Source organism: Bacillus sp. WP8 (assembly GCF_000800825.1).
GTDB lineage: Bacteria > Bacillota > Bacilli > Bacillales > Bacillaceae > Bacillus > Bacillus safensis.
Window position 1 is genome coordinate 1,784,829 of record NZ_CP010075.1, and the last position, 57,671, is coordinate 1,842,499.

The 57,671-nt window shown below is 41.9% G+C and carries 50 protein-coding genes (2 of these 50 cut by a window edge); 9 read left to right on the top strand and 41 right to left on the bottom strand.

Annotation, left to right across the window (positions count from 1 at the left end; translation table 11 throughout):
• Window positions 1-1,857: the 5' portion of a beta-glucoside-specific PTS transporter subunit IIABC gene (locus QR42_RS08865; RefSeq protein WP_039179004.1), read on the bottom strand. The gene continues 45 nt to the left of window position 1, outside the view; only the first 1,857 of its 1,902 coding nucleotides appear in the window; the start codon lies at window positions 1,855-1,857; its stop codon lies off the left edge, out of view.
• Window positions 1,858-1,975: 118 nt separating this feature from the next.
• Window positions 1,976-2,818, bottom strand: coding sequence for a PRD domain-containing protein (locus QR42_RS08870; protein WP_039179007.1), 843 nt, complete (start codon window positions 2,816-2,818; stop codon window positions 1,976-1,978).
• Between the two features lie 343 nt (window positions 2,819-3,161).
• Between QR42_RS08870 and QR42_RS08875 the strand changes: the two genes are divergently transcribed.
• On the top strand, window positions 3,162-3,470 hold the full coding sequence (locus tag QR42_RS08875) for a magnetosome magnetite crystal formation protein family (protein ID WP_039179010.1): 309 nt from the start codon (window positions 3,162-3,164) through the stop codon (window positions 3,468-3,470).
• Window positions 3,471-3,525: 55 nt separating this feature from the next.
• Here QR42_RS08875 and QR42_RS08880 read toward each other — a convergent pair whose 3' ends face one another.
• From QR42_RS08880 to QR42_RS08960, 17 genes are all read right to left on the bottom strand, one after another.
• Complete coding sequence (locus QR42_RS08880; protein WP_039179013.1) at window positions 3,526-4,929, bottom strand: sensor histidine kinase; 1,404 nt, start codon at window positions 4,927-4,929, stop codon at window positions 3,526-3,528.
• A 2-nt stretch (window positions 4,930-4,931) separates the two neighbouring features.
• Window positions 4,932-5,639, bottom strand: a complete 708-nt coding sequence (locus tag QR42_RS08885; RefSeq protein ID WP_039179016.1) for a response regulator transcription factor — start codon at window positions 5,637-5,639, stop codon at window positions 4,932-4,934.
• A gap of 140 nt (window positions 5,640-5,779) precedes the next feature.
• Window positions 5,780-7,045, bottom strand: coding sequence for a glucuronoarabinoxylan endo-1,4-beta-xylanase XynC (locus QR42_RS08890; protein WP_039179020.1), 1,266 nt, complete (start codon window positions 7,043-7,045; stop codon window positions 5,780-5,782).
• 35 nt (window positions 7,046-7,080) lie between these two features.
• Complete coding sequence (locus tag QR42_RS08895) at window positions 7,081-8,622, bottom strand: glycoside hydrolase family 43 protein (protein ID WP_039179023.1); 1,542 nt, start codon at window positions 8,620-8,622, stop codon at window positions 7,081-7,083.
• 225 nt (window positions 8,623-8,847) lie between these two features.
• On the bottom strand, window positions 8,848-10,308 hold the full coding sequence (locus tag QR42_RS08900; RefSeq protein WP_039179026.1) for a CoA-acylating methylmalonate-semialdehyde dehydrogenase: 1,461 nt from the start codon (window positions 10,306-10,308) through the stop codon (window positions 8,848-8,850).
• A 314-nt stretch (window positions 10,309-10,622) separates the two neighbouring features.
• Complete coding sequence (locus QR42_RS08905; protein WP_039179027.1) at window positions 10,623-11,954, bottom strand: alpha-glucosidase/alpha-galactosidase; 1,332 nt, start codon at window positions 11,952-11,954, stop codon at window positions 10,623-10,625.
• A 31-nt stretch (window positions 11,955-11,985) separates the two neighbouring features.
• Window positions 11,986-12,816, bottom strand: coding sequence for a carbohydrate ABC transporter permease (locus QR42_RS08910; RefSeq protein WP_039179030.1), 831 nt, complete (start codon window positions 12,814-12,816; stop codon window positions 11,986-11,988).
• Window positions 12,816-13,748: a carbohydrate ABC transporter permease gene (locus QR42_RS08915; RefSeq protein ID WP_039183131.1), complete on the bottom strand. Its 933-nt coding sequence runs from the start codon at window positions 13,746-13,748 to the stop codon at window positions 12,816-12,818. Before QR42_RS08915 ends, QR42_RS08910 begins: the two co-directional genes overlap by 1 nt.
• A 30-nt stretch (window positions 13,749-13,778) precedes the next feature.
• Window positions 13,779-15,035, bottom strand: coding sequence for an ABC transporter substrate-binding protein (locus QR42_RS08920; protein WP_039179031.1), 1,257 nt, complete (start codon window positions 15,033-15,035; stop codon window positions 13,779-13,781).
• 218 nt (window positions 15,036-15,253) lie between these two features.
• Window positions 15,254-16,294, bottom strand: a complete 1,041-nt coding sequence (locus QR42_RS08925; protein ID WP_039179034.1) for a LacI family DNA-binding transcriptional regulator — start codon at window positions 16,292-16,294, stop codon at window positions 15,254-15,256.
• A gap of 185 nt (window positions 16,295-16,479) precedes the next feature.
• Window positions 16,480-17,172, bottom strand: coding sequence for a D-allulose 6-phosphate 3-epimerase (gene alsE, locus QR42_RS08930; RefSeq protein ID WP_039179037.1), 693 nt, complete (start codon window positions 17,170-17,172; stop codon window positions 16,480-16,482).
• 17 nt (window positions 17,173-17,189) lie between these two features.
• On the bottom strand, window positions 17,190-18,452 hold the full coding sequence (locus QR42_RS08935; protein ID WP_039179039.1) for a PTS ascorbate transporter subunit IIC: 1,263 nt from the start codon (window positions 18,450-18,452) through the stop codon (window positions 17,190-17,192).
• A 25-nt stretch (window positions 18,453-18,477) separates the two neighbouring features.
• A complete protein-coding gene (locus tag QR42_RS08940) occupies window positions 18,478-18,744 on the bottom strand; it encodes a PTS sugar transporter subunit IIB (protein WP_039179043.1) in 267 nt (88 codons plus the stop codon).
• A gap of 15 nt (window positions 18,745-18,759) precedes the next feature.
• Window positions 18,760-20,832: a BglG family transcription antiterminator gene (locus tag QR42_RS08945; RefSeq protein ID WP_268746364.1), complete on the bottom strand. Its 2,073-nt coding sequence runs from the start codon at window positions 20,830-20,832 to the stop codon at window positions 18,760-18,762.
• A 380-nt stretch (window positions 20,833-21,212) separates the two neighbouring features.
• Window positions 21,213-22,085 carry a LysR family transcriptional regulator gene (locus tag QR42_RS08950; RefSeq protein WP_039179048.1) on the bottom strand — a complete coding sequence of 291 codons (873 nt, stop codon included), beginning with the start codon at window positions 22,083-22,085 and terminating at the stop codon, window positions 21,213-21,215.
• A gap of 167 nt (window positions 22,086-22,252) precedes the next feature.
• Window positions 22,253-23,740 (bottom strand): FAD-dependent tricarballylate dehydrogenase TcuA, encoded by a 1,488-nt coding sequence (gene tcuA / locus QR42_RS08955; protein ID WP_039179051.1) that lies wholly within the window; start codon window positions 23,738-23,740, stop codon window positions 22,253-22,255.
• A gap of 344 nt (window positions 23,741-24,084) precedes the next feature.
• Window positions 24,085-25,047 (bottom strand): helix-turn-helix transcriptional regulator, encoded by a 963-nt coding sequence (locus QR42_RS08960; protein WP_039179054.1) that lies wholly within the window; start codon window positions 25,045-25,047, stop codon window positions 24,085-24,087.
• A gap of 108 nt (window positions 25,048-25,155) precedes the next feature.
• Here QR42_RS08960 and QR42_RS08965 point away from each other — a divergent pair, with 108 nt between their 5' ends.
• Complete coding sequence (locus QR42_RS08965; protein WP_039179057.1) at window positions 25,156-25,635, top strand: GyrI-like domain-containing protein; 480 nt, start codon at window positions 25,156-25,158, stop codon at window positions 25,633-25,635.
• Between the two features lie 21 nt (window positions 25,636-25,656).
• On the top strand, window positions 25,657-26,121 hold the full coding sequence (locus QR42_RS08970; protein ID WP_039179059.1) for a hypothetical protein: 465 nt from the start codon (window positions 25,657-25,659) through the stop codon (window positions 26,119-26,121).
• 503 nt (window positions 26,122-26,624) lie between these two features.
• Here the strand turns inward: QR42_RS08970 and QR42_RS08975 are convergent.
• The 3 genes from QR42_RS08975 to QR42_RS08985 all read right to left on the bottom strand — a co-directional run bounded on the left by QR42_RS08975 (window position 26,625) and on the right by QR42_RS08985 (window position 29,313).
• Window positions 26,625-26,942, bottom strand: coding sequence for a hypothetical protein (locus QR42_RS08975; RefSeq protein ID WP_039179063.1), 318 nt, complete (start codon window positions 26,940-26,942; stop codon window positions 26,625-26,627).
• 21 nt (window positions 26,943-26,963) lie between these two features.
• Window positions 26,964-28,517 (bottom strand): ribonuclease YeeF family protein, encoded by a 1,554-nt coding sequence (locus tag QR42_RS08980; RefSeq protein ID WP_084096390.1) that lies wholly within the window; start codon window positions 28,515-28,517, stop codon window positions 26,964-26,966.
• A gap of 376 nt (window positions 28,518-28,893) precedes the next feature.
• Window positions 28,894-29,313, bottom strand: a complete 420-nt coding sequence (locus QR42_RS08985) for a MarR family winged helix-turn-helix transcriptional regulator (protein ID WP_044335851.1) — start codon at window positions 29,311-29,313, stop codon at window positions 28,894-28,896.
• 171 nt (window positions 29,314-29,484) lie between these two features.
• Between QR42_RS08985 and QR42_RS08990 the strand changes: the two genes are divergently transcribed.
• Window positions 29,485-31,005 carry an MDR family MFS transporter gene (locus tag QR42_RS08990; RefSeq protein WP_039179069.1) on the top strand — a complete coding sequence of 507 codons (1,521 nt, stop codon included), beginning with the start codon at window positions 29,485-29,487 and terminating at the stop codon, window positions 31,003-31,005.
• A gap of 38 nt (window positions 31,006-31,043) precedes the next feature.
• On the opposite strand, the gene QR42_RS08995 is transcribed toward QR42_RS08990, so the two are convergent.
• From QR42_RS08995 to QR42_RS09015, 5 genes are all read right to left on the bottom strand, one after another.
• Window positions 31,044-31,913, bottom strand: coding sequence for a class II fructose-bisphosphate aldolase (locus QR42_RS08995; protein ID WP_039179072.1), 870 nt, complete (start codon window positions 31,911-31,913; stop codon window positions 31,044-31,046).
• 2 nt (window positions 31,914-31,915) lie between these two features.
• Window positions 31,916-32,374: a PTS sugar transporter subunit IIA gene (locus QR42_RS09000; protein WP_039179076.1), complete on the bottom strand. Its 459-nt coding sequence runs from the start codon at window positions 32,372-32,374 to the stop codon at window positions 31,916-31,918.
• Between the two features lie 15 nt (window positions 32,375-32,389).
• Window positions 32,390-33,805 (bottom strand): PTS fructose transporter subunit IIC, encoded by a 1,416-nt coding sequence (locus QR42_RS09005; RefSeq protein WP_039179080.1) that lies wholly within the window; start codon window positions 33,803-33,805, stop codon window positions 32,390-32,392.
• Window positions 33,806-33,817: 12 nt separating this feature from the next.
• Window positions 33,818-34,732: a 1-phosphofructokinase gene (pfkB, locus tag QR42_RS09010; RefSeq protein ID WP_039179083.1), complete on the bottom strand. Its 915-nt coding sequence runs from the start codon at window positions 34,730-34,732 to the stop codon at window positions 33,818-33,820.
• A gap of 130 nt (window positions 34,733-34,862) precedes the next feature.
• Window positions 34,863-35,639, bottom strand: coding sequence for a MurR/RpiR family transcriptional regulator (locus QR42_RS09015; protein ID WP_024425669.1), 777 nt, complete (start codon window positions 35,637-35,639; stop codon window positions 34,863-34,865).
• Window positions 35,640-35,798: 159 nt separating this feature from the next.
• On the opposite strand from QR42_RS09015, the gene QR42_RS09020 reads away from it, so the two are divergent.
• Entirely contained in the window at window positions 35,799-37,205 is a 1,407-nt protein-coding gene (locus QR42_RS09020) for a phospholipase D-like domain-containing protein (RefSeq protein ID WP_039179087.1), read from the top strand.
• A 7-nt stretch (window positions 37,206-37,212) separates the two neighbouring features.
• Here the strand turns inward: QR42_RS09020 and QR42_RS09025 are convergent, their stop codons facing one another.
• Genes QR42_RS09025 through QR42_RS09035 form a run of 3 tightly spaced genes read right to left on the bottom strand, consistent with a single transcriptional unit; the run spans window position 37,213 to window position 38,839 of the window.
• A complete protein-coding gene (locus tag QR42_RS09025) occupies window positions 37,213-37,698 on the bottom strand; it encodes a DMT family transporter (RefSeq protein ID WP_039179091.1) in 486 nt (161 codons plus the stop codon).
• Between the two features lie 21 nt (window positions 37,699-37,719).
• Window positions 37,720-38,400, bottom strand: coding sequence for a Crp/Fnr family transcriptional regulator (locus QR42_RS09030; protein ID WP_039179093.1), 681 nt, complete (start codon window positions 38,398-38,400; stop codon window positions 37,720-37,722).
• Between the two features lie 13 nt (window positions 38,401-38,413).
• Window positions 38,414-38,839: a DMT family transporter gene (locus tag QR42_RS09035; protein WP_039183136.1), complete on the bottom strand. Its 426-nt coding sequence runs from the start codon at window positions 38,837-38,839 to the stop codon at window positions 38,414-38,416.
• Window positions 38,840-39,051: 212 nt separating this feature from the next.
• Here QR42_RS09035 and QR42_RS09040 point away from each other — a divergent pair, with 212 nt between their 5' ends.
• Window positions 39,052-40,479, top strand: a complete 1,428-nt coding sequence (locus tag QR42_RS09040) for an aldehyde dehydrogenase family protein (protein WP_039179097.1) — start codon at window positions 39,052-39,054, stop codon at window positions 40,477-40,479.
• Between the two features lie 69 nt (window positions 40,480-40,548).
• Here the strand turns inward: QR42_RS09040 and QR42_RS09045 are convergent, their stop codons facing one another.
• A complete protein-coding gene (locus QR42_RS09045) occupies window positions 40,549-40,947 on the bottom strand; it encodes a DUF3221 domain-containing protein (protein WP_235354815.1) in 399 nt (132 codons plus the stop codon).
• A 261-nt stretch (window positions 40,948-41,208) separates the two neighbouring features.
• Here QR42_RS09045 and QR42_RS09050 point away from each other — a divergent pair, with 261 nt between their 5' ends.
• Entirely contained in the window at window positions 41,209-43,029 is a 1,821-nt protein-coding gene (locus QR42_RS09050) for an assimilatory sulfite reductase (NADPH) flavoprotein subunit (protein WP_039179103.1), read from the top strand.
• A gap of 33 nt (window positions 43,030-43,062) precedes the next feature.
• The gene (gene cysI, locus QR42_RS09055; RefSeq protein WP_039179105.1) at window positions 43,063-44,781 is read left to right on the top strand and encodes an assimilatory sulfite reductase (NADPH) hemoprotein subunit; all 1,719 of its coding nucleotides are present in this window, start codon (window positions 43,063-43,065) and stop codon (window positions 44,779-44,781) included.
• Window positions 44,782-44,810: 29 nt separating this feature from the next.
• Here the strand turns inward: cysI and QR42_RS09060 are convergent, their stop codons facing one another.
• From QR42_RS09060 to QR42_RS09105, 10 genes are all read right to left on the bottom strand, one after another.
• Complete coding sequence (locus tag QR42_RS09060; RefSeq protein ID WP_039179108.1) at window positions 44,811-46,745, bottom strand: AMP-binding protein; 1,935 nt, start codon at window positions 46,743-46,745, stop codon at window positions 44,811-44,813.
• Window positions 46,746-46,759: 14 nt separating this feature from the next.
• Window positions 46,760-48,283, bottom strand: a complete 1,524-nt coding sequence (locus QR42_RS09065) for an acyl-CoA carboxylase subunit beta (protein ID WP_039179111.1) — start codon at window positions 48,281-48,283, stop codon at window positions 46,760-46,762.
• Window positions 48,284-48,301: 18 nt separating this feature from the next.
• Complete coding sequence (locus QR42_RS09070; RefSeq protein ID WP_039179114.1) at window positions 48,302-49,084, bottom strand: enoyl-CoA hydratase; 783 nt, start codon at window positions 49,082-49,084, stop codon at window positions 48,302-48,304.
• 24 nt (window positions 49,085-49,108) lie between these two features.
• Window positions 49,109-50,005 (bottom strand): hydroxymethylglutaryl-CoA lyase, encoded by an 897-nt coding sequence (locus QR42_RS09075; protein ID WP_039179116.1) that lies wholly within the window; start codon window positions 50,003-50,005, stop codon window positions 49,109-49,111.
• 11 nt (window positions 50,006-50,016) lie between these two features.
• Window positions 50,017-50,232 (bottom strand): acetyl-CoA carboxylase biotin carboxyl carrier protein subunit, encoded by a 216-nt coding sequence (locus QR42_RS09080; RefSeq protein WP_039179120.1) that lies wholly within the window; start codon window positions 50,230-50,232, stop codon window positions 50,017-50,019.
• Window positions 50,229-51,578, bottom strand: a complete 1,350-nt coding sequence (locus QR42_RS09085) for an acetyl-CoA carboxylase biotin carboxylase subunit (RefSeq protein ID WP_039179123.1) — start codon at window positions 51,576-51,578, stop codon at window positions 50,229-50,231. Before QR42_RS09085 ends, QR42_RS09080 begins: the two co-directional genes overlap by 4 nt.
• A gap of 8 nt (window positions 51,579-51,586) precedes the next feature.
• Window positions 51,587-53,221, bottom strand: coding sequence for an AMP-binding protein (locus QR42_RS09090; protein ID WP_039179126.1), 1,635 nt, complete (start codon window positions 53,219-53,221; stop codon window positions 51,587-51,589).
• 45 nt (window positions 53,222-53,266) lie between these two features.
• Entirely contained in the window at window positions 53,267-54,409 is a 1,143-nt protein-coding gene (locus QR42_RS09095) for an acyl-CoA dehydrogenase family protein (protein WP_039179129.1), read from the bottom strand.
• Between the two features lie 144 nt (window positions 54,410-54,553).
• On the bottom strand, window positions 54,554-56,095 hold the full coding sequence (locus QR42_RS09100; protein WP_039179134.1) for a glycoside hydrolase family 10-like protein: 1,542 nt from the start codon (window positions 56,093-56,095) through the stop codon (window positions 54,554-54,556).
• A 24-nt stretch (window positions 56,096-56,119) separates the two neighbouring features.
• Window positions 56,120-56,926, bottom strand: a complete 807-nt coding sequence (locus QR42_RS09105) for a tyrosine-protein phosphatase (protein ID WP_039179137.1) — start codon at window positions 56,924-56,926, stop codon at window positions 56,120-56,122.
• A 149-nt stretch (window positions 56,927-57,075) separates the two neighbouring features.
• Here QR42_RS09105 and QR42_RS09110 point away from each other — a divergent pair, with 149 nt between their 5' ends.
• Window positions 57,076-57,671: the 5' portion of a DeoR/GlpR family DNA-binding transcription regulator gene (locus tag QR42_RS09110; RefSeq protein WP_039179138.1), read on the top strand. The gene runs 169 nt beyond the window's last position; only the first 596 of its 765 coding nucleotides appear in the window; it begins with the start codon at window positions 57,076-57,078; its stop codon lies off the right edge, out of view.

Sequence of the window (57,671 nt, forward strand, 5' to 3'; positions counted from 1 at the left end):
AGAGTCACCTGTATGGATCACATCCAGGTACTTCGAGGAATTAGTGACGATAATAGGTGTCACGACATTTAATTCTTTTGATTGAATTCCTTCTATATCAAATGATAATAAATGATCCCCGATGTTGATTTCATCTCCTTCTTCCACCAATACCTCAAAGAATTGACCATTTAGGCTGACGGTATCAATCCCTACATGTATTAATAATTCAATCCCATCATCTGAAACCAAACCTATTGCATGTTTAGTAGGTGTAACGGTCACTACTTTTCCGGAAAACGGTGCTTGTACCACCCCCTTATCAGGCATAATCGCTACTCCCTTGCCCATCATTTCGCTTGAGAAAACGGCATCATTGACTTCAGATAACGGAACGACCTGACCAGTTATAGGTGCTTGTACTTCATAAGGATTTACTTGTCTGGCAGCTTGTTGATTGACTGCATGCTCTGGATCTTTAGATGACTTTCCTTGTTTTAGCGGCTGACCTTCCACTTTTGTGGCAGGTTCTTTGAAACCAAGGAACATAGTGACAAGAAGTGAGACCAAAAAGCTCAGCGCTATTCCAATTAAAGCGAGCTGGAAATTGTTTGTGCCTTTCATAATGTAAGTTGGCAGAGATGTAATACCTGGAATTGAAAATGCTGTCGTTTTGACTGAAAATAAACCATAAAAACATCCGCCAACTGCGCCGCCAATTAATGAAGCATAGAAAGGCTTTTTCAATCTCAGTGTGACTCCATAAATGGCTGGTTCTGTGATACCAAAGAAACTCGGCAGCAATGTTGATAATGCCAAAGACCTTGTTTCTACTCGTTTCGTGCGAATGATGACACCTAAAACAGCGCCTGCTTGTGCCATATTGGCAATAAAGTTCATCGGAAGCAGCATGACATCGTATCCAACTTTTTCAAAGCTGGCAAACGTACTTGGAAAGAATGCGTAATGCATCCCAGTTAGCACAATTAAAGGCATGAGGCCTCCCATTAATAAACCTGCAATCGGCCCAGCAAAGTGGAATAAAGAAGTGAAAAAGATCTCTAAATACTGACCGAAAACGTTTCCAATAGGAGCTATGAAAGCTAGTGTAAGAGGCGCTGTGATCATTAAGCTCAGTACCGGTGTAAATACGATGCTTAAGGATTTTGGAATGACTTTCGTTATCCACTTATCGATAAAGCTAAGCAGCAGTACTCCTAAAATAATCGGTAAAACGGAAGAAGTATAATTATTTAATGGAATACTCAATCCTAAAAAACTAAGTGGATCTGCCCCTTTTGCTGCCCCTTCCACCATCGTGGGATATAATAAAATCCCAGCGAGTGCCATCGCGAGAGATTCTCGTGTTTTAAATTTCTTCGCTGCAGAATAAGCAATGAGGAAAGGTAAAAAGTAAAAGACAGCATTTGAAAAGATTTGTAGTACAGCATAGGTAGAGGTTTTTTCTGTCAGCCAGCCTAAACTAACGAACAAAGCCATGATCCCTTTAATCAATCCACTACCAACAATCGCCGGCAAAATCGGTGTGAAAATTCCGCTAATGACATCGAATACGACTTCGATTGGATTCATCTTTGACGTATTTTTAGCAGGAGAAGAATCATTGCTGCTGTCACCAATCAGATGGTCGATTTCCTCATAGACTTCTGCAACTTTTGCTCCAATAATGACTTGGAATTGTCCGCTTTGGAATTGCGCTCCGAGCACTCCATCTACTGTTTTCAGTTCATCTACTTTTACCTGTTTTTCATCGTTGATATTAAATCTCAGCCTCGTAATACAATGCCAGCTTTGAGATATATTGCCTGTTCCGCCGATTAATTTGATAATTTCTTGCGCCAATTCTTTGTTGTTCATGTCTTCACCCCTTCATTTTCACAAAAAAAACCTAAACAAAATCCACCATTAGAAAGACCATTCTTCTAAATGGAGATTTGTTTAGGTTAATGCTTTTTCATAACACGCCTAAAAGAAATCATGTATTCTGTTGATGTTTCTTTGTGATTCTTTCAATATGAATGACTAGAAAAACAAGTTCGTCTTCTGTGACATTCCAATTAAATTCACGCTTTAACATTTCTTTAATAATCAAACCGCATGCATAGCTCTTCATATAACGATCCTGAATTAATTCTTTTAATGAATCATCCATCTGCTGAGGCGGTTGATTTGTTTCTTGTCTGACAATAAAATATCTCAAATGAGTGATAAACCTCGAATAATCTATCGATGATTTATCTAATACCATCTCGAAAATGTTTTGAATAATCTTAACGATTTCCTTCGTGAGATGGGTCATTTTGATCGTATCTCCCATAGACTGACCATCTATTTGAGCGTTTACAAAATGAAGGGCAATAAGTGAAGCTTCTGTATCTTCAAAGGTAACCCCCATCATTTTTTGAATAATTTTAAGTGCTTTTTTCCCAATTTGATATTCTTGAAAATATAGATGTGGAATTTCCCATACGATAGGGTTTTCATATTCCATTTTTTCTTGATGCCTTTGAATAGAAAAGGTAAGATGATCAGATAGCGAAAACAGCATGCTGGAACCTAATTTTTTATTCAACATCTCTTCGCCCATATGAATGATTTTTTCAGTTAATAAAAGGATATCAGTTGGGATAGCGGCAAGTTGAGATTCTAATGGAGACGTCTGATCAGAATAAAATGTCTTACTGACAGCGCTCTCATCAAGAGTATCACCTTTTTTCTTCTTAAAGCCTATTCCTGTACCAAAAACAACTACTTCATTTTGCGTGTCTGTTAGAGCTAATACGATATTATTGTTTAAAACTTTAACGACGGTGAACATCTTCATCCCACCTTACCTAAAACTGCTAAAAAAAGCATAAAAAAACACCAAAATCTCAGCAAACAACGTACAAATGTACAACATGTTTACCTGACTTGGTGGTGCCTGATGATATCAGTAACACTCCTGCATCGGTTACGACTTTATTGTAAACACAGGATAAACCAAAGTCAACTATTTTTTTCGATAAGATAGATTTAAATACCTATATTATAGTATGTCGTTTATAAATTATTTTAAAAGGTAAATAAGTTTAAGGTTGCTGTAAGGTTCGGATTAATACAGGTTAAGGTTCAGGTAGTACAATGGGTTTGTAGTGAATAAATCATAGAGGTGAAACGTTTTGAGAGAAAATAAAATCTTGTCTTCATTATGTTACTTTAGTATCTTTTTTGCACCATTTTTGTTCCCAATTATCGTCTATTTCTTAGGTCAGGACGACGTGAAATATCATGCGAAAAAATCATTATGGACGCATATTATTCCTTATTTGATTTTTGGTATTGGCATCCTTGGTTCAGGTTTACTTGGTATGAAAGATATCAGCCATGCGGGGCCTTTCTTAATTGCGACATATGCAGTAACATTCCTCGTTGCTATCTACTTCTTCATTTGGAACATTGTGAAAGGCATCAAAGTGTTTTCAGAATAAATAATAGATGAAAAAACGGTTCTGTTGTTGATCAGAACCGTTTTTTTGTATGTTTTCATGCTGGTAGTTGGATGTCAATTGTTGTTCCTTTTCCTACACTGCTACGGATCGTGATATCCCCGCCGTGCTTGACGATAATATCCTTTGCAATAGCCATCCCAAGACCAGAGCCTGCATGCGAAACTCCTGTATTCGTCCCTCTGTAATAGCGGTCAAACACTTTTTCCAGCTCTGCCTCTTCTATTCCTCTGCCGTTGTCTTGAATCGTAATATGGGTTCTTTCTTTTTGTTCAAGCTGTACAATAATCGTCACATCAGGATCATTGTGAACGAGGGCATTTAAAATCAGATTGGTGACCGCTCTTCGAATGAGGATTTTATCAATATTCAGCATGAGCTTGTCTTCATTCGTTTGAAGCTCAATTGTCTGATCGGCATATCTTGAATCGTTTAAAATATCAATTAACGTTTCCCGCAACAGTGACACAATGTTGACCAGCTCTTTATTTAGCATGACGCCGTTATTTTTCAGCCTTGTTGTTAAATTCAGATCCTCCATGACATCTTTGATATACAATGATTTATTCTCAATGATGCCCGCGTAATGTCTAATGTCCTGGTTTGAAAGAGGATACTTTGGGTCTTTCATGATTTCTGCATAGCCTTGAATAGAAGCTAGCGGCGTTTTAATATCATGAGAAATATGGCTGATCCATTCTTCCCGCATTTGCTCTAGTTTGTCCTTTTCTTTTTTGCTTGAAGCGAGCTGCTCTGATAAGTGATTGACATTATAGAAGACATCTTTATAAATTCCTTTAGCAGGCAGATTTGTCGTGTAATCGCCGTTTGCCAGCCGCTGGATGCTATGAATGGCACGGGCAAGCGGTTTTGTGAGCTGCCGGCTGAATAAGTAACCAATGAGTAACGCTATGATGGCATCAATTGATAATAAAATCATCGTCCCGATATTGAATCTTGTTACTAAGTCCTTCGTGTCAAACGAGAATAGGTACTTTCCGATGGAAGGGTCTTTAAATCCGATAAAGTAGCTGTATTCTTTGCCCTTTACTTTTTTTCCGCCAGCATAAATGGTCGATAATAATTGCTTATCTTTATATTTATGTAAGTTCACGATTTCTATCGGTGTATATTTGTTCTTTAATCCTTTAGGTGCCTGCGCATGATACACGTCTTGGCCATATTCGTCTAAAATTTGAATCCATGCATTCTGTTGTTTTAAGGCTTTCTGCCCTTCTTTGTTTACGGTAATTCCTTGATCAGAAAAAGAGACGTATTGTTCAAATGATCTTGTGAAGGTTTCGGGCGTATTTTCCTCGTTATGCTGGCTGTTTGCCTGAAGTACGAGCCAAATCATAAATCCGAATAAGTTGATAAAGACCGTGATAATGGTCACGATAATGACAGAGACCATATACCTGCCTGTTAATCGCCATTTCATCTTTACGCATCCTTTACAACAAATTTATAACCAAGCCCTTTGACAGTGACGAGAAACTCTGGTGTTGACGGGGAATCCTCTATTTTTTCCCGTAGTCTTCGGATATGAACCATTACCGTATTGTCAGAACCGAAGAAGTCTTCTCCCCAAACGGTTTGATAAAGCGTTTCTTTACTGATAACGCGGTTCGGATGCTGCAAGAAGTAGGTCATCAGCAGAAGCTCTTTTGGCGTGAGCTCAATGATCGCACCGTTTTTTGTCAGTTCTGCTTGCTGCTCGTTTAACTCAAACGGCCCTTTTTTGATCACGGGATCGGCTTGAGTTGACTGCAAGTATGAGATCCTTCTCAGCTGCGCTTTCACCCGGTAGGCGACTTCCTTTGGACTGAATGGTTTTGTAATGTAGTCATCTCCGCCGATGGCAAGTCCTACAATTTTGTCGGATTCTTCTCCCTTTGCTGATAAAAAAATAATCGGAACATGGGAGGTCTCTCTGATTTGTCTGCAAATATCATAGCCTTCACCGTCTGGCAGCATAATATCAAGTATGACAAGATCGGGTTGTTCTTGATGAAATTTTGCAAGCCCATCACGGGCAGTTGAAGCAGTGATGACGCGATCAATGCCTTCTCTTGTTAATACAGTGTTAATTAATTCCAAGATTTCTTTTTCGTCATCGATCATTAATACTTTGCTTTGAAGCTTTGGCATACATTGATCACTCTCCTGAAGTCATTGCCATTATTATACCCAATGTAAGGACATAGTGAAAAAATCAACTTCCTATTTGCATAAAAAAAGCCAATTTTCTTTTGAAATGAGAAAATTGGCTTTTGGTGGTTCAATTCATTCTAGCGTTTGACCACAAATGTTGTCACACTTTGAGCCGGGAGATGAGCCCAAAATTGATTACCTGATATATTTAAGTCTGTACCAGGCTGAAGGTTGCTGTTGCTGCTTGTGATCCATCTTGACGCTTGTGAAGCAGTTCCGTTTTGCATCACAAAGTGCTGATTGACTCCTGTATTGTTTTTGTTAATCGCGACAATGACGACCTGATTGTTTCCTTTATAGGCTGATACGAAAACATTCGGTTCAGGACTTTTCGTTGCATCAATTCTGATGTATCCTGGGCGTACAAACTTGGAGAAATGTGCCATGTTGTAACCACGTTTGCTGATTAGACCATCTTCTTTCATAGGGCCGTAGGATCTGCGGATGTACCACCAAACATATGCCTGAAAGTCCCCTTCTACCATCGAATGGTGAATATGCTCTGAAACTCCTAATGCTTCAGGCCAGCGGTCCGCTGAATTGTTATCGCTATTCGGGTAGTAGACCTCTGTCATCCAAAGCTCCTTTCCCCCTCCCTTTTGTTTGAAAAGAGGATAAGGAAGCTGGCTGATTTGGGTTCCGTACAAATGGGCTCCGAGAATGTCCATGTTTCCAAGCGCCTGCGGATCGTTTAGGATAGGATCTGATATATTTTTAAGGTATTGAAAGGATTCTGGCGCGATCACGCGGGCATTAATGGAGCCAGCATTTTCTCTCATGAAACGCAGGATTTCCTGAGGAGTCCACCATGTCCATTCGTGTGCATAATCGGGCTCATTTTGTACAGATATAGCATAGAGATTGACGCCATTATTTTTCATATACGTCACAAAATCGTTCAGATGCTGAGCATATGCGGCGTATTGATTGTATCTCAGCCGCTTTGCAGATGTACCATTCCGGTTGAAGGTCTCTACCATATTGCTTGGAGGGTTCCAAGGTGAAGCGATCACCAAAGCTCCATGCTCTATTGCTCTTTTGGCAGTGGCGACCTCTCTGTGCCAATTATTTCTGTTCTCATCTACAAAAATTCTTAGAATGGAAAATCCTAATTGATTCTGCCCATTGCCAAAGGCGGTTTCCCTTTGAGGTGCGGTCAAATCACCAATCCAAGCCGGATGATTCATTCCACCAAAGCCGCGAATCACTTGTCTTTCCGCATTGATATTAATATTGGCATCTGCTGCTGAAACCTCAGTTACGCCAGGTCCGATGAACATGACAGACAGCATGGTGAAGCAGATCAATAAAGTGCAGATTGGTTTTTTGATCATTGACATCAAATTCTTCCACTCTCCTATCATCTTGTCTTTCTTATTTACCTTTGAGTAAACTGCCAGGAATCAAATTGAAATAGGTTTGCACCTGTTCCAGTAAAAACAAAAAATACGTTGTGCACGCCTGCTGCTCCATTTACTGCCGTTTCTACTTCTCGCCAGTTATTTGTTCCCCCTGTTGAAGGGACATTCAGTGTTCCGACGAGTCTGCCGTCAGGACTTCCGAGGCGTACTTCTATTTTCCCGCCTGCATTTGAGGCTACATTCGCTTTAAATGTTCTCGCACCGTTTGATCCGAAATCGACGTTACTGGCAGCCACCCAATCTCCGTTTTGAATGTTTGTGACATGCTGGTTATTGACCGGTCCTCCTGGAGCTGAAGATGCCTCTGTCAAAATGCGTCCATTCCATGCGAATGTTTCAGCTTCTACACGCTGATAAGGATTCAGGTTGGAAAGCTGTTTAACCCCTTCAAAATTGGCTGCGACTTCTCGAAGGGAGCCGTCAGCATTATGCACAAGCTTATTAATATGCGGAGATCTGTAGCCTTTTCCTGCTCCGTATAAAGCAGAGCTGACCGTTTGGGTATGATACACGACATACCACTCGTTTTTAAAATTGAACACAGCATGATGGTTATTACCGCCTCCCCCGAAAAATGCACCCGGATTTTTCAGGAAGTGCCCTCTATACGTAAAGGGACCCATCGGACTTGAGCTCGTCATATAACCGATCTCACCAGGTGGTTTATCTGCTGGGTGGGAGCCGCCAAAGTTGATGCAATAGGAATAGTAATAGGTTCCGTTATACTTATGCATCCCCGAATCTTCAAACATAAAAGGAGCATCAATGGTTGACGCGCTGCCTACCACACTTGTCATATCAGGTCCTAGTTTTAGGACTCTTGCTGTTTTAGGATTCGCCCATTGTCCCTGCGTTGGATTAGAACCGCCTGGAACACCTCCGCCGGCATATAGATAACCAGTGCCGTCATCATCTACAAAAACGGCAGGATCAAAAAGCCATACAACTCCAGCCATCCCTGGTGTATTTGGCGTGACGAGTGCTTTTCCGATAGGATCTGTCCATGGACCGATGGGGGAGTCTGCTGTCAGAACGCCAATCCCTCCGCCGCTGTTCGCGAAATAAAGGAAAAATTTATCCTTCCCATTGATTTTTTTCACCGCTGCTGATGGAGCCCAGGAAGCACCTGCCCATTTGGCAATTCCTTTGCCGCCATTTGCTCCATTTGCCCCAGCTACTGGAATCGCGCCATGATCTGTCCAGTTCACCATATCTGCTGAAGAGATGACAAAGACCCTATTCAAATTGGCAAAAGAATTATATTTAATCGTTCCGTTGCTGTGATATTCATAGTCATCACTCGACATATAAATGTACACTCTTCCGTTATAGGTGAGCGCAAATGGATCAGCGCCCAAGTGGTGGTCTATGAGTGGGTTGGCATTTCCTACACGTTTTGCAATTGTTGTGCTTGCCGCACTCGCATCATATACCGGTAAAAAGCTCAGTACCAAAGCAAGAATCAATAAACCAACGCCGCACTTCATCCTCGTCCTCATCGTTTCATTTCCTCCTGTTTTCATCTTCCTAATATTGGGGTTTAGGCCCAATTTCAAAATATGTTGAGAGGTACTGATGAAGAATGAATATAAAGAATGATTTCTAGTGTAAACCCTTGCAGTAATCATGATGAAAACCCTTACTTTTTGACTAGAAGACAACAAAAAATGCAGTCTCCCATGCTGGGGCTGCATTTTTTCTTCTTATGATTCATTGCATATAGCTTACATATAACGAGCGGTGACCATTTTCTTTCTTGTGTAAAACTCCACTCCGTCTGTTCCATTGGCATGCAAGTCCCCGTAGAAAGAATCCTTCCAGCCGGAAAACGGGAAGAATGCCATTGGTGCGGGTACACCGATGTTTACACCGAGCATGCCCGCTTCGATGTTTTCGCGAAACTCTCTTATGCTTGATGCACTGTCCGTATACAGACAGGCACCATTCGCAAATTTTGATTGATTGGACAGGTCGATGGCTTCTGCTAATGAAGAAACACGGACAATTGATAAGACTGGGGCGAAAATCTCGTCCTGCCAAATTTTCATTTGATTTGTGACATGATCAAAGATCGTCGGTCCGACGAAATACCCTTCTCCATTTGTTTCGTGGTCTTGCCGGCCATCACGAATGAGGCTTGCTCCTTCTTCAATCCCTGACTGGATGTATTGAAGCGTTCGTTCTTTATGTTCCTTTCGAATGACTGGCCCAAGAAAGACCTCTTCATTAATTCCGTTTCCAATGACGAGCTCGTTTGATTCATCCACTAATTTTTGAATCAACTCATCAGCCACTTCTTCTTCCACTGCGACAACGGCTGCAGCCATGCAGCGCTCTCCCGCTGATCCAAAGGCAGCCCCGATGATTTGTTTTGTTGCCGCATCTAAATCAGCATCTTTGAGGACAATGGAGTGATTCTTTGCGCCTGCAAGTGCTTGGACACGTTTGCCATGCTCCGTTCCTTTTTTATAGACATATTCAGCGACTGGCTGAGAGCCGACAAATGATATGGCTTTGACCTTTTGATGTTCAAGCAGGCCGTTGACGACATCGTGAGCTCCATTGACGATGTTGAGAACACCTTTTGGAAGACCCGCTTCTTCAAAAAGCTCAGCTAACCGTGCCGCAAGAATAGGAGTTCGTTCTGAAGGTTTTAAAACAAATGTATTTCCGCAGGCAATGGCAAGCGGGAACATCCAGCATGGAACCATCATTGGAAAGTTAAATGGCGTAATGCCGCCGATGACGCCAATGGGATAGCGGTACATGCCTGATTCAAGTCCAGTCGCAATATCTGGCAGCTGTTTTCCCATCATTAACGTCGGTGCGCCCGCAGCAAATTCCACACATTCAATCCCGCGCTGCACTTCTCCTTTTGCCTCTGTTACACTTTTTCCGTTTTCAATCGTTACGAGTTCAGCCAGCTCATCCCAGTTCTCAACGAGTAACTGCTGGTATTTAAATAAAATGCGTGCACGCCGGGGAACAGCAGTTTTAGACCAAGTAGTAAACGCTTCCTGTGCTGCTTGTACCGCACGTTCAACATCTGTTTTTGTTGAAAGCGGCACTTCCGCGATGATTTCGCCAGTAGCTGGGTTATACACTGATTCTGTTTGACTTGTTTCTGCCTCAATCCATTGTCCGCCAATATAATTTTTCAACATTTGTACATCTGTTTTGGTCATGTTCCCTCTCTCCTCTTTGTTAAAGAATGTCATGCTTAAAGGGTGTGTATGTATCGTCATTGTCTCATCTAACGGGCATTCATCTGTATACACTCTTTGTCAAATCAAACGGCAGTTTTGGTTTACGTTGTGATCATCTGGTTTGTTTGTGACATATGACACGAGAATGCCAAAAATTCATGATGTTTTTTTGGTTAACTGTTGGTTAACTTCAGAAAAATCATAATATGAAAATGGCCCTCAGTCAATCTTCTTTTTGCTTCATAAGAAAAACCTGATGCGCTGTGCATCAGGTAGAGGCTGGTTCATTGATATTATTTGGTTGATGCGGCATATTGATTTGGTTCTATATAATTTGGCAGCATCTCTCCATGTGCTTCAATGAGTTCATCACATAATTTAATGGTGTCATCAATTGATAATTCAGCGCTTGTGTGTGGATCCAGAAGAGCCGCTTGATAAATGTGTTCTTTTTTACCGCTGATTGCTGCTTCAATGGTCATCAGCTGTGAGCTGATATTCGTTCGATTGAGTCCAGCCAATTGTTCAGGTATTTCTCCGACATAGCATGGCATGATGCCGCTTCGATCTGCGACACATGGTACTTCTACACAGGCTTTTTCAGGCAGGTTGTCAATGAGCCCGCCAGTGTTCAGAACATTTCCGCCAAATTTAAAAGGAACGTTCGTTTCGATCGCTTCAATGATCCGGGAACCATATTCTTTAGAGCGGGTATGTGTAATCTGTGTGTTTCCTATAAGGTCATGCTTCATTGTATTCCAATTGTTGATTTGTTCCTCGCAGCGTCTCGGGTATTCGTCGAGCGGAATGTTAAACTGACCGATTAGTTCAGGGTACCGTGATTTAATGAAATATGGATGGTATTCGGCATTGTGCTCTGAGGATTCTGTGACATAGTAGCCGAATTTATCCATCAGTTCAAAACGAACCATATCATGATGCCGCGATTGCTGCTTTTCTTTTGCTCGTCTTTTGATTTCTGGATACAAGTCTTTTCCGTCCCGTTTCACCTCTAATAACCATGCCATATGGTTAATGCCGGCGATTTTTTCTTCAATGCCTTCATGTTCCATTTCAAGAGATTCAAATAGGTCCTTTGTACACACTTGCACACTATGACAAAGACCAACTGTTTGAACCTGAGTATAACGCAGCATTGCACCTGTCAATGTGGCCATAGGGTTTGTGTAATTTAACAATAAAGCACTTGGGCAAACCTCTTCCATATCCTTTGCAAAGTCAAGCATGACAGGAATCGTTCGAAGGGAACGGAAGATGCCGCCGATCCCTACCGTATCTGCAATCGTTTGTCTTAATCCATATTTTTTAGGTATTTCAAAATCAATGACAGTACTTGGACGGTAGCCTCCGACCTGGATGGCATTGATGACATATTTCGCACCCTGTAAGGCTTCTTTCCGGTTTTGATAGGACTGGATGGTCACATTTGCACCGGAATTTGCTTTTAAATGCCGTAGCATCGTTTCTGATTCTTTCAGCCGGTTGAGGTCAATATCATATAATGCGAATTCAAAGCCTGCAAGGGCGGGAACAAACAGACAATCTCCTAATATATTTTTAGCAAACACGGTACTCCCTGCACCGATAAATGTAATTTTAGACATAGACGACTCTCCTTTTTACATCCATATTGGGCTAGCCTTTGATAGACCCTTGTGAAAGCCCTGCGATAAAATATTTTTGTAAAAGTAAAAACATCGTAACCATTGGCAGCATCGCAATGAGGGCAGCTGCACCAACGAGCTGGAGCTGATGCTGATTTTGACCAAAAAAATGGGATAAGGCGACCGTGAGTGTATGCATCTCTTTATCTTGCAAAAAGAAGATAGCAAATTGATAGTCGTTCCAAATATACACGCAGGCAATGATTAATACAGAAGCGGTAATGGGCTTTAGAAGCGGAAAAACGACAGTGAAAAAAACTCTGAGTGTCCCTGCTCCATCAATACGGGCAGCTTCTTCAAGCTCCTTTGGAATGGTCGACCGGATAAAGCCCGCGTATAAGAAAATCGTCAGCGGCAAAAAAGCAGCCACATTATTTAAAATAGCAATTTGATAGGTGTTCATCATCCCGATTTGAACGACCATTTTATAGAGAGGGACAAGGGCTGTGAGCGGCGGAATGACCATAATGGCAATAAATAAAACATAGACTGCTTTATTCAGCTTGGTGTTCCTTCTTGCGAGCGGATAGGCTGCAAGAGATCCAAATATAATGAGCAATACAGCGGAGCTGAACGTAATGATCACTGTATTCAAAAAGGACTGGCCAAGCTGAGCCTCTGTCCATGCTGTGCGGAAGTTTTCAAGGTGCAGCGCTTTCGGAAACAGCCATTTTGAACTAAAATCTCCTATCCCCTTTAATGAAGTCGTCACCAAAATATAAAATGGAATGAGGTGTAGCAATGTAATCAATAGTGCGAGGAAGGAGTACCATCTTTTCTTGCGTTTATAGGCGTTATCCATCACACCTCGGTCTCCTTTCGTTTGAAATAAATCAGCGCTGCGACACTAATGATAAGGATGATGACCGCCATGAACACCCCTTGCGTCGCTGCATAGCCTGCATCCTGACGTTTGAAATACAGATCATACATAAAGGTCGACATGGATTGCGAGGAATCTCCAGGTCCGCCGCCCGTGAGTGCCACAATGACATCAAAGAGCTTGAGCCCGCCAATGACATTCAGCACAACATTAATGGTGATCGACGGCATAAGCAGCGGCAATGTAATCCGCCTGAATTGTTGAAAGCTCGATGCGCCGTCTAATTGTGCCGCTTCGTAATAATCCTTAGGGATACTTTGAAGTCCTGCTAAATAAATGATCATCGCAATCCCGACGAATTGATAGGTGTTGACAAGCACAATGATCCATGTGTTGAATTGCGGGTTGCCGAGCGCATTTATTTGATCAAATCCAAAAAGCGTCACCACATCATTTAAGGCACCGCCTTGGTAAGCAAACACAAAATACCAAATATAGCCCATCGCAATTGGGCTGATCATGACAGGTAAATAGATGACCGTTCTTGTGATGGCTTTCATCTTTAAGCTTTGATTTAATAAGAGCGCATATCCAAGTCCGATGATATTTTGTAAAATGGTGCTCCCAATTCCGTAGAGAAGCGTGTTTTTGACAACAAGCCATGTCGCTTGATCCTGAAGCAGCCGCTCATATTGCTCAAGACCAATCCATTGATAAGTTTGTGAGAAACCGTTCCAATTCGTAAAAGAAAGCTGAATGCCGTTCAAAAAAGGATAAATGATAAAGGTACTGACGACGAGAACAGCTGGCATGTACATCCACCAAAGTGATGAATTCTGGCGTTTTTGTATCTTTTGTTTTGGTAAAGAGGTGAATGCGGCTGGCTGCTTTGCTTTTGTGATGTCATTCATTGGCTTCACTCCTGTTTCAGCATCCATCGGCTATTGTTTTTTCAGACGTTTATACTCCTCTTCCATTTTCTTTGACAACTGTTCTGGTGTGATCGAGCCTGCTAATAATTCTTGACCCGTTGTTGCCATGACCGCCCACATTCCGCTTGGTAAGTATTTTCGATCGAAATACGGTTCAATCTTCACCTGTTCGTATTGATCGTAAAATGTAGAGTAATAGTTTTTCGCTTTCACTTGTTTTAGAGCTGTTTCAGAGGATGTGCCCTCTGCGATTTTTTTGGCGTTTTCAGGCTTTGCTAAAAAATCGATGAATTGCTTTGCTTCTTTTAGATGCTTAGAATCCTTCCAAGCAGCGACAGTAAACCGTTCTCCGCCAATCCAGCTTTGTTTATCTCCTTCATGAATGGCTGGAACAGGCATCGTGCCTACTTTGATCGATGGATTCAGCTCTGTTGCTTCAGGTCCTAATGATCCTCCGACAAAGGTGAAGGCGATTTTGTTTTGAGCCATGAGTTCCGGTGCTTGAGAGAGTTTCGCTGTCAGGACATCTTTGTTTAAAAGGTCTTGATCTTTCAGATCTTTCATGAATTGTGCAAGCGGTGTATAGAGAGACCAATCAAATGATCCGTTTTCAAGTTCCTTTCCGTATTGATGTTTTTGATCGGTGATTAATAAAGGCGTCGCCAGCTCATCAAAGACTTGGGCAATATTTGAGTTATCTCCTCCTGGTATCCAGAGCGGCACAACATCTCCTTTGCTTTTTTCTTTCACTGTCAGCAAAGCCGATTTTAATTCATCAAGTGTTTTAGGGGCTTCGATGCCATATTCATTTAATAGATTGGCATTAAAGCTAAGCCCGTCTTTTGCTTGATTCAGCGGATAGGCGTACACTTTGCCATCTTGGTCCTTTAAAATCTGGTCGAGTGAAGGATCAAGCTGTTTGACCCAATCCATCTCTTTTAAATCTGCCACATACTCGCTATAGCGCAGTTTGGCCCAGCCATGTGTATCAAAAAGGTCTGGCATATCGTTTGCCCCCATTTTGACACGGATCATATCTTCATAGCTGTTGCCTGGGAAATTGGCATCGATTCGAATGTGTTGATGCTCCTTTTCAAACTCACGAATCACTTCTTCAAACGCTTTTCTTTCCCCGCTGTTGCTCATCGTTGAAAATAGCGTCAAGGTGACCTTTCCATTTGCTTCAGAAGAACCGTTATTCCCGCAAGCAGACAAAATCATGGTCAAGAAAATGGCTGCAATCAGCAGCATGATTTTTTTATTCATGGTTTCCTCCTTTTGATCACTGAAAATTCAGACGATAATCGGTAGAATTCATGCAGTTGCGGAAACAAAAGAAGTCCATTATACTGGAATTCTATTCTTTTCAAAGAGATAAGAGAGCATACCGGCAGGCTGCCTTGTTCTTATCATGATCTGGCCATCATGCTAAGCAGCTTGTTTTCTGCTTTTTTGTCTCTTTTTTGTTTGCTGAAATCGATGGTTCACCCCCTTTCATGGATGAGACATGTACTGCCTCGCTCGATGAGTGTTGTTGGCACGACGACTTTTAGAGGAAGTTTTCTTCCGTTTATTCTCTCAAGCAAAAGCTTCAGACCGACTTCCCCCATTTCTTCTGTATATACTTTGACAGTCGTAAGCGGCGGGCTTGAAAATGATGCGGCTTCAATGTCATTAAATCCAACAATGGATACATCTGAAGGAACGTGTAGACCGGCTTCATGGAGAGCGCGCATTGCCCCGATGGCCATAGAGTCACTTCCAATGAAAAAGGCCTGCGGCAGTTTTCCTTTTTTGATAGCTTGCTGCATAAGCGAATAGCCTTCTTGCATGGAATATTCACCAATGTGGATGTCTTCCATATGAAGAGCGCCCGCCTCCTGCATTCTTTTCATAAACGTCGTTTGTCTTTCGTCCTCAATCACAGCGTTGCCTTCGAAATAATGCTCCCGCTCTTTCCCGCCAATATAGCCTAGATGTGTATAACCGAGTGATTGCAGATGACGAATGGCGCGATCTGCCGCTCTGACAAAATCCACATGTACACAATCATACAAATCTTCATCCGCATAATGATTGATAAAAACAATGTGTTCCATTCGATTTGTCATTTTTTCAACCGTATCGGGGCTGATTCGTCCAATGACAATCAAGCCGTCAATATCCTTTAGCATCGCCCCTTTATCCATGCTTCTTAGGCGAAAGGTATGGAGAGTAGACAGGCCTTGTTTGGCATATTCTTTTTCAATTCCTTTTCGAATCGATGAAAAAAAGGGATCATTTAATTCTTCGTCAATGGATTGAGCGACAACGATACCGATGACTGGGGATTCAGATGGGTTTTTTTCTTCTGCTTGATCGGCTTTTCTTGCTCTCACTGGGGTATAGTTTAACTTCTTAGCAATGTCGAGGATGTTTTGTCTCGTTGCATGTGAAACGGCAAGTGTTTGATCGCCATTTAACACACGGGATACAGTGGAAACGGACACTTTTGCATCATGAGCAATATCTTTGAGTGTGGTCATAGGCAAACTCCTCATCGTTATTTGACTAAATATTTACTAAAGATATTTGAAGGATAACATATTAATAAAGCGCTTTCAATTATAGATTTGCGATTTTTATTTTGTTTTTGGGTAAGTTTTGGTGAGTAAATATCATTTTAGTAAAAATTGCGTAAAAAAGAGGATGGGTTTCATCCTCTCTTTTACTAACGCGATTCGATTGAAGCTGTTTCTTTTGAAAATATTTGCTTCATTGTTTCCCAAGCAGTGTCGAGTTGTTTATGAAGTCCAAATAAACCTGAGGTGCCGATGATGTAGATCTCATTTCCAGCCTCAGCAAGCAGCCGGAACGTGCTCTCATTACAAGAGCCGTCTACTTCAATTGAAAACGAGTATCCTCCGTGTTTTTTGATATCTTTCACCTGTTTAATTTTCTGAAGCATTTCTTTAATAAATGGCTGTCCGGCAAAGCCTGGATCGATCGTCATGATCGTCACTCGGTCTATTAAATGAATAAAGGACTCTAATGCTGCAACTGGTGTGACGGGGTTTAAAACAAAGCCAACCTCACATTTTCTTTGGTGAATATGCCGTATGATTCGAAAGGCATCTTTCTGCACGACTTCTGGGTGTAAACAAATCATCGTTGCGCCTGCATCAATACATGCATCGATTAAAAATTCCTGGGGGTGTTCAGCCATTAGATGAACATCAATCGGTAAATTTGTCAGTTTCCGAAGCTGTTCAATGAAAAAGGGTGATAACGTCAAATTCTTCACATAATGCCCATCCATCACATCGACATGGTACCGGTCTGCTCTCGTGTTGAGAAGATGAATTTGTTCACGGAAATGCGTGAGATCCATGCACATCAGTGAAGGTGAAAAAGTGGCTGTCAATCTCAGTCTCCTCCTTTTTACAGCTGAAATAAAAACTTGATCAATCCAATTAAGATTCCGATGATACCAAAGTCTGTATCTCCAAACGTTGTCCCTTCAAAGCCGAGGGTTCCGAGCACAGGTAATAAACAAGCAGGTAAAAAGGAAAGAAGCAACCCATTTACAAAGGACCCAGCGACAGCACCTCTTACCCCTCCTGTTGCATTGCCATACACTCCTGCTGTAGCACCGCAAAAAAAGTGCGGGACAAGACCAGGGACAATGACAGTTAAACCAAACAAAGGTAAAAGAAAAATGGATACGATGCCTCCTGCAAAGCTGCATAAAAAACCAATAATGACCGCATTTGGCGCAAATGGAAAAACGGTTGGCGCATCAAGTGCCGGCTTTGCTCCCTTCACGAATCGATCGGCAATCCCCTTGAAAGCAGGCACGATCTCGCCAATGGCCATCCGTACCCCTGCTAAAATAATGTACACACCAGCAGCAAACGTAATCGCCTGAATGAGAATGAAGACAGCGAAGTTCGTGCCCCCGCTAATTTGTTCTATAAAAGGAATTCCTGCAAACGGTGCAATCGCAAAGAACAGCAAAGCCATCGTAATCGAAATGGCAACAGATGTATCTCTTAGAAAACCGAGTGATTTAGGCACTTGAATGGTTTCCGTTGATTTTTCAGGAGAACCAACCCATTTGCCGATCATTCCCGCAGTAAAATAACCGAAAGTACTGAAGTGTCCGAGCGCGAGATCATTGCTTCCGGTGACTTTCCTCGTAAACGGCTGAAGGATTGCGGGGGCAATGACCATAGCTGCCCCTAATATCATTGAGCCAGTGGAGATGAGCAGCCACCCGTGCATACCGGCTGTTGAGAGAACGACGGCGAGCATAGCCGCCATATACAACGTATGATGCCCAGTCAAAAAGACGTATTTAAAGGGTGTGAATCTTGCAAGTAACAAATTGACCAGCATGCCAAAAATCATAATGAGTGCTGTCTGTGTACCGAATTCCTTTTGAGCAATGGCGGCCATAGCATCTGTATTTGGCACAACCCCTTGAATGTGAAAGGCTGCTTCAAACATCTTTCGAAAAACCCCGAGTGAATCAGAGACGACTGTAGCGCCCGCCCCTAATATTAAAAAGCCCATGGTTGTTTTCAAGGTGCCTGACACAGTATCTGCGGCTGATTTTTTCTGCAAAAGTAAACCGGCTAGAGCAAATAAACCGATAAGAATGGCAGGTGTGCCCAATATATCGTTCATGATCAGTTCTATCATGATGTGAATCCCCCTTTTTCATGACTTAAATGTGTTGACGAAGGACGTCCTTAATGGCTTTCTGGTCTAACAAATTATTTAAGCCAGCCACATTTCTTGTGCCGTCATTCAGCTGGTCAATAATATCAGCTGCGCCGATATAAAGATCTGCTTGTTCATTTTTACTTGTACTGAGATCGGTATGATCCACTTCAGCTTTAAGACCTAATTCTTCCAATGCTTTTTTGACATTCATTTCTACAATAAAGCTGCTTCCTAACCCGTTTCCACATACAACTAGAATTTTTTTCATTCTCTTTTTCCCCCTTTATACTTGTGAAAATTGATCAATTAATTCTTGCACCGATGCTAAATCTTCTGCTTCAATCAATTGTTTCATCCGTTTCTCTTCACTTAACAGCATGGTCAGCTGTTTGAGTGCTTTCAAGTGGCTCATGCTGTCCATAGCGGCTAACACAATGACGAGCCTCACCTGCTTTTTGCCATCCTTTGAAAACGAAATGGGCTGTTTGAATGACATGAGTGTCATGCTCAATTTGTTCACGCCATCCTCGGGCCTTGCATGTGGAATGGCCACTTGTGGTGCAATCACAATATAAGGACCATTTTGATGAACAGACTGAATCATGGCTTCTACATAACTTGTTTCAATGGCATTTTGGTCAAGTAAAGGCTGCGCCGCTTTTGTAATCGCCTCTTGCCATGTGTCTGCTGTTTGGTGGAGCTTAATGGTTTGTTCTGTTAATAAATCGTTTAACACTGGGTTCCACCCTTTCTGATAGGATACATATGTGGGATGAAGCAGCTCCTGAATGTCACGAAGCAGTGCTTGTTTATTTTGTACGATGGTATGCTGCTGAATGATGTTGAATAAAGCGTTTACATGCTGCTCGTCAACCATCGTTTCTAAGCCTTTCCCGTATTGAAGTAATGTTTTTTTCTCATAGGCAGTTAAAATAGGATGAACGAGATGAACTGGTTTTCCTTTAAACGAAATAGGTGTTGTGGACACAACGAAATCTGCATCAACGGCTGCTAATTCTTCATATGCACGCTTTGATAACAGCCCTCGTACTTCGATGTAGCCGATTAATTCGAGGAGCTGAGTTTTCAGCATGTAACTTGTGCCGATTCCTTCTCCGCAGACAATGTATACAGAACGCTTAACAATGGATGAAATTCCTTCCCTTCTCATCCAGCTGCCAAAATGCATGGCGAGATATGCAACTTCATGGTCACTCAACTTTGAACAGGCCGCCTTTTCTAAATGGCAGGCAACTTTTTGAGTGATTTCAAATACTTCTGGCTGTGCTTTTTTTATAGACTCCGTCAGTTCGTTGATTATACCAATGTGATAGATGAGCCTGTAATAAGCTGGAATTAAATGCATGGTTAAGTTTTGCTCCAATGCTTTTGGTTCTTGAAAGGAAATACAAGCATATCGCTGAAAGTCAAATATCATTTGTCTGGCGATGGTGCGAATGAGATGTTCTTCTGGTTTTTTAATTGATGGAAGTTTTTGCTTTTTTGCACTGAGCCATAGGGTGCTAAGAAAATAGATCTCATCATCATGAACAATGAGACTGGCCTCTTTTTGAATCTGCGCCATGAAACGAATAGCCGCCAAGCATTCCTCTGTTTCCTGCAATGTTCGCTTTTCTTCGTTTGAAATGTGTACAGCATGCCCTAGCTTCATCCGCTTGAAGTAGAAAAAGAGATCCAAAGAGAGCTGATCCAGCATCTCATCTGCAAATTCAAGCTTAAGTTCTTGTTCTGACTGCTGGAGGAGATGGTGTACCCGTTTGGACGAAATAGGTCCCTTTAACCAAAATGACGGAAACGTTTTTTCGTTTTTTATCATTGTGCGAATGAAATGTATATAAGGTTTGAGTGCCAATCGAATGGACCTTTCGTCTCCTGAAATCACATAGCCGCTTGCTGCCTGATAGCGGAGTGTGATCTCCTGCTTTGAAAGCGCCTCTTTTAGCTGTTTCATATCCTCGAGCAATGTATTTCGGCTCACCTTTGTCATCTTCATAAAATCATCAATTCTTAGGCAATGCTCGCTGCATGCTATGGATAAAAGCAAGATGGCCCTTCGTTCCTTTTTACATGGTTCATAATCGTGACCAACAAGAATGGTATCAGCTTTTTGAAAAATGATTTCTTTTTCCAGAGGATTTAAATAATAGCCAAGTTGACCTTTTCGCTGCACACCACTAAGCTGATGAGTTTCCAGCCAGCTGTTCATTCGCTGGATTTCAGCGTAAACGGTTCGAGTCGAGACTTTCATCCGATTCTGTAAATCTTCTATTGATAGATAAGTTGTCGTGTGAAGCAGCATAGATAGTAAAGTCGTGCCCCTTTTGGTTAAGTACAGTTGGAATTCCTCCTTTCTTCTCTTTGCTTATAAGTCTAATCAACTCACATGCATCAAAGAAGTCCAAATGTCTTCAGCACGTGCTGTGCAGCGATTGTGTGCTCTTTTCATAAGAAAAACACACAATTTGAGTGTGCTTTCAGGCAAAGAGTCCTTTGTCTTTTTTTAGTGTTTGAGGACCAATAAACACAAAAAACCTTGAATGATATAAAGCCAGTCAAGGTTTTTTCACTTCTTATCATCTTTTGATTTCTTTTCCCTTGGCTACTGCCCATGCCTTGCAAGTAATTCATGGAGTCGTATCTATGACTATACCGTTGCATTGAGTGAATGCGATTTCAAAAAAAGAATGTCTTTTAAGAACAAATTCAAAAATGATGTCATAATACAGATAAAACTTGTTCTCCTCTTAGGAATTCAATAAATGCTTTAACAGTTTTAGTCTCTGTAGATTTCTGATCATACATGAGCCAAGTATCTCTAGTTAATGGCTTTTTCTTAGTATCATATATTTCCATTGTAAATAGTTTATCTGAATTTCTTAAGCAAATCTCGGGTGCTATTGAGTACCCAAGCCCTTGCTTCACCATTTCTTTGCATGTCTCATGTCGGTCAACTTCCATAGCTATGTTTGGCTGCAGGACTAGATTGTCGTACATCCAATCATCGAGAATAGTCTTTAAAGAATTATCAGTCTGATATTTTATAAATGGTAACAAAGGAAGCTGTCCTATATTAATGGGATCTCTAGAGATGATTAGTAATTTTTCTTTTGTAAGCCTCTCCTTCTCTCCTTTCCATCGATGGTCCCCTCTAATTATGCCAACTTGTACAATACCTGCATCTAATAACTTCATGACATCAGTGCTCCATCCAGTTTGCACATTAAATTGAACATTGGGATACATGTTGGAAAAATCTCCAAGTAATTTAGGAAGCTTATATTGTGCGAAATTGCTGGAAACGCCAAGTCTTAAATGTCCCTGTACCTCTTTACCTAAGTTAACGATTTTATCCTTGGTATCCTGCAGTTCCTTTAACATTCTTCGTGCGTAGAAAACTAAATGCTCTCCCTCTACAGTAAAGGTAATTCCCTTATGTCTTTTGTTAAATAATTTAATCTCAAAAAGTTCCTCAATTTTATTTAATCTATAAGTAATTGAGGGCTGAGATGTATACAATCTTTCCGCTGTTTTTGTTAAATTTTGTTCATTGTAAAGGATATCAAGTAAAATCCAATCTTTTTCATCCATAGTGGTCATCCTTTCTAAGTTTATTATAATTATAGATGTGTTCTTGTTATAAGTGTAGGTGGTCATTCATATCAGCAAACCGAGGGCTCAGGAATCATAGTATATTTACTGATTTACATGCAGAAGAGGGACTCTTAAAGAGTCCCCCTTATCCGATAGCCCTATTTCTATGCATGTTGTTTTAGAATTGATGCAGCATTGAAACCAGCAGTTTTTCCAAATACTGAACCAGACATTAAACCTGAACCACCTGGATAGTTCTCATAGAAAATACCCCCTACCATCTCACCAGCTGCGTATAAACCCTTAATAGGTTTATTCTTAGAATTTAAGACCTCGGCATTTGTATTCACTCGAAGACCGCCAAATGCAAAGGTAACACCGCATGTTACCGGATAAGCATAATAAGGTGCTTGATCTATTGTCAGCGCCCAATTTGTTTTTGGCGGCGTTATCCCTACAGTCTCCTTTCCATCCTTAATGGAAGGATTATAGTCTCCTTCTTGCACGGACAAATTATATTCTTGTATCGTATCTTTAAACACTTCTTTACTGATTTTCATTAAGTCTGCAAGTTCTTCTAAGCTATCAGCTTGATAGAAGGTAGCTTCGTCCAAAGTATATTCATCGCGTAATAATGGATGTACTTTGGCATCAAATACTTGAAATGCTTTATGACCGGGCTGCTTGAGAATTTCTCTTCCATATTTAGCGTACGTATAATTCCTGAAATCTGCTCCTTCATCTACAAATCTCTTCCCTTCCAAATTAAACATTAAGCCAAGTGGAAAAGAGGATTTCTTGTAAATATCGCCAGGCTTGTTAAAATCACCAACCGCTGGAGCATTATAATCAGTGCCTATAGAATGGCAGCTGCTCCAATCTCCATATTTAGAAGCACCAGCTTTCACTGCCATATCCAAGCCGTCTCCAGTGTTATATTCCGTACCTCTGACAATCGCACCTTCCCATTCCTTACCCAGGAATTCGATTCTCATCTTTTTATTTGCTTCAAAACTACCACATGCAAGAATGATGGTCTTAGAATGAATTTGAACTAACTCACCGTTCTTTTCGACTACTACACCTGTTACCCCATCATCACCACTCATTAAATCAACCGTTCTGGCATCATACTCCACTTTTATTCCTAATTGATCAACACGCTGATAAAGTTGTTTGATGAGGCCAACACCTTTTCCAGAAGTCTTAAGAGGTAAACCACCCCAAAAATGCCGTTTTCCTTCTTTTTCATATGACTGATTATTATAATTTAATTCAAATTTTACTCCGTTCTTATACATCCACTTAATAGTTTCAAAAGATTTTGAAATTAAATGGCGGGCTAATTTGTTATCACTTTTACCAGAAGTCACTCTCATCAAATCATTCATGAAATCATCCTCTGTATAAGGAGGCATTACAATTTGTTCTGAGTCATAATCTGTTAAATCCGGAAGCACTTCTCTTAACATATCTAGTCTGTTATAGGCTACTCGAATTGCACCATCTGTGAAATATGAATTTCCTCCACGTTTTTCCATAGGTGCCCTTTCAAGAACAAGTACATTTGCCCCTCCTTCATGCGCACTAATAGCAGCACACAAAGCCGCATTACCCCCGCCAACAACGATAACATCATAAGAGTTATTCACTCAGCTACTCCTCCTTGACTTTATTTTTAACATTAAATGTGACTGTACATTAATGTTAAAGAAGATATAGCCATAAGTAAAATATATGTTTTTTTAATTCAATTTAAAATTTTGTTTATAACTGTTGATTACTTGCAATTATTAATAGGTTTATCTATGTAAACATTTAGCTAATTAAACACAAGGACTTTTAGATAAATTCTCTAGAGATAATGGTTCAAACTAATATCAAGGAGTTAGATCCCTCTATAATATAAAAATGCCTTCCCAGATAAGGATGAGGCACTTTCTAAAAAACCCTATTTACTTATGGTACGGTTACCATGAGGTCTAACCAGCATTGATTATGGACAATATAGGAGTAGTCTCTCTTGTAAACTTTCCAAGATTTCTACAGGCATTTCCCGGACCTTGATATCATCGCCTAGGAAAAATAGCCAATTTGTTATTTCGGTTATTTCTTCTGAATGATTAACATTGATAAAAGTCTTTAAAATGGCTGTAGTTTGGTAAGGATTCGTATAAGAAATTGACATTTTGAAAGGATGGTATTTTTTGAACTGTGCAATTGCCTTTGGACCAAGTTCAAGGACAATGTTGATTACTTCCTCCTGCTTACTTAGTTTTTCTAAAATCTTTTTCCTGCTTAATCTATTTTTTGAAGAGTATGGTTCTACATCTGTGAGATTGTCGACAGGCAAAATCCGTTTCTTCTCTTCCTTTACATCAAAGCATTCAATCAACCACAGGCTTTTTTCACGATAAAGGTTCAAAAGGTAAATAGGATAGGACTTGATCACTTTCTCCTCTCTCATGGTAATCAGTAAATATCGATCCAAAATAAGCAATTGGATTAATTTTTCTAACATGGGGTGAGGGAGATCGGACAAATCAAGCAGATCAGGATTATTCGGGTTGGTTCCTTCAAATAGCAAGAGGCGATTTAACAGAACAAGGTCATCTTGCTGGGTTTCAGAGATGAGTCCTAGTAATTTTTCAGCTAAAGACTGGCGACTCTTTAAATAAGGGAGTTGTTGGTTTCTCGTGGCCATAAAAGCAATAAAAAGAGCTTTAATCTCATTATCGGTAAAACGGACAGTTGGCAGGACAGAATTGTTCATCACAAAATATCCTCCGTCCCTTCCTACTTCTGCGACAAGTGGCATCCCCATAGCTTCAATTTCTCTGATGTCTCTAATTGCTGTCGAACGAGAGATATGAAATTCTCTCATGATTTCAGTAATTGTAAAGTTGGAGCGGTTGTTAATATACCGCATGATGGTATTAATCCGTTCAACTTTTTTCATCTGGTCCCCCTAAACAGTATCATTTTTTGACATGATTTAAGCCTATTATATATTTATCAAGTGAAAAGAAAAAACATTTGATCAATTTTTCAAAAGGAAGTGTTGGATATGGCAGAGTATATACTAGAAGAAAAAGACAGCTTTCACGTGTTAGGTATTGGAACTGAACTTCAGAGTCATTACACAGACTATGCGGGCATAACGAAGGAAAAAGCAGACTTTTGGCAAGCAGTCAACCAAGAAGGTCAGCTTGACACCTTAAAAGCCATTGCCACAAATGACTATATTTTTATCGTAAACGAAGCGGTAAATAATAAGCTGATGCATTATGTCGGGGTCATGACAGAGGAATCGTTACCAGAAGCGGACAGAGTGATTCAATTTCCTAAAGGGGAATATCTAATCGTTAAAGGGGAAGCTAAAACAGCTGATGAATTGCATCAAACGCTTACTGGCATTGCATTTGGTCAAGTCTTGCCTGAAGCAAAGAATTTCGCCTATGTTGGTGGACCAAATGCAGTGGTAGAAATGGGACAGCGAAACGACTTATTACTTGGTGAGATGTGGATTCCTGTTGTACGGAAATAAGAAGGATATGGAGGGATAGAAATGGCTTATATCGTTGATTTTAAACATGTGTCTACAATTGGTTTAGAGTCTTCACCTGTAGCAGAAGCACTTGCTGGCTTACGAGCGAATGAGGCTCGTTACTTTATGAACAAATATAAGCATGCATTTACAGTATTACCTGCCAGCGAAAGTCAGGAGACCCTTGATTATGTGAACCGAGTGTTAAAAGAAGAACGTGAACTAGAGTTTGCAGCCAAACCTTTAGAAACGGCAAGTTTTCAAGTGGAAAATATCAAATGGACCTACGTCTTTTATGAGGATGGTCTTGCAATTAACGTCCTGTATACAGTGGATGACCCGAAAAAACGCGCTGTTGGTTTTAAGCTTTCTGAAGGGATGGACGTACCAAAGGAATTAGAAGGAAAATTTAAATTTGCTAGGCAGAAGTCTAAACTAGCTGGAACGATTCGTGGGTCATTCTTTAAAATTAAAGGGGAATATTGAGTTGAGAAACACTTTCTTTACTCGAATTTGTGAATCTGATTGAACAAATAAATTAAAATAATTTCCACCTTCTAAACAGAGCAGCATTCTCTATGTATTATTAGAGGATGTTATTCTGTTTATTGTACCAACCTTATTTTCTTATGAAGAAGTTCGCCGTCAAAGCGATTAGTCTGCTATTTCACTGTTTAACATCTATACTTTTTTCAGATCTATATTCAAAGAAAATGAGGTGAAGTATCCCTCATTAAAAAACACTCACCATAAAAGCTGTGAGTGCCTAGTTTTGCTTGTCTCTATCATACGATGACCCACTCAGGAAAAAAGATCCCCATTTTATCGGTATGAAGGCCAATAAACACAAAAACCTTGAAAGGCATATAGCCAGTCAAGGTATGATAACAATAACATTATATTTAGAAGTATCAACTACTTCACCTACTGATTTATCTGAGAGAATATCATATTTGTTTTATATTTCTTTCTAATACAATAAGGCTATTTTAAAGTAACTCCACTCCAACTTGTTTATAAAATTTAACTTTTAGCCTCTCTTCTTCGCCCACGTTCATTACCATAGCTTTGTCATCTTTTTTTATACTTGTTACATTATTAAAATCACCTGTAAATACTATAGAATCATTAAATGTAATACTTAGACTACTCGTTTGCTTATATACATCTAAAGTTAAAATCACCTTGAAATTTTGGTCATCTTTGTAAGTATAAATTAATTCTCCATCATCTATATTGCCTGTTATACTCACCGGCTCACTTTGAAAAAGTTCTAATAGATCATATTCATCATACTTGATAAACATTCGTATTCATCCTTTTATTAATTATTTTGGTATAACTGTGATAACATCGCCTGCTTCATTTATAATTACTTTGACATCCCGAGTTTCATGAACAAACGTTCCACTTCTATTACCAGGTATCTTTTTCGTATTCATTATAGCGTCTTCAATAACTGAAGGTGGAATATTTCTTGGATCAACATATTTTTTGATGAAATCACTAAATTCTTTTGTTTGTGGTTTAAATCCTAATTCTTCAGCTTTTTTAATTGCTCTACTTGTTAAAGTAGCTTTTACTTCAGGAGTATCAGGTGCCATTCTTTCCAAAGCATGGTGAGAATACATTCTTCCATTTATTTTCCCTCCGCCTTTTGACATATTCCAACCAATTTCACCCGTACCCTTAACCCCCATTTTACCATGAAACCCTTTCGCCCCAAACGGCAAAAGCATTCCTAGCGCCGCATTCATACTTGCTTCCTGCTGTTCTTTTGAGATCTTGTTTCCAAACATGTCTCGGCCTGTGATTGCTTCGCTGAAGCCGTTGGTGGCGGTTAGGCCATATAATCCTTTTTGAGATGTTTTCAGGGCGTCAAAGGATTTTTGTGATGTCTTGTAAATGTCGACTGCCCTGACTGCGGCTGATGTGGCTTGGGTCGTTTTATAGACAGCTTTTCCGCCTTTGAAAATGCGGCCTGCCCAGCCGACGATTGGGATGTAGCCTGCTGCTGCCATGCCTCCTGCCGCGACTCGCTGGCCTGCGGTGAGTTCCTCGCCTGTGATTGGATCAACGCCTGTTGCGGCACGTTTTGCATCGTTCACACCGGTCAGTTCATTCACGATGTTTCCACCATAATCGAGCGCTTTTTCATACCAAGGGCGGTTGGCGAGCGCTTCTTGTTCCTTTGCGACCTTGCGGGCTTCTTCTTGTTCTTTTTTGATTTTCAGATATTCAGAAGTTTGCTTCTCAATATCGCTCTTTGCCTTGTAGATGTCGCTATTTTGATACGCTTTCTTGTCAAAATTCATAGGCGAAATCGCTTTTCCGTCATTTGTCGCATTCATCATTTCAGCGTACAATGCCATTGTAGCTTGCTGCTCTGTCTCTGACAAAGCATATTCATCTTTTAAATTTTGATCAAGCTCTCTTAGTTCTTTGACCGTTTTTTTTCGTTCATCTTCCGCATCTTCTATTTTTTCATCAAAGGTTTGGCTATCAAATACCTCTAGGGAAATGAGGTCATCAATGTCTTGAAAAATCGTTCTGAGTGCCTTTTTTTGATCCTTCACAATGCTTTTGGCATTCTTGATGCCCATATGTACTGCGTTGTCTAAAAAGTGTTCTTCTACAAAGGTATCGCCGCCAAAGCTCGTATCATCAAGTGTCCCAGAAACACCGTCATGAAAGGCTTTTTGCTTATCAATGAAGCTGATAAACATGTCTACATTTCCGGAGAGCTCTTTATAAAAGCTTTTAATGTTATCGGCACCTTTCCCAGTAAAATCATCACCGAGGTTAGCAACACCTTGTAATGCCTTTTTTAAATCTACCATTTGTTCACGGAGTTCCTGATAGTGTTTTGCCCTTGTGTCCATGGCACTTGTTAGTGCTTTTGCATCAAGTATCTTGCCCAGAAGAATTCACTCCCTCCTATTCTTTGACAAGGCCAATTTTACCAATACAAAGTTTATCATTAAATAGGCATTAAGATACAAAAACAATACTGATTATGTAAATGAACATTGTTTCAATTGAAAAGCAAACTATAGAATTCATTAGCTCCACTTTTGTCATAACAATTATAATGTAGTTTTTAGAACAATCTTTTAAATAGAACATTTTTTTGAGCTACTCCATTATAAAAAAGAGTTATAGAGCACTTTTATGGTAAGGAAGATGTCACTAGTCGAGGCAATCCCTACATGAATTAGGAATGCACTTAGAAAAAGCACACCCGCATTAGTGTACTTTTTACGATTTAGACTTAAGCAATTGAAGTTCTTGCTCCATGATATCTGCTGCTTCAGTTATAAATTGAATAATTAAGTCTAATTCTTCTGGTTTGTATTCATTTGTGAGTTCCTTCGTTGATGTTGATAAGGATCGAAAGAGTTCTTTCACCTGTGATTTCCCTGCCGTTAATGGAACGATGATAACTCTTCGTTTGTCCTTTGGGTCCTTTTCTCTTTTGGCGTAGCCCGCTTTTTCAAGGCGGTCAATAAGAGCTGTGACTGCACCTGAGCTAAGGCCTGTTTTTTCACTTAGTTCTCCTGCTGTAAGGGGGCCGAGTTCATTTAATAAATCAGCTGATTTGAGATCTGTTGGAAAAAGGCCGAGTGATTGGGCGGCCGCTTGGTGGAATAAAACGGTTCGTGTGGCGAGGCGCCTCATTGTATGGATGATCTGGGTTGCTCTGTCTTCAGCCTCGTTCTTTATTGACAACTTGTTCTCCTCCCTTTAAAATCAATTTATCTTGATCATCAAGATAAATGTTCTCTTACTTTAATATTTAAGTTGATCATAGCAAAAATAAGGAGAGAACGTAAGCAGGAGGTAAATGAAATGAATCATGTGGATAAAGGCAAGGCATCCACTCGCTTTGTTGTCATCGGTTTGCTGTTAGGTATTTTTATGGCAGCGATGGACAATACCATTGTTGCAACAGCGATGGGAAGCATCGTAGCAGATTTGGGCAGTTTTGATAAATTTGCTTGGGTGACGGCTTCTTATATGGTGGCAGTAATGGCGGGAATGCCGATTTACGGAAAGCTTTCTGATATGTATGGTCGAAAGCGTTTTTTTCTGTTTGGACTTATTTTCTTTTTAATTGGATCAGCGCTGTGCGGTATCGCACAAACGATGGATCAGCTCATTATTTACCGAGCCATTCAAGGGCTTGGAGGCGGTGCCCTTCTTCCAATCGCATTTACAATTATCTTTGACATCTTCCCGCCTGAAAAGCGCGGAAAAATGTCTGGTATGTTTGGAGCTGTCTTTGGTTTATCAAGTGTACTCGGACCGCTCTTAGGTGCTATTATTACGGATTCGATCGGCTGGCATTGGGTTTTCTATATTAATGTGCCGATTGGTATTGTCAGTGTCTTCTTGATCGCCAGATACTATCAGGAATCGCTTGAACATCGCAAGCAGAAAATCGACTGGTCAGGTGCTATTACACTTGTCGTTGCGGTTGTCAGCTTAATGTTCGCGCTTGAGCTTGGCGGTAAATCGTATGCTTGGGATTCGGTGCAAATCCTCACACTTTTTGCTGTGTTTCTTGTGTTCGGTACGATCTTCTTTATTGTTGAGCGTAAAGCTGAGGAACCGATTATCTCATTTTGGATGTTTAAAAATCGATTATTTGCGACATCTCAAATTTTGGCGTTTTTATATGGTGGGACATTCATTATTCTTGCTGTGTTTATTCCTATTTTCGTGCAGGCGGTGTACGGTGAATCTGCAACAAGTGCAGGGTTTATTTTAACACCGATGATGATTGGATCAGTCATTGGCAGTATGATTGGCGGAACGATGCAGACGAAAGTGCCTTTCAGACGTCTTATGACCATCTCTGTCATTTCATTTTTCGCTGGGATGCTGCTGCTTGCCAATATGTCACCAGATACAGCAAGACTGTGGCTCACACTCTTTATGATGATATCAGGCTTTGGGGTCGGGTTCAGCTTCTCCCTTCTGCCGTCAGCTTCAATGAATGATCTTGAGCCGCGCTATCGAGGCAGTGCAAACTCGACCAATTCATTTATGAGATCACTTGGGATGACGCTCGGTGTCACGATTTTCGGGACGATTCAAACCAATGTGCTGACAAATCGTTTAGCTGATGCCTTTAGCGGAATGAAAGGAACCCCTTCTCAAATAGGCGATCCACAGGCTATTTTCCAAGAAGGTGCCCGCTCACAAATTCCGATTGATATTTTAAATAAAGTCATCGATGCAATGTCACAAAGTATTACGTATGTATTTTTGCTTGCTTTATTCCCGATTGCACTTGCGGCGATTACAGTCATATTTATGGGAAATGCACGAGTACGTACATCAAATGAAATGAAAGAAAACGAATAATGTGAAAAAGCAGAGCAATTGCAGCTCTGCTTTTTTTCTTATTGATATAGCGGATGGGCTTTGCCCTCACTGCCAACGATTCGTATTTTCGATTGGACCATGTCTTTTGCTGCTTGTTTTGCTTTTTGTAAATACATACGCGGATCTAAGCTTTCAGGTTCATTTGAGAAATGATCACGTATGGCCTCGGAGTATGCATTTTTCAATTCAGTTGAGACATTCACCTTTGCCATACCAAGTGCAACGCATCGCTTCACATCCTCATCCGGTACAGCAGAACCACCGTGGAGAACAAGTGGTACATCGACCAGGTCCGCAATTTGTTCAATGCGGGCAAAGTCAATATCCGGCACCCCTTTATAAATGCCATGGGCAGTACCAATCGCAGGCGCTAAAGTGGGCACCCCAGTTTCTTCTACAAATTGACGGCATTCTGATGGAATGGCTTTTTCAGCATCCTTTTCATCAACGACGATATCATCTTCGACACCGCCTACCTTGCCTAATTCTGCTTCAACGTTCACCCCTACTTTTAATGCGAGGTCCACAACTTCTTTTGTGCGGCGAACATTTTCTTCATATGAGTGCATCGATGCATCGATCATAACGGATGTATATCCCGCTCTGATACAGGTGAGAATCACATCAAAGTCTGTGCAATGATCGAGGTGCAGACCGATTGGGATTTGATATTGATCAGCCGCCGCCTTCACTGTATCTGCAATCGCTTTTGCTCCAAGAGATTGAACCGTTCCAACCGTTGTTTGCAATATCACAGGTGACTTTAATTCTGCTGCCGTTTCGAGTACCCAATAGATACTGTCAAAGGAGTGTACATTAAATGCCACAATTCCGTATTTTTCTTTTTTCGCATCCTCAAGCATTGGTGTTGTTGAAAGTAAAGGCATGATCAAACATCCTCTCTCGTTAAAATATCCGTTTCTAATACAGCCAGCATGTCTTCATTTGTTCTTGTTTCCAGCAGTTTTTGACGTTTCGTTTCATCCATTAAGCCTCGTGAAAGGGCAGAAAGAGCCTTTAAATGAGTCGTACCTGCTTCACTTTTAGGAATCAATAAGGATAAGAAGAAAAAGCAAGGCTTCCCATCAAAAGCGTCCCATTCAATGCCTGTTTCCGTGCGGACGATCACAAGTGCTGGTTTCGTGATGGCTTCTGTTTGTGTATGCGGAATGGCAAATCCATCTTGAAAACCGGTTGTACTCAGAGCTTCTCTTTCCGCTAAGCCTTTTTTGACTTCCTCTGGTGAGGTGCAAATACCTGCTTTGTAGGCAATGTCAGCAATGGCTGCGAACACGCCAGCCTGTGAAGAAGCTGTTTCGTGAAGATTCATATAGATATGTTCCATTATTTCTCTTCCTCCCTCTTAAACTGCGGGTTTGTCTATTTTTTTACGGTAAAGTCCGTATAGAATCGCACCTACAATTGATCCGATTAGTATGGAAAGCACCCATTGGAATGCACCTGTGACAACTGGAAGGACAAGGAATCCACCATGCGGAGCTGGAACCTGCACGCCAAACAAATATGTCAATATAGCAGAGATGGCGGAACCAAACATGATAATTGGCAGGACAACGACTGGGTTTTTTGCCGCAAATGGGATGGCTCCTTCTGTAATATGTGTCGCCCCCAGAATATAGTTGATTGCCCCAGCATTTCGTTCTTGTGGCGTGAAATGTTTTCGGAAAATGGTTGTAGCAATCGCAATGATAAGTGGTGGTGTGATACATGCTGCAGACACACCTGCCATAAAGTAAAGGTTGCCTTGTGCAAGTAAAGCCGTTCCTGTAACATAGGCTGCTTTGTTAAATGGTCCGCCCATATCAAATCCACACATTGCTCCAACAATTAAGCCTAAAAGCAGCGGATTTGTGGATTGTACAGATGAGAGAAAATCCATTAAGGAATTATTTAACCCTGTGATGGGAACCAATAGCGGGGTCATCACAGCCCCAATTAAGAAAATACCGATGACAGGATAGATGAAGATCGATTTTAATCCATCAAGTGATGCTGGTAATTTTTGAAGCAAGAATTGAAGCAATAAAATGATATATCCTGCTGCAAAACCTGCGATAATACCGCCTAAGAAGCCAGCACCTCCATCATTTGCAAGGAGCCCTCCTATAAAACCGACGACCATCCCTGGGCGTCTTGCAATTGAATCAGCGATAAATGCTGCTAAAATTGGTACCATTAAGCTAAAGCCAAGTCCTCCAATGCTTTTCAAATAGGCAGCAAACGGATGATACGTTTCGTGCTGAGGATCAGCAGAGTAGATTCCGAATAGGAAGGAAATAGCTATTAAGACCCCGCCTCCAACGACAAATGGCAGCATGTGTGATACACCGTTCATTAAGTGCTTATAAATGGTGTGTATCCATTTATTTGCCGATTTTTGTTGAGAGGATGAAGGAGCAGATGGTTTCTCTGTTCCAGAAGCTCTTCCTTTCACTTGATGAACGGGAGCATCTCCATTGATAATGCTCTGAATCAGCTCAGTCGGCGTTCGAATGCCTTTGGCTACAGGTACTTCAATCAATGGCTTGCCGTGAAAACGGTCTGTATGCACATCTTTGTCGGCTGCCACAATGACTCCATCTGCTTCCATAATGTCTTGATCAGTTAAAGCGTTTTCAATTCCTACTTGACCATGCGTTTCGACTTTGATGTCGACCCCTAGTTGCTCAGCAGCGATTTTTAATGCTTCAGCTGCCATAAATGTGTGTGCAATGCCTGTTGGACAGCCGGTTGCAGCGACAATTTTTTTACGGCTCATGTGTATTCCCCCTTATATTTTCTGTATGTGTACTTGCTCAATCAATGAATCAATGTCATGTAAATCACTTAAGCCTTTCGAAAATGCGGTAGAGGCTCCTGTTGCAATGCCGTAGCGTAAGCATTCTTCAGGTGAATGTCCTTCAAGCTGTTTACTAAGAAAAGCTGCAAGCATCGCATCTCCAGAGCAAGCTGTGTTTACTACAATGCCTGTCGGTGCGTTTCCTTTTAAGACGGCGTTTTTCGTAATGAACAAAGCCCCTTCTCCCCCGCGGGAAATAAGTACTTGCTCTGCACCCATCTCAATAAGCTTTTCTCCTGATTGAATGAGTTCTTTTTCTGACAGAGGATGTGTTTTGCCGAAAAAAGCAGCCATTTCTTCTTCATTTGGTTTTAATAAATACGGCTTGTATTGAAGCGTCTCAAGAACCGCTGCAGAGCTTGTGTCTAAAATGAACTTGACCTTCTGTTGATGGCAAATAGCTGCTACTTCTGAAAAAATGCTGGCAGGAACGCCCTTTGGCAAACTGCCTGACATGATAAGGATGCCCCCCTGCGGGATAGCTGCAATTTTCTCACGAAAGGCGTGAAGCGCTCTTTCTTCAATCGCAGGGCCCTGGTTCACGAGCTTGTATTCTTCTGTCGTATTGATAAAAACATTAATGCGTGTAATTCCCTCAACCGAGATAAAATCGGTCTGAATAGAGAGATCCTTTAAGGATTGTTCAATATAAGAGCCTGAAAACCCAGCGATAAACCCTAATGCAGTGCTGGTGAAGCCATATTTCTTTAGCATAATCGACACGTTCACGCCTTTTCCATTCGGCTGATAATCTTCATCTTCCGTACGGTTGACTGCATTTGCCCGCATTTCTTTTAATGCAATATATAGGTCAATAGCAGGATTTAAGGTGCAGGTATAAATCAATTGGTTTCACCTTCTTTCTTTTCTCTAAAGAAAGTATCTCATACGATTCAGTGAAAATGTTTTCAGAATGTGTAAAGGTTTTCATGAGAAAAAGCCTTCCAGATCAAAGTCTCGAAGGCTTTCTTATTGGTTATTTCATTCGGATCACATAGGCATCGAGTAAAATGCGGGCAATGACATGGAGAGATAGGCGGGATCTGACTTCATAATCTGGGAAGAAAGATTGTTCCCCTTTATATCCGACTAGTGTCATATCTGATATTTTGCTTAATGTAGAATCTATTCTTGTCGTGACCGTAATGGTTGTGACTTGCTTCATGCTGAGGTTTTGACACGCTTCAACGAGCTCAGCTGTTTCGCCATTTAATGAAACAAAGATGGCAAGCTCACTTTTTTCAATGTCTCGCGATTTCAGCCGAATGATATTCGGATCGTCGTGTACTTCACATGTTTTCCCGATGAGCTGTAATTTGATGGTCATCTCTTTGGCGATCATTTCTGAGAAGCCTCTGCCGAAAATATAAATTTTGTCTGCATTATGTATTTTTTGAACGGCATCTTCAATTTGTCCAATACTTTGCAGCTGGATCGTCTTTAAAACCTCTTCTTCATTTTTCCGAATCGCTAGTTTGATGTCTTCATCAATATTCTTGAGCTGGTCGCTTGCATCTGTCATTTTCTTTTCTTGTTTCAATCGATATTTAAAGGATGTATAGCCATTATAACCAATTTTTTTCATCAGTCTGACAATTGTGGCTGTCGATACATTGGCTCTTTCGCTTAAAGTGACAATGGATAAGGTGGAGATATCCTCTAAATGCTGGTGAATATAATTGAGTAAATAACGTTCTGTTTCACTTAACGTTTGATATACATCGCTTGGGATGTTAAATAATGATTCGTTCAATTCGATTCCCCCTTACTCATTTCATACTATAATTAAATGCCCAATAAAAACAAGATGATTCTTTTGTCATGTATTTAGGTGAAAGGCGAAAATGAGTGAAATTTTATTTTTGACATAAACTAAGGAAAAGTTGTGTCTATGTGAAAGGAGCTGATCCGTATGCTTCATCTTTTGTTTTATCTGATCCTTCTCTATGTCGTTTATGTCTTTTTGACCGCATTTGTTTTGTTTTATTTACCGATTCAAAAAACATGCAAAGAACATTGTATCTATAAAGCCTCTTCCATCTCAGGAGACGATCAGGGCACAAATCAAGTGATGCTTCTTGACGATGGATTTGAGTCTGGCCAGGCCAGAATTCAAATGATTCGTGAGGCAAAGAGGATGATCCGTCTTAGTTATTACTCCATTCAAAAGGGAAAAACAGCCGAATGGGTACTAGGTGCTTTGATTGAAGCAGCTGATCGAGGGGTAAAGGTTCAGCTGCTTTTAGACGGCATCTGCCACAGTTTGCGTGGACCGCTGAAGCATTTAAGGTATGCCGTGGCAAATCACCCGAACATGGCCATTCGTTTTTATGAGCCCTTTCGGTTATTTAAGCCATGGACGTGGCATAACCGCCTTCATGATAAGCTGCTGCTGGCAGATGGCCGAGTAGCTGTCATGGGCGGAAGAAATATCGGTGATAAATACTTTGCAGATCAGCCGCCGAAAGACTTTGCATTCGACCGCGATGTGCTGCTTTATAACGACAAAAAAGGAAAAGTATTAGATGAAATGGAGCAATATTTCGTTTATTTATGGAATCATAACTTTACGAAAAAAACAAAAGCCGTGTTCTCCAAGCAAAAAGCAAAAAAAGGCTTAAAACTAAGAAAGAAACTGCTTAGATCCTATCAGGAGGCAGTGCGTACGAAAGAACCTTTTGTGATGTCGTCCTTTAATTGGGCAGCAGATACCACCTCAGTAAAACAGATTGCATTCTTTACAAATCCAGTGGAGCGCTTCAATAAGCGTCCTCTTGTACTGAAAAAATTAAACGATCTTGCTCACCGGGCAAAGCGATCTGTGCTCATACAGACGCCTTATATTATCCCGACACGACCCATGAAGGACGGCCTCACTCCATTAGCTAGCGAGATTCAAACAACAGTTGTCACGAATTCTCTGACAGCCACGCCAAATCCTTTAGCTTTTGCAGGCTACTTAAGCACGAAAAAGGAACTGATGAAAACAGGCGTTCATTTGTACGAATATGAAGGTCCGTATTCCATTCATGCGAAATCGATGGTCATTGATGATTATTTAAGTATTATTGGAACATATAATTTAGATGCGAGGTCTAGTTTTTTAAATACAGAGTCGATTTTGGTCATTGATAGTGCCCCGTTTGCGCTATCACTTACTCAGGCAATCGAACGTAAAATCGCCTATAGTATTCTCGTCGCGAAGGACAAAGCAGCCTATAAAGCGGACGGCTATGGGCAGAAAAAAAAGCCTTTGATGAAAAGGCTCCTTTTAAATGGTTTATCCGCGATAACCGTTTTATGGCGGCGGTTGATCTAAAGGGCAGCTACTCTTGTGGCAGCCCTTTTTCTTCTGATTGCTCTTCTTCTGCTGGTTCCAATTTGGTCAATTTAAACACCAAGATCCCTGCAACAATCACAATGACACCTAATAGTTTTGCGGGAGAAAATTCCACTTTCTCTAACCCAAGCCAGCCAAGCGAATCAAACAAAAGCGCGCAGCCAAGCTGTGAAATTAGGACAATTGAGATTCCATAAGTCGGACCAAGACGTTTGATTGCTTGAACGAGGCAGATGACCACCCCTACTCCAATGGCTCCGCTAATCCAGTACCACGCTTCCATATGTCTTAATTGAAACATGCCGGTTCCTTCTAGCAAAAGACCCATCAAAAGTGAAGCAATAAAGCCCATACCTAGAACGAGAGTGGTTGTTGACCAAGAGCCTGTCTGCTCATTGACCTTACTGTTAAAAATGGTTTGTAAGCTGACGAGTGCGCCAGCCGCGATGGCTAATCCTATTCCTATGATCATGTCTGAATCCCTTCATTTCTTCTATTCATAAATGTTGTGCTCGGCTATTTCTAAGAGCCCTTTCCGGTCAAGAATCGTAATCTCGCCTCTTTGCCTCTCTATCAGCCCTTTTTCACAGAATTGCTGAATCACCCGGTTAATATGACGATAGCTTGTACCAATTAAGCTCGCCGCATCAGTAAGACGAAGTGCGCTCGCGCTGTTATCACCTGTTAACACAGACAATAAGTAGCTTGCGAGCCTGACCTCTACAGGATATAAAAGGTGGAAGCTCAAATCGTTTGATTTCGTATAAAATTTGTTTGTAATACCTTTTAATAAAAAGGTTAATATGCGGGGGTCATCCTTCGCATGACGCATGAGCGCTTGATGAGAAATCCTTAGCATATGTACTTCTGTGACAGCCTCCACTGTATTGACCATATCTGTCTGCTGAACGTATTCAATATCTCCAATCGCTTCAAGAGGATGTTTAAAACAAAGAATAAAGGTCTTCCCTTCCTTTGTGGTGGTGAAAATCTTTAATTTTCCTTTTACTAACAAGTACAAGTGCTCCCTCTGATCTCCCTTTGAACAAATCAGCTCACCTTGCTCATAGCGCCATAAGCTGACATGTGATATGAGTTTCTGATGAAAGACGTTTTCTAATTGATGTGCCTTGAGATAAGAAGAAAATAGACATTCATCATGAAGCTCCTCCATCTGACGCCCTCCTTTATAGCTTTAAAATGATTACACCCGCGATCATCAATAGAATTCCTGCATAATGCGGCCATTTCATTTTCTTCTTCTGTACACCAAACCATCCTTTTGCATCGATTGCAAAGGTAAATGCCAGCTGTGCAATGAGTAAAGCAGCGATCGTCAGTGTGACACCGATCATTTGAATCGCAGTGACTTCATTAAAAATAATAATGGCTGCAAATGCGCCGCCTACTAAATAAAGCGGCTGCACCTTTCGATATTCTCGAACATGTCCGTCACGTACGATCAGTAAAATGATAAGTGCGATAACAAAACCGGTCAGCTGCGTGATGGTTGCCGCCTGCCATGTCCCGATATCCTGGCTGATTCTTGCGTTTGCTACGCCTTGCAGTGTAATACAAGCGCCTCCTAATAAAGCGAAAATAACACCTTTCATTCGTTCAAATGCTCCTTCTTTTTTCAGTCTAGTTCCATTAAATGATAGATGCCCTGATGTTGAAAAGGACATATGTCCCACTTTGCGTATTATATCAGAAACTTTTTCTTTTACAGTTTCATCGTTTTAGATTTTTCACAGTGGGTACAGTTTTATATCACCTGAAAACAGAATATTGAATGGAATCACATATAAAAAGGAGACATGTCAGAATGAGAAATCAAGAGAAACATTTTATTAACGGAGAATGGATCGCATCAACAGGAAACGAAACGACGGAAGTCATCAATCCTGCTACAGAGGAAGTCATTGGCACCATTAGTTTAGGTACAAAAGAAGATTTAGATAAGGCAGTCAAAGCTGCTCGTGCCGCCTTCCCTTCTTTCTCAAAAACATCTCGAAATGAACGCGTAAAGATGCTGGAAAACATTGTGCGCGGCTACGAAAAACGTAAGGATGAACTGATAGAAGTCATGACACAAGAGCTCGGTGCACCGCTGAAAGTATCAGAAGAGGTTCATTACAAAATGGGACATGAACATTTTTCTAAAGCAGCGGAAGCACTTAAATCATATACATTTACTGAGGACCGCGGCGGGCATACCATTATAAAAGAAGCGATTGGTGTCAGCGGATTGATTACACCTTGGAATTTCCCAACGAATCAAACATCACTTAAAATCGCAGGTGCCATTGCAGCAGGTTCACCAGTCGTCTTAAAGCCTGCAGAAATTACACCTTTTGCCGCAATGATTCTTGCAGACATCATTAATGAAGCAGGCGTACCAAAAGGAGTCTTCAACCTAGTTAACGGAACTGGTGACGTCATTGGTGACGGCATTAGCTCACACCCTGATATTGACTTTGTTTCATTTACTGGATCAGGTGCTGTCGGCTCTAAAATAATGGAGAACGCTGCAGACAATATTAAGAAAGTGGCTCTTGAGCTCGGCGGTAAATCCCCTCTTATCGTCTTAGATGATGCAGATGTGGATGAGGCAGCCGAAACAGCCGTTCATCATATTGCGATGAATACAGGTCAAGTATGTTCCGCAGCTACACGTGTGCTGATTCCTGAATCAATGAAAGACGCATTTGAAAAAGCGCTGCTGAATGCCCTGCCGAAGTTTACAGTTGGTGATCCGCGAGAAGATCACGCCACTGGCCCGCTTGTCTCCAAAAAGCAGTGGGATACCGTGCAGTCTTATATTGAAAAAGGAATTCAAGAAGGTGCCAATCTGCTTGCTGGGGGAACTGGGAAGCCGGACGGACTAGACAAAGGATATTTTGCCAAGCATACTATTTTCACAAATGTGAAAAATGATATGACCATTGCGCAAGAGGAAATATTCGGACCCGTCATGAGTGTGATCACATATCAAGACCTGGATCATGCCCTTGAGATTGCCAATGATACAGTGTACGGTCTTGCTGGATATGTGGTTGGAAAAGATGAAAAAACATTAAAATATGTAGCTGAACATATTCGTGCCGGTCAAATTACCATTAACAATGCCGAAACAGATTACTTTGCCCCGTTTGGCGGCTTTAAGCAATCTGGTATCGGAAGAGAATGGGGAGACTTCGGAATCGAGGAATATTTAGAAGTGAAAGCTGTGATGGGACTTCCAACAGCATAATTTGAGAAAGGAGAAAAACCTTAGGGTTTTTCTCCTTTTTCATGATAGAAAGAATCTGCCCCTGCTCCCCTACTTATCCATCATGATGTGATATTTTTTGACCGTTGCTTTAGGAGGAGCCGATTCTTGTAACTCATCGAACCAAACCTCAATCGTTTGACCCTGTGACAGCTTTTTAGAATCTACTTTCGTTAAGTCGATTATGATGAGATCGTCTTTATACTTATCAATAAATAGTTGTGTATTCAATGAATCATCGCTTTTTAGAGGCGTTCTATTATTTATAAGAAGTAAATTTGTTTCCCCTTTACTTAGCAGTACGCCTTTTTTTGAAAAAGATGTTGTTGTTTTATTCTTATTGTATGAATCCTTTATATTGCCCTTTGGAGAATTGCACGCTGCTAATAAAATGAGAACAATCAAGAAGACAAGCCGAAAACATTTTCTGTTTTTAAATTTTAGCTGCATCAATTTTCATACACCCCTTTTCAATTCCTTACGATTGCTTCTTCATTCAAAACGGCCCCATTTTTCTTAAGGTGCTTTATACAGATAAGCGATTCATCTTCAAGTTCCTTCACCTTGCAAAGGTATTAGAAATCTTAATCATGACAATCAATATTATATATTTTACTTAATGGCAAACTTTCGGTAAAGTTCAAATTGAACCTATATATATAATTCCTATCGAATTAATCTATGTTTATATTCCTTGTGAGGTGGATATCGTTGCAACTTCATGTATTGAACAGTCCGTTTAGTCAGCAGCAGGCAGAACTGCTTAATCAGCTGCTTCCGACTTTAACAGATCAGCAAAAAATTTGGCTTACCGGTTATTTATCAGCACAGGCAGCTTTAACCGGATTAGAAAATACTGCCCAACCCCCTTCTCCTTCTGCTGCAGCACCAGCGCAGCCTGTCAGCAAAGATGTGACCGTGCTTTATGGCTCGCAAACAGGCAATTCTGAAGGGTTAGCAAAAAAGACAGCGCAGCATCTTGAAGAGAAAGGTTTTCAAGTGACGCTCTCTTCTATGTCAGATTTTAAACCAAATAGTCTGAAAAAAATAAACAATTTACTGATCATTGTCAGCACACATGGTGAGGGAGATCCGCCTGATAATGCCCTTTCTTTCCATGAATATGTTCACGGCAGACGTGCACCAAAGCTTGATCATTTAAGCTTTTCTGTCCTTTCACTTGGTGACAGCTCTTACGAATTCTTCTGTCAAACTGGTAAAGAATTTGATGAGCGTTTAAAAGAGCTTGGCGGAACGTGTCTTTTCGATCGAGTGGACTGTGACCTTGATTATGATGAGCCGTTTTCTGAATGGCTTCAAGGGGTGGCATCTTCACTTAGTGAAGGCGGAGCCGCAGCAACCCAGCAGGAATCAGCAGGAGTAAACACTCAAACCGCTGCATCTGAATACTCAAGAACAAATCCTTTTTATGCTGAAGTGCTTGAAAATATCAACCTAAATGGCCGCGGCTCTAACAAAGAAACCCGTCATTTGGAGCTTTCTCTTGAAGGATCAGGACTTGTTTATGAGCCAGGTGACAGCCTTGGTATTTATCCTACAAATGATCCTGCGCTTGTTGATGAACTGATCACAACATGTGGATGGAATGCAGAGGAAACCGTCACCGTTCATAAAAACGGCGGCACGCTTCCTTTAAAAGAAGCACTCACCTCTCATTTTGAGATTACCGTATTAACAAAACCTCTTCTTCAAAAGATGTCGTCCTTTACAAAAAGCGAAGCCTTGCAGGCCCTTTTAGAAGAAGGAAGCGAAGAAAAATTAAAAGCGTATATAGCAGGAAGAGATTTAGTAGATGCTGCGCGTGATTTCGGTCCTTTTGAAGGAACAGCGGCAGACTTCACTGCGATTTTAAGAAAAATTCCTGCACGCCTTTATTCCATTGCAAGCAGCCTTAAAGCAAATGAAGAAGAAGTTCATTTGACGATCGGTGCTGTGAGATATGATGCTCACGGAAGAGAACGTCAAGGTGTCTGCTCAATCTTATGTGCGGAGCGCTTAGAGCCAGGTGATAAGCTGCCTGTTTATATCCAGCACAATCAAAACTTTAAGCTTCCTGAAAACCATGATGCACCGATCATTATGGTGGGACCAGGCACAGGTATCGCCCCTTTCCGTTCATTTATGCAGGAGCGTGAGGAAGTCGGTGCAGATGGAAAGTCATGGTTGTTCTTCGGTGATCAGCACTTTGTGACGGATTTCTTATATCAAACCGAATGGCAAAAGTGGTTAAAAGATGGTGTGTTAACGAAAATGGATGTGGCTTTTTCAAGAGATTCAGAGGAAAAAGTATATGTCCAGCACCAAATGAAGAAACAAAGTAAAGAATTATTCGAATGGCTGGAGCAAGGTGCTTATGTATATGTCTGCGGAGATGAAAAACATATGGCGCATGATGTTCATGATACCCTTCTATCAATCATCCAAGAAGAAGGTGCGATGAGCAAAGAGAAAGCAGAAAGCTATCTAGCCAACTTGCAGCAGCAAAAACGCTATCAGCGTGACGTATATTGATTGAATGCTTGAGAGAAAGGAGCTTTTACTTACATGGTGAAGACAGCATTAACAGCGCCGGATGGACCTCCGAGCGACGTAGAGGAAATCAAAGAAAAAAGTGATTATTTACGGGGTACATTAAAAGAAGTGATGCTTGATCCGATTTCAGCGGGTATTCCTGATGATGACAACCGCCTGATGAAGCATCACGGCAGTTATTTACAGGATGATCGTGACCTGAGAAATGAACGGCAAAAACAAAAGCTTGAGCCTGCTTATCAATTTATGCTGCGTGTCCGCCTCCCTGGCGGAATCGCCACATCCAAGCAGTGGCTAGTGATGGATGAGCTTGCTCACAAATACGGAAATGGAACGTTAAAGCTGACAACGCGCGAAACCTTTCAGCTTCACGGTATTTTAAAATGGAACATGAAAAAGACCATTCAAGACATCCACTCTACTATGCTTGATACAATCGCTGCTTGCGGCGATGTGAACCGTAATGTCATGTGTACGTCAAATCCCTATCAATCAGAAGTGCACCATGACGTATACGAGCTCGCCAAAAAATTAAGTGATGACCTGCTTCCGCAAACAAGAGCATATCATGAAATTTGGCTTGATGAGGAAAAAGTAGCGGCAACGCCTGATACAGAGGTTGAGCCGATGTATGGTCCACTTTATCTGCCAAGAAAATTCAAGATTGGTGTGGCGGTCCCTCCTGCTAACGATATTGATGTCTTTTCGCAGGATTTAGGCTTCATTGCGATTATTGAAAATGATCAATTAGTCGGCTTTAATGTCGCGATTGGCGGCGGAATGGGCATGACGCATGGTGATACAGCGACCTATCCTCAGCTTGCAAAAGTGATTGGCTTTTGTACACCGGAACAAGTTGTAGAGATTGCCAAACAAGTGATCACTATTCAACGTGACTACGGAAACCGTTCGGTGAGAAAAAATGCCCGCTTTAAATATACAGTGGACCGTCTCGGTCTTGAGAATGTAAAAGAAGAGCTTGAACGCCGCCTAGGGTTCACCCTTTTAGACGCAAGAGATTATCACTTTGATCATAACGGTGACCGCTATGGCTGGGTAAAAGGCATCAATGGCAGATGGCATTATACGATGTTTGTAGAAGGCGGCCGCATCACAGATTACGATGACTACCCGCTGATGACAGGCATTCGTGAAATCGCGAAGATTCATACAGGTGACTTCCGCTTAACAGCGAATCAAAATTTAATGATTGGAAATGTCACAACGCATAAAAAGAAACAAATCGAGCAGCTCATTCAGGAGTTCGGTTTATCAGCTGGCCAGCAGCACTCGGCACTCCGCCGCAGTTCAATGGCCTGTGTTTCTCTTCCAACATGTGGTTTAGCGATGGCAGAAGCAGAACGCTACCTCCCGCGCTTGATTGACAAAATTGAAGAGATTGTCGAAAAAAACGGCTTAAGTGATAAAGAAATCACGATTCGTATGACTGGATGTCCAAATGGATGCGCCCGTCATGCACTAGGTGAAATTGGCTTTATCGGGAAATCACCTGGCAAATACAATATGTATCTTGGCGCTGCTTTCGATGGCAGCAGATTAAGTAAACTGTACCGAGAAAATGTTGGAGAAGAAGACATTTTAAACGAGCTTGGCTCTCTTCTCCCCCGCTATGCCAAAGAACGTGAAGAGGATGAACATTTCGGTGATTTTGTGATTCGGGCAGGAATTGTAAAAGCAACAACAGATGGCACGAATTTTCATGTGCAATAAAAAAAGACAGGGATCTCTCCTGTCTTTTTTTATATACTTTGTTTCCTTTTCAAGTATTCGCAAATGCATTTGTACACATTCGGATTATCTAAAGAAGATAGATCTGTTGAAGGCTGCTGTTCATACGCGCCTTTTAATAAACGCCGGACGATTTTTCCGTTTCTTGTTTTCGGTAAAGCTGAAATGAGATGAATTTCCTTTGGAGTGAGCGCTTTCCCCGCATATGAACCAACATGAGTTTTAAGCTCTGAAATGAGTGCTGCTTCTTCGAAAGACTGTAAACTGGCTACAACGAAACAAACAAGTGCTTCTCCCTTCACCTCATCCTTGACTCCAATCACAGCAGCCTCATGTACGGCTGGATGCCCGACAAGAATGGATTCAATTTCAGCTGGACCGACGCGTTTTCCTGCTGTATTAATGACATCATCCGATCTGCCCGTGATATGGAATGCGCCATCCTCTGATTGCATCACCCAATCACCGTGTGTCCACACCCCATCAAATCGTTTGAAATATGTGTCTTCATATCGCTCCGGATCTTTCCAAAATCCACATGTCATACCGACCCATGGCTTTTTCACAACAAGCTCCCCTACCTCATTCATCACGCTCTGTCCTGCCTCATTAAACACATCTGCCGCCATTCCTAAGATTGCCGCATTAAAAAGGATCGGTTTGATTGGACGAAGCAGCGTACTTCCTACAATACCGCCTGAAACCTCTGTTCCCCCTGAGTAATTTAAGATCGGAATATGCTTTTGACCAATTGTGTCAAAAAGCCATTGCCATGGTGCTTCATTCCACGGTTCACCTGTAGAAATGATGGCTTTGACATGCGGCAGCTCAATGTCTGCAAGGTTTTGCTGCATTGCAGATCGAACAAAAGTAGGTGAAAGTCCAAAATGGGTGACTTTTTGCTCGTGGATGAATGACCAAAGGTGCTGTTCATCTGGATAATCGGGAGCGCCGTCATATAAAACAATTGCAGCTCCATTGATCAAGCCGCCAAAAACGAGAAATGGCCCCATCATCCATCCCATGTCTGTGAGCCAAAACAAGCGGTCTCCTTTTGCAACATCCATACAAAGACCAGCATCAAAAGCCGCTTTTACAGGAAAGCCTGCGTGGGTATGAACAGCCCCTTTTGGTGTACCGGTTGTTCCAGACGTGTATAAGATCATAAGAGGATCTTCATTTGAAAGATAAGTCGTTTCACTTAGTGGTTCTTCTTTTAACAAATCGTTTAGCTTCATATCCTCTTTATATCCCGTATGAGAGGAAGCGTGTACAATGACTGTTTTGACGGTCTTGGTTTTGTCGATTGCTTCTGCCGCACATTCCCGCATGTTGATCGTTTTTCCCCGGCGCGTCACGCTCGACCCTGTGACGACAATGCTTGCCCCCGATGCACGAATACGTACGGCAAGAGGCTCGCTTCCATAGCCAGAAAAAACTGGGCTAAAGATGACACCAATCTTTGCAAAGGCAAGCATGACGGCAGTCGTTTCCGGAAGCATCGGCATATAAATGACCGCCACATCCCCTTTTCGAAGCCCCTTCTTCAAAAAACCAGCAGCGAGACGATTGACTTTTTCCTGAAGTTCAAGAAACGTCCATCTTCTTTCTTCTCCCGCTTCATTTCTCCAAATCACGGCTGGTTGATGCTGGGTTTCTTCATTCTCTGCCCATTTGTCAACAGCCGTTTCGACCACGTTGAGCCGGCCGCCTTTATACCAATTGGGCCACATGAATGAATCTTGGCCTAAAACGGCTTCATACGGCTCCTTCCACACGATGCCGACCGCCTTTTCAGCTTCTCTCCAAAACCAATCGGTATGGTCGATACTAGCTTGATAGAACGCATCGTAATTAGAAAAACCAAGTGAATACATCCATTTGTAAAGACGTGTTTGTTTCATCATCTGCTCTTCGGGGATCCACGCTGGTTTTTGATTCATCATGAGGCCGCCCCCCTTTAGACCGGATAAACCGGGTGTTTTCGTCTTGTAAATGTCATTTCTTTAGCGGTATAGGCTTGTAATCTATGACAAAGCTCATCTCGCAAATGGTCAAACGGGATGACACCATCAACAATCATTTCAGAGGCAAGCTCATATATATTCATATCTTCCTGGTATTCCTTGCGTTTCTCTTGAATAAATGCGGCTCTCTCTTCGGCAGGCAATTCGGCAATTTTATTCGCATAGACAGCATTTACAGCGGCTTCTGGTCCCATGACAGCAATTTGTGCTGATGGAAGTGCGAGACAGCAATCCGGTTCAAAGGCTGGTCCTGCCATCGCATATAAACCTGCACCATATGCTTTACGAACAATGACGGATATTTTCGGAACGGTTGCCTCTGACATGGCGGAGATCATTTTCGCCCCATGCCTGATAATGCCTGCTTGTTCCACTTTTGTTCCGATCATAAACCCCGGTATATCCGCAAGAAAAAGGAGTGGAATATGAAAGGCGTCACATAGCTGAATAAACTTGGCGGCTTTGTCGGCCGAGTCATGGAATAAAACGCCGCCTTTTACCCTCGGCTGGTTGGCAATAAGACCGACAGGCTGACCATTCATGCGGCCAAAGCCTGTAATCAACTCTGCGGCAAATAGCTTTTTGATTTCAAAAAATGATCCTTCATCAATGAGTAAATCAATAAGCTGATACATATCAAAAGGGGTATTCTGCCCTTTAGGGATGAGATCTTGAATGGTAATCTCTGATGGTTTAGGTGCTTTTGCGGCTGCCAGTTTTGGTTTTTCTGTATAATTGGCAGGCATGTAAGTTAAATAGGTGCGAGCGATTTGAATGGCTTCTTCTTCTGTTTTTGCTAAAATATCGCCGCATCCAGAAATGCTGCAATGCATTTTTGCTCCGCCCATTTCTTCAAGTGATACTTTCTCTCCAATCACCATTTCGGCCATTCGCGGTGAGCCTAAATACATTGAGGCATTCCCTTCGACCATGACGACGATGTCACAAAAAGCAGGAATGTAAGCACCTCCGGCTGCAGAAGGACCAAATAGTAAACAAATTTGCGGAATACGTCCAGATAGCTTTACCTGGTTATAAAAAATGCGGCCTGCACCTCTTCTGCCTGGAAACATAGCGATTTGATCGGTGATTCTAGCACCCGCAGAGTCGACTAAATACAGCATCGGACAGTTGAGTTTTTCGGCTGTTTCTTGGATTCTAATGATTTTTTCTACCGTTTTGACGCCCCATGATCCTGCTTTGACGGTAGAATCATTTGCCATGACGCAAACCGTCTGCCCATTCATCCGCCCCGTCCCTGTGACAACACCATCTGCTGGTAAATGTGCATCTTGACACTCGGCAAACATGGCATCCTCAATGAAAGAATCCTCATCCAATAACAACTGAAGGCGGTCACGGACGAACAATTTTCCTTTTTCTTTGTTTTTTTGATGGTATCGCTCGGCCCCGCCTTTCAGAATCTGCTGTTTTTTGAGTTCATATTCTTCAATCATACCCATTCCCCTTTCTTACTACCTGCCTCTGTATTGAGGCGTGCGTTTTTCTTGGAAGGCTTGAAGACCTTCCGTTCGATCTTCTGTATCAATGAGCCGTAGATAGGCTTCGTATTCCTTCGTTAGACCTGTATGCAAATCGTGATCAAGGCTTGAATAAATTGCTTGCTTCGCTTCTTTTAAGGCAAGCGGACCATTTTTGGTGATTTGTTTTGCAAGAGAGATGGCATCGTTCATAAGGGAATCTGCTACAGAAATATGCTCAATCAGCCCGATTTGAATGGCTTCTTCTGCTTGTAATGATGCGCCTGTGAAAATAAGTTCTTTTGCTTTACCGAGTCCAATGAGACGCGGAAGCCGCTGCGTCCCTCCGGCTCCTGGTATGATAGCTAGTCCTGTTTCTGGCAGGCCGAGTCTGGCTCCGGCTCGTGCGATGCGGAGATCACAAGCGAGCGCGAGCTCAAGTCCTCCGCCCAGTGCGTGTCCGTTCATCACTGCAATGACAGGTACAGGAATGGATTCAATCTCGATAAAGGTTTGCTGAATTGAACGAACAGCTCCTTTTGCTTCTGCTTCTGTCATCAATCGTCGTTCTTTTAAATCGGCTCCAGCGCAAAAGACTTTTGAACCGGCTCCTGTAATGAGCAGACAGCGGATGCTTTCGTCGTGTTTGATTTCTTGAATGATTTGATTGATCTCCTCGAGCATTGTAGAGGATAGGGAATTCGCTTGTTCTGGCCTGTTTAAGGTCATAATACCGATCTGTTCATCTTGTATCGAATAATGAACCAATGATGTCATGTTATTCATCCTTTATGAAGTAGTCTATGAGTGATAAGCGCGTAAACAGTGACTAGGCAGGATTCGATCCACTTTCGCTTCAATCCATTCTGCCGCTTGAATTAATGCAGGAAGGTGAATATTTGTCTCAATTCCTAGTTTTTGAAGCATATGCACCACATCTTCTGTCGCCACATTTCCGCTGGAGCCAGGTGCATAGGGACATCCGCCAAGCCCCCCGCTGGAGGAGTCAAATATCGTGATTCCGGCTTTTAATGCCGTATAAATATTGGCAAGAGCCATCCCCTTCGTATCATGAAAATGGAGAGCGATTTTATCAGCAGGAAAACGTTCAAGTAAAATGTCTAAGCGCCTTTCTACTTGTAGCGGATGGGCTTCACCGATGGTGTCACCGAGCGATATTTCATCAATGCCATAAGAAAGCAAAATATCCGTTAACCGCAGGACTTGATCCATTGGCACTTGTTTTTCATACGGACAGCCAAACACGGTGGAAATATACGCGCGTGTGTGTTTTCCTGCTGCTTTTAAATCAGCTGTCATTTGTTTGATGACAGGAAGTGTTTCGTGGATGGATTGATTCATATTTTTCTTGTTATGTGTTTCACTCGAAGAGATAAACATAGCGCCTGTGTCAAGATTGGCTTCAAAAAAATGAGCTAAGCCTTTTTCATTGGGAATGAGTGCTGCATAGGTGATGTCGTCTTTTTGGTTTAAGGATTGGGTGAGTTCTTTGGCATCTTTTAAGGCTGGAACCCATTTAGGATGAACAAATGATGTGACTTCAATATAAGGGAGCTGGGCTGCTGTGAGCAGATCTATCCACGTTCGCTTCTCGCTTGTGTCCAGCCAGACTGATTCATTTTGCAGTCCGTCCCGCGGGCCGACCTCCCTGATAAGCACACTCTTTGGTAATGCCATCTGGCTCCCTCCTATTCTGTTAGTTCTAAAAGAACCTCTCCTTCATCGACAAATTCCCCCTCTGCTTTATGCACTTTGCGGATGATCCCGGCCTCTTCAGCAACGATCGGAATTTCCATTTTCATTGATTCTAAGATGGCAACCTCCTGTCCTTTTTGCACTTCATCGCCTTGTTTCACAAGAAGCTTCCACAAGTTTCCGGCCATTTGAATCGTGACAGTTTTCATGAACGGTTTCCCTCCCTTTTTTTCATGAGAAAATCGGTTGTGATGCTGCCTTGTAAGAAGGCAGAAGATCCGGCCATTTCCCTTAAAAGTGGTAAGTTGGTTTTGATCCCTTCTATTTCATATGCTTGTAATGCCCCTTTTAATCGTTCTATTGCAAGTTTTCGTGTATCACCGTAAACGATCATTTTCGCAATCATTGGATCGTAAAAAGGGGTTATAATGCTTCCCTTTGTCACACTTGACTCATGACGGATATACGGAGCTTCAGGCGTAGAAAGCCGAGTGATCGTTCCTGGTGAAGGATAAAAGGTGACGGGATCTTCCGCATAAATTCTAACCTCGATGGCATGCCCGATTTGATGAATATCCTCCTGATTAAAGGAAAGCGGCTCACATGCAGCGATTTTCAGCTGCTCCTCAACAAGGTCAATACCTGTAATTTCTTCTGTGACAGGGTGCTCTACTTGTAATCTTGTGTTCATTTCTAGGAAATAAAATTGTTGATGCTGATCGACTAAGCATTCAATCGTCCCTGCATTTTCATACCCAATCGCTTTGGCTGCTTTGACGGCCATCTCCCCCATCTGACGTCTCACCGGTTCATCGAGACAGGCGGCTGGTGCTTCTTCAATGATTTTTTGATGTCTTCTTTGGAGTGAACAGTCGCGCTCAAATAAGTGAACCCCATGGCCGAAGGAATCAAAGAGAACTTGAATTTCAATGTGCCGCGCGTTTTCAATGACCTTTTCCATATACAGCGTCCCATCGTTGAAAAAGCTTTGTGCTCTTTTTTGATTCCCTTCAAAAGCCCTGTACAGCTCATCGTCATTTTGCACGAGCTGCATACCAATTCCGCCGCCCCCGCTTGATGCCTTGAGCATGATCGGATAACCGAGTGACTGCGCTTGACTCACTCCTTCTTCTGCATCATGCAGCGGAGCTGAAACGCCTGGTACAATGGGGATACCTGCTTGAGCCATCGTTTTTCTTGCTTCAATTTTATTCCCCATTCGCTGAATGACTTGTGCAGATGGTCCAATAAAGGCAATACCTTCGCTGCGGCAGCGTTCTGCAAAGGCCGCATTTTCTGATAAGAGGCCATATCCTGGGTGAATAGCATCTGTATTTGTCTGCTTGGCAACCCTAATGATGGCTTCCATGTTTAAATAACTTTCAGATACTTTCGCGCCTCCAATCAGATAGGCTCTGTCTGCTTCTTGCACATGAAGGGCATGCTGATCTGCTTCTGAATAAACGGCAACGGTGTGGATCCCGAGCCTTTTACATGTTCGAATAATTCGCCTGGCAATTTCGCCTCGATTGGCAATCAGTACTTTTTGAAACATCGCTGCCTTCACTCCTTTATTAGATCAAGCGCCTGTTTTTTCAGACGAAATTTTTGAATCTTCCCTGATGCGGTCATCGGATACTCGTCAGTGATGAAAAAATATTTAGGAATTTTGTAGCGCGCCATTTGCGACTGACAATAGCTGGTGAGTGTCTCAATCGTCACCGTTCTGCCTTGCTTAAGCCGAATGAATGCGGCGGCTTCTTCTCCATACGTCTCGTCAGGTATACCAACAACCTGTGCATCAAGAATGTCCGGATGAGTATAAAGAACGTCCTCAATCTCTTTTGGGTATACATTCTCCCCGCCTCTAATGATCATATCTTTCAGCCGTCCTGTGATTTTCACATAGCCGTCCTCATCCATCTCTGCTAAATCTCCCGTATGAAGCCAGCCGTCCTCATCAATCACTTCATTTGTGGCTTCTTCATTTTTATAGTAGCCTTTCATCACATGATAGCCTCTTGTACACAGCTCGCCTTGTTCTCCTCTTGGTACTTCCTCCGGCGTGCCTGGGACGGTGATTTTCACTTCGATGTGAGGAAGCGCCCGGCCGACGGTTTGAACCCGTCTTTCAAATGAATCATCCGTTCTTGTTTGGGTAATGACAGGAGAGCTTTCAGTCTGTCCGTAGGCAATCGTGAGCTCCTTCAGTCCCATTTGTTCAATGACGGCTTTCATCACATGGGATGGGCAAAGAGATCCTGCCATAATGCCCGTTCGTAATGTGGACAGATCGTATTGGTGAAAATTCGGATGGTCAAGCTCTGCAATGAACATTGTCGGGACGCCGTGAAGTACGGTGCACTTCTCTTTTTCCACGGTTTGAAGGACTCGCTCTGGGTGGAAGGATTCAACCGGAATAATCGTTCCTCCTTTTGTGAGGCAAGCAAGCACGCCAAGAACGGATCCAAAGCAATGAAAGAAAGGAACGGGGATACACATTCGATCCTTTTGGGTGAGCTTCATACAATCTGCGATTTGGCTGGCATTGCAGACGATGTTTGTATGGCTGAGCATGACTCCTTTTGGATAGCCGGTTGTGCCTGAAGTATATTGCATATTAATGACGTCATCTGGCGCAAGCTCATCCATTCGTTTCTCCCACTCGTGATCCTCAGTTCTTTTAGCAGCAGCTTGAATACTGTTCCAGCTGTGCATGCCTTTTGGCGTGTGCTCGCCAATATAGACGACACTTTTTAAATAAGGAAAAGATGAGGAGGTGATCTCGCCTTGATGAGCGTTTTGAAGCTCTGGTATGAGTTCTTCCAGCATTTTGACATAGGATGTCTCTTTAAAGCCGTCCACGATAAACAGCATGCAGCTATCAGAATGCTTGAGTAAATAGGCGAGTTCCTGTGCTTGAAAATTCGTATTTACGGTGACAAGAACGGCTCCGATCGACGCGCAGGCAAATTGCAGCATGAGCCATTCAGGTACATTGGGCGCCATGATGGCGATATGATCCCCTTTTTGAACCCCTAATGCCATAAGACCTTTCCCTGTTTCCTTGACTTCTCGATAAAACGCTTCATATGAATAACGTAATGAACGTTCTGGATACACAATGGCTTCATGTGCTGGATGCTGCTCCCTTTTCTCTTTTAAAAGGGAGCCGATTGTCTGTGGATGAATCGACATGATGGCTTTCCTCCTCCATTGATAGTAAGCGTTTTCATTATCGGATTACGCTAACAGTTGTCTTGCGATGACTAGACGCTGAATTTCAGAGGTCCCTTCTCCAATTTCCATCAGCTTTGCATCTCTCACTAGCCGTTCTACACCACATTCTTTCATATAGCCTGTTCCTCCGTGAATTTGGACAGCATCAAGGCTTGCTTTTGTCGCCATTTCAGAAGCAAAAAGTTTGGCATAAGCAGCTTCTTTTGTAAACGGCTTGCCGTGATCTTTCAGCCAAGCGGCTTTCCAAACCATTTGTCTGGCGAGTTCTATTTGCATCGCCATATCTGCCAGCTTAAACTGAATGGCTTGGAAGGAAGAAAGGGTCTGCCCAAATTGCTTTCTTTCCTTTGCATGCGAGAGCGAAGCATCGAGTGCAGCTTGTGCAATGCCAACTGATAACGCAGCAATTGAAATACGTCCTCCGTCTAATGTATATAAAAATTGCTTAAAGCCTTTCGCTGGGTCTCCTAAAATATTCTGGGCTGGTACACGTACACCGTCTAAAATGATTTCTGCTGTATCTGACCCGCGCACGCCCATTTTGTCATATGGATTTGTAATGGACAGCCCTTTTTGCCCTTTCTCCACAATGAAGGCGGAGATGATCGGGCGGCCGTGTTCATCATGATCCGTGACAGCGGTGACAATAATGGTTCTGGCAAAATTGGCGTTTGTGATCCAGCACTTCTCCCCGCTGATGACATATTCTTGTCCGTCTTTGACTGCTTTTGTTTTTGTCCCTTTTGCATCTGACCCTGCGTTTGGTTCTGTTAATCCGAAGGAACCAAGTGCTGTCCCAGAAGCCAGCGGGACAAGGTGGTCCATCTTTTGGTCCTCTGTACCGAAGTAATAAAGCGGGCTTGCGCCTAAGGATACGGCTGCGGCATAGCTAAGACCTGTACTGGCACACTGTTTTCCTATTTCTTCTACAGCGAGTGCATACGATATCGTATCTCCTCCTGAGCCTCCGTATTTCTCTGGAAAGGGGATGCCCATAAAGCCGAGCTCCCCCATTTTTTGAAACGTTTTGGCTGGGAATACGGCCTGTTCATCAATCGTTTGAGCGTGTGGTGCAATTTCTGCTTTGGCAAAATCTTTGACCATCTGGCGGATCATTTGTTGTTCTTTCGTTAATTCAAAATCCATCTTGCTTCCCCCTTTGTCTCTTTTCTATCATATTTATTAATCAAGCAGCTGCTTCATGCCAAGCTTGATTGAATTCAGAAAATTAAAACAAGAATAATAGAAAAAAAGCATGAACGAAGAAAATCCTCATTCATGCTTTTTTCGTTATTTTACTATTTTTGTAGAAGGCTTGCTTTCGTGATGAAGACGATTAAGAGCCGTAATCTTATAAGTATCAATCGTCTTTTGATTGATTGGTAGGTCTTTAATCGTTGTGATGGCGCCTTTTTCTTTTCTAACTGTTTGCACCAATTCATATGTTCCTTTATTTGTCAATCGATAGACTGCATAATAGGATACGGTAGAATGTGGATCATTTTTGATTTGCAAAGCCGCACCATCCGCTGTCTTTTTCACAGATTGAATGATTGGTTTTTTAGGCGCTTTCTGATGAAGCCAAGGCATTTCTGGAATGAGAGCTGGTTTGCGGTATGACTCTTCTATCAATCGATCCTTTACATTCAAAGGGTTGCGATTGAGATCCTTTAAGCTGAAATGCATGCTTCCCTGCACGAGCTGTGACTGCCTGTTCAGCTCAATCTGCCTAAAATATTCTTCCGGGTCAGACCAAGCAGGATCACTGTTTTGATTAATTTTATATGCCGCCTGACCAATATACAGGTGAACCGGCTCCCCTTTCACCTCATTTGACCACCATTTCGTCAGCACGTCATAAGCGGCAGCTTGAAAACCGATGCTCCAGTAAATTTGCGGAGTGACATAATCAATATCGTGCTGCTGAATCCACTCTCTTGTATCAGCATACAAATCATCGTAGTTGGTCATTCCTGCAGTGGTGTTTGAACCAGTCGGGTCATCTTTTATGTTGCGCCAAACCCCGAATGGACTAATACCAAATTTCACATAAGGTTTTTCTTTCTTAATGGTGTCATTGATTTGCTTCACCAGCTGATTCACATTATCTCTTCGCCAATCTTCTATATGTGTAAAAGCTTTTTTTCCATATGTTTCATATGTTTCTTGATCTGGAAACGGCACACCGGCTATTTTATTTGGGTAAAAATAATCATCCATATGCACTGCATCAATATCGTAGTTTTTCACAACCTCTTCTATGCCGAGGGCAATGAAGTCCTGTGCTTCAGGGATGCCAGGGTTGTAATATAGCTGATTACCGTAGGCAATGGTCCATTCAGGATGTTGTCTTGCAGGGTGATCAGCTGATAAACGGCTGAGATCAGTATGATTCATCGTGATTCGGTAAGGATTAAACCAAGCATGAAATTCAAGGCCGCGTTTATGAGCTTCTTCTATCATAAACTCAAGCGGATCATACCCAGGATCTTTCCCTTGCGTTCCAGTCAAATACTCTGACCACGGCCCGTATGCTGAAGGATAAAAAGCATCTGCTGTTGGTTTAATTTGCATAATGACGGCATTCATATTCATTGCTTTGATCTCGTCTAACAAACGAATGAACTCTTTTTTCTGCTCTGCTACGGGCAGCCCCTTCTTTGAGGGCCAATCTAAGTTATAAACCGATGCAATCCATACCGCGCGCATTTCTCTTGTGCTCTCAAGCTTCCCTTTTGGCACTGGACGAGCTGCTAGACTGCTAGAAGGAATCAATAAGAATACAAACATTAACATCAGTGTTAGAACTGTCATACTGATCTTTTTCAGCATGTTTTGCATCACCTCATATTCAGTTTATTCCGCTTTTTGTGATGGAATGCCAGCAGATGGTGTAAGCAGAATGTTTTTCATTTGATTGAGCTGAGCTTCAGGGACTTTGCAGGCTTCAATTAAATACCGCTCTGCACTCCCGTATGTCTCCAGCATTTCGTGCAGCACATCTTCAAGATAATCTTGCTGCACACCGACAAGCGGCTGAATTTGTTCTTTTGATACCCGGTATAAACTCATCCATCGGACAAATCGTTCCTGCCTTCTGACAAGCATTTGCACGCCTTCATTGGACCGCATGTATTCACTTAAAACGACAGTCAGCGGTACACCTGCTGTTAACTGAATCAGGGCAGATAAAAAACCTGTACGGTCCTTGCCACTCGTGCAGTGAAGCATCAGCGGATAATGGCTTTGATCTGAAAGCAGTGTGAACAGCTGCCGAATCTCTTCTTTACGCTCGGTGAGCATGCTTTGATATAAATCTTTCATGATCGGTGTAAATGAGAGAGACTTCCCTTCTGTTACCAGCATACGAAACATGGTCCATTTACTCGGCATCTTACTGTCAGGCTGCATCGGAATATGGACGATTTTGTCGTGTTCCTTGATCTTTGGTGGATGTGATTTACGTTCTGAGGTTGTACGGAGGTCGCAAACAGTTTGAATCCCGAGTGTTGAGAATATCTCGATGTCTTGTTTCGTCAATCGAGATAAGTCTGCGGATCGATAAATCATTCCCTCTTTGATCACCATCCCCTCTGTTGTTTGAAGTCCCCCTACTTCTCTAAAATTCGCAAGCTTTGAAAATGGGTTGTTTGATTGATTCATAGAAGTGAAAGTCCTTTCTGGTTTCGTTCTTTTTTCTATCATACGCTTTTATATCAAAGGAGAAAAGAGAATCAATTGACCTAATCCATGTAAGAGAATTTATTGGTATAATGGAAAAAGGACATTCGGATTGATTGGAGATATGAAGCATGATAAAAACAAAACGGATTCAGCAAATTAAAGAGTATGTGTTTGACCGGGAATCTGCTTCACTTGATGAGCTTGTGGCGCATTTTGGTGTCTCAAAAAACACGATACGCCGAGATGTACAGGCATTGGTCGAGTCTGGCGTGCTCAAAAAAGTGTATGGCGGAGTGGCTGTGAACCACTCAACGTTAGTGGTGTATAAAGAGCGAAAGATCCGTCAGCTCAGTAAAAAGCAATTGATCGGTCAGACGGCTGCTGCTTTTGTGGAAAACGGGGATATGATTTTTATTGATTCTGGTACGACAACGCTTGAGATGCTCCCCTATTTGACAGAGAAACAGGTGACCATTGTGACCAATAATGTGGATTTCATTACACAAGCGATGCCTTATGAAAATCTCACCATCTTTTCTACTGGCGGGATGCTTGAAAGGAAAACAAATTCTTTCGTAGGCTATCAAAGTGTAGAGCGCTTAAAAGCTTACAATGTGAATAAAGCCTTTATCGCGTCAACTGGTTTATCCATTGATCACGGCGTCACGAATTCGTCCCCGCTTGAAACCGATATTAAAAAGACGCTCGTTCAAAAAAGTGCCAA

Excerpts from the sequence above, each read along its gene's own strand:
- QR42_RS08870 (WP_039179007.1), bottom strand. The coding sequence starts at position 2,818 with ATGTTCACCGTCGTTAAAGTTTTAAACAATAATATCGTATTAGCTCTA.
- QR42_RS08880 (WP_039179013.1), bottom strand. The coding sequence starts at position 4,929 with ATGAAATGGCGATTAACAGGCAGGTATATGGTCTCTGTCATTATCGTG.
- QR42_RS08885 (WP_039179016.1), bottom strand. The coding sequence starts at position 5,639 with ATGCCAAAGCTTCAAAGCAAAGTATTAATGATCGATGACGAAAAAGAA.
- QR42_RS08895 (WP_039179023.1), bottom strand. The coding sequence starts at position 8,622 with ATGAGGACGAGGATGAAGTGCGGCGTTGGTTTATTGATTCTTGCTTTG.
- QR42_RS08900 (WP_039179026.1), bottom strand. The coding sequence starts at position 10,308 with ATGACCAAAACAGATGTACAAATGTTGAAAAATTATATTGGCGGACAA.
- QR42_RS08905 (WP_039179027.1), bottom strand. The coding sequence starts at position 11,954 with ATGTCTAAAATTACATTTATCGGTGCAGGGAGTACCGTGTTTGCTAAA.
- QR42_RS08910 (WP_039179030.1), bottom strand. The coding sequence starts at position 12,816 with ATGGATAACGCCTATAAACGCAAGAAAAGATGGTACTCCTTCCTCGCA.
- QR42_RS08915 (WP_039183131.1), bottom strand. The coding sequence starts at position 13,748 with ATGAATGACATCACAAAAGCAAAGCAGCCAGCCGCATTCACCTCTTTA.
- QR42_RS08920 (WP_039179031.1), bottom strand. The coding sequence starts at position 15,035 with ATGAATAAAAAAATCATGCTGCTGATTGCAGCCATTTTCTTGACCATG.
- QR42_RS08925 (WP_039179034.1), bottom strand. The coding sequence starts at position 16,294 with ATGACCACACTCAAAGATATTGCTCATGATGCAAAAGTGTCCGTTTCC.
- QR42_RS08935 (WP_039179039.1), bottom strand. The coding sequence starts at position 18,452 with ATGATAGAACTGATCATGAACGATATATTGGGCACACCTGCCATTCTT.
- QR42_RS08940 (WP_039179043.1), bottom strand. The coding sequence starts at position 18,744 with ATGAAAAAAATTCTAGTTGTATGTGGAAACGGGTTAGGAAGCAGCTTT.
- QR42_RS08950 (WP_039179048.1), bottom strand. The coding sequence starts at position 22,085 with ATGGATGAAAAAGATTGGATTTTACTTGATATCCTTTACAATGAACAA.
- QR42_RS08960 (WP_039179054.1), bottom strand. The coding sequence starts at position 25,047 with ATGAAAAAAGTTGAACGGATTAATACCATCATGCGGTATATTAACAAC.
- QR42_RS08965 (WP_039179057.1), top strand. The coding sequence starts at position 25,156 with ATGGCAGAGTATATACTAGAAGAAAAAGACAGCTTTCACGTGTTAGGT.
- QR42_RS08970 (WP_039179059.1), top strand. The coding sequence starts at position 25,657 with ATGGCTTATATCGTTGATTTTAAACATGTGTCTACAATTGGTTTAGAG.
- QR42_RS08975 (WP_039179063.1), bottom strand. The coding sequence starts at position 26,942 with ATGTTTATCAAGTATGATGAATATGATCTATTAGAACTTTTTCAAAGT.
- QR42_RS08980 (WP_084096390.1), bottom strand. The coding sequence starts at position 28,517 with ATGGACACAAGGGCAAAACACTATCAGGAACTCCGTGAACAAATGGTA.
- QR42_RS08985 (WP_044335851.1), bottom strand. The coding sequence starts at position 29,313 with ATGAGGCGCCTCGCCACACGAACCGTTTTATTCCACCAAGCGGCCGCC.
- QR42_RS08990 (WP_039179069.1), top strand. The coding sequence starts at position 29,485 with ATGAATCATGTGGATAAAGGCAAGGCATCCACTCGCTTTGTTGTCATC.
- QR42_RS08995 (WP_039179072.1), bottom strand. The coding sequence starts at position 31,913 with ATGCCTTTACTTTCAACAACACCAATGCTTGAGGATGCGAAAAAAGAA.
- QR42_RS09005 (WP_039179080.1), bottom strand. The coding sequence starts at position 33,805 with ATGAGCCGTAAAAAAATTGTCGCTGCAACCGGCTGTCCAACAGGCATT.
- QR42_RS09020 (WP_039179087.1), top strand. The coding sequence starts at position 35,799 with ATGCTTCATCTTTTGTTTTATCTGATCCTTCTCTATGTCGTTTATGTC.
- QR42_RS09025 (WP_039179091.1), bottom strand. The coding sequence starts at position 37,698 with ATGATCATAGGAATAGGATTAGCCATCGCGGCTGGCGCACTCGTCAGC.
- QR42_RS09030 (WP_039179093.1), bottom strand. The coding sequence starts at position 38,400 with ATGGAGGAGCTTCATGATGAATGTCTATTTTCTTCTTATCTCAAGGCA.
- QR42_RS09035 (WP_039183136.1), bottom strand. The coding sequence starts at position 38,839 with ATGAAAGGTGTTATTTTCGCTTTATTAGGAGGCGCTTGTATTACACTG.
- QR42_RS09040 (WP_039179097.1), top strand. The coding sequence starts at position 39,052 with ATGAGAAATCAAGAGAAACATTTTATTAACGGAGAATGGATCGCATCA.
- QR42_RS09045 (WP_235354815.1), bottom strand. The coding sequence starts at position 40,947 with ATGCAGCTAAAATTTAAAAACAGAAAATGTTTTCGGCTTGTCTTCTTG.
- cysI (WP_039179105.1), top strand. The coding sequence starts at position 43,063 with ATGGTGAAGACAGCATTAACAGCGCCGGATGGACCTCCGAGCGACGTA.
- QR42_RS09060 (WP_039179108.1), bottom strand. The coding sequence starts at position 46,745 with ATGATGAATCAAAAACCAGCGTGGATCCCCGAAGAGCAGATGATGAAA.
- QR42_RS09065 (WP_039179111.1), bottom strand. The coding sequence starts at position 48,283 with ATGATTGAAGAATATGAACTCAAAAAACAGCAGATTCTGAAAGGCGGG.
- QR42_RS09070 (WP_039179114.1), bottom strand. The coding sequence starts at position 49,084 with ATGACATCATTGGTTCATTATTCGATACAAGATGAACAGATCGGTATT.
- QR42_RS09075 (WP_039179116.1), bottom strand. The coding sequence starts at position 50,005 with ATGGCATTACCAAAGAGTGTGCTTATCAGGGAGGTCGGCCCGCGGGAC.
- QR42_RS09080 (WP_039179120.1), bottom strand. The coding sequence starts at position 50,232 with ATGAAAACTGTCACGATTCAAATGGCCGGAAACTTGTGGAAGCTTCTT.
- QR42_RS09085 (WP_039179123.1), bottom strand. The coding sequence starts at position 51,578 with ATGTTTCAAAAAGTACTGATTGCCAATCGAGGCGAAATTGCCAGGCGA.
- QR42_RS09090 (WP_039179126.1), bottom strand. The coding sequence starts at position 53,221 with ATGTCGATTCATCCACAGACAATCGGCTCCCTTTTAAAAGAGAAAAGG.
- QR42_RS09095 (WP_039179129.1), bottom strand. The coding sequence starts at position 54,409 with ATGGATTTTGAATTAACGAAAGAACAACAAATGATCCGCCAGATGGTC.
- QR42_RS09100 (WP_039179134.1), bottom strand. The coding sequence starts at position 56,095 with ATGCTGAAAAAGATCAGTATGACAGTTCTAACACTGATGTTAATGTTT.
- QR42_RS09105 (WP_039179137.1), bottom strand. The coding sequence starts at position 56,926 with ATGAATCAATCAAACAACCCATTTTCAAAGCTTGCGAATTTTAGAGAA.